Annotated in this window: 34 protein-coding genes; 21 read left to right on the forward strand and 13 right to left on the reverse strand. The window is 66.5% G+C overall.

The features are described from left to right. Positions 1–221: 221 nt before the first annotated feature. Positions 222–758: an adenine phosphoribosyltransferase gene (locus ACMZPQ_RS15750; protein ID WP_197584317.1), complete on the forward strand. Its 537-nt coding sequence runs from the start codon at positions 222–224 to the stop codon at positions 756–758. A gap of 97 nt (positions 759–855) precedes the next feature. Here ACMZPQ_RS15750 and dbpA read toward each other — a convergent pair whose 3' ends face one another. Together dbpA and ACMZPQ_RS15760 are read right to left on the reverse strand one after the other, a co-directional pair. Next, positions 856–2,232 carry an ATP-dependent RNA helicase DbpA gene (gene dbpA, locus ACMZPQ_RS15755; RefSeq protein WP_197584319.1) on the reverse strand — a complete coding sequence of 459 codons (1,377 nt, stop codon included), beginning with the start codon at positions 2,230–2,232 and terminating at the stop codon, positions 856–858. Between the two features lie 153 nt (positions 2,233–2,385). Continuing rightward, entirely contained in the window at positions 2,386–3,465 is a 1,080-nt protein-coding gene (locus ACMZPQ_RS15760; protein WP_197584321.1) for a YeiH family protein, read from the reverse strand. Positions 3,466–3,567: 102 nt separating this feature from the next. Between ACMZPQ_RS15760 and ACMZPQ_RS15765 the strand changes: the two genes are divergently transcribed. Together ACMZPQ_RS15765 and ACMZPQ_RS15770 are read left to right on the forward strand one after the other, a co-directional pair. Beyond that, positions 3,568–4,443, forward strand: coding sequence for a LysR family transcriptional regulator (locus ACMZPQ_RS15765; RefSeq protein WP_197584323.1), 876 nt, complete (start codon positions 3,568–3,570; stop codon positions 4,441–4,443). 347 nt (positions 4,444–4,790) lie between these two features. After that, entirely contained in the window at positions 4,791–6,671 is a 1,881-nt protein-coding gene (locus tag ACMZPQ_RS15770; RefSeq protein ID WP_197582087.1) for an ATP-binding cassette domain-containing protein, read from the forward strand. Positions 6,672–7,083: 412 nt separating this feature from the next. Here the strand turns inward: ACMZPQ_RS15770 and ACMZPQ_RS15775 are convergent, their stop codons facing one another. Both ACMZPQ_RS15775 and ACMZPQ_RS15780 read right to left on the reverse strand, forming a co-directional pair. Continuing rightward, positions 7,084–7,545, reverse strand: a complete 462-nt coding sequence (locus ACMZPQ_RS15775; protein WP_006430887.1) for a c-type cytochrome — start codon at positions 7,543–7,545, stop codon at positions 7,084–7,086. 9 nt (positions 7,546–7,554) lie between these two features. Beyond that, positions 7,555–7,950: a c-type cytochrome gene (locus tag ACMZPQ_RS15780; RefSeq protein WP_414486245.1), complete on the reverse strand. Its 396-nt coding sequence runs from the start codon at positions 7,948–7,950 to the stop codon at positions 7,555–7,557. A 205-nt stretch (positions 7,951–8,155) separates the two neighbouring features. Between ACMZPQ_RS15780 and ACMZPQ_RS15785 the strand changes: the two genes are divergently transcribed. The 3 genes from ACMZPQ_RS15785 to ACMZPQ_RS15795 are packed head-to-tail and all read left to right on the forward strand — an operon-like array spanning position 8,156 to position 15,908. Then, positions 8,156–9,307 carry an efflux RND transporter periplasmic adaptor subunit gene (locus ACMZPQ_RS15785; RefSeq protein ID WP_197582091.1) on the forward strand — a complete coding sequence of 384 codons (1,152 nt, stop codon included), beginning with the start codon at positions 8,156–8,158 and terminating at the stop codon, positions 9,305–9,307. Then, positions 9,304–12,825, forward strand: a complete 3,522-nt coding sequence (locus tag ACMZPQ_RS15790; RefSeq protein WP_197582092.1) for an efflux RND transporter permease subunit — start codon at positions 9,304–9,306, stop codon at positions 12,823–12,825. The genes ACMZPQ_RS15785 and ACMZPQ_RS15790 overlap by 4 nt, the downstream gene beginning before the upstream one ends. After that, positions 12,822–15,908 (forward strand): efflux RND transporter permease subunit, encoded by a 3,087-nt coding sequence (locus ACMZPQ_RS15795; protein ID WP_414486246.1) that lies wholly within the window; start codon positions 12,822–12,824, stop codon positions 15,906–15,908. Before ACMZPQ_RS15790 ends, ACMZPQ_RS15795 begins: the two co-directional genes overlap by 4 nt. 131 nt (positions 15,909–16,039) lie before the next feature. On the opposite strand, the gene ACMZPQ_RS15800 is transcribed toward ACMZPQ_RS15795, so the two are convergent. From ACMZPQ_RS15800 to ykgO, 6 genes are all read right to left on the reverse strand, one after another. Continuing rightward, positions 16,040–17,260: a TraB/GumN family protein gene (locus ACMZPQ_RS15800; protein WP_414486247.1), complete on the reverse strand. Its 1,221-nt coding sequence runs from the start codon at positions 17,258–17,260 to the stop codon at positions 16,040–16,042. A gap of 4 nt (positions 17,261–17,264) precedes the next feature. Beyond that, positions 17,265–17,795, reverse strand: a complete 531-nt coding sequence (locus ACMZPQ_RS15805) for a GNAT family N-acetyltransferase (RefSeq protein ID WP_197582095.1) — start codon at positions 17,793–17,795, stop codon at positions 17,265–17,267. 14 nt (positions 17,796–17,809) lie between these two features. Beyond that, complete coding sequence (locus tag ACMZPQ_RS15810) at positions 17,810–18,697, reverse strand: carbon-nitrogen hydrolase (protein WP_049442792.1); 888 nt, start codon at positions 18,695–18,697, stop codon at positions 17,810–17,812. Positions 18,698–18,857: 160 nt separating this feature from the next. Beyond that, positions 18,858–19,895: an agmatine deiminase family protein gene (locus ACMZPQ_RS15815; protein ID WP_005413039.1), complete on the reverse strand. Its 1,038-nt coding sequence runs from the start codon at positions 19,893–19,895 to the stop codon at positions 18,858–18,860. 39 nt (positions 19,896–19,934) lie between these two features. Beyond that, entirely contained in the window at positions 19,935–20,234 is a 300-nt protein-coding gene (locus ACMZPQ_RS15820; protein ID WP_312645887.1) for a hypothetical protein, read from the reverse strand. 177 nt (positions 20,235–20,411) lie between these two features. Further along, the gene (gene ykgO, locus ACMZPQ_RS15825; RefSeq protein ID WP_005409283.1) at positions 20,412–20,537 is read right to left on the reverse strand and encodes a type B 50S ribosomal protein L36; all 126 of its coding nucleotides are present in this window, start codon (positions 20,535–20,537) and stop codon (positions 20,412–20,414) included. Between the two features lie 197 nt (positions 20,538–20,734). Between ykgO and cmk the strand changes: the two genes are divergently transcribed. From cmk to galU, 8 genes are all read left to right on the forward strand, one after another. After that, the gene (gene cmk / locus ACMZPQ_RS15830; RefSeq protein WP_049447856.1) at positions 20,735–21,412 is read left to right on the forward strand and encodes a (d)CMP kinase; all 678 of its coding nucleotides are present in this window, start codon (positions 20,735–20,737) and stop codon (positions 21,410–21,412) included. 198 nt (positions 21,413–21,610) lie between these two features. Further along, a complete protein-coding gene (gene rpsA, locus ACMZPQ_RS15835) occupies positions 21,611–23,296 on the forward strand; it encodes a 30S ribosomal protein S1 (protein WP_197582097.1) in 1,686 nt (561 codons plus the stop codon). An 86-nt stretch (positions 23,297–23,382) separates the two neighbouring features. Next, positions 23,383–23,688, forward strand: a complete 306-nt coding sequence (locus ACMZPQ_RS15840) for an integration host factor subunit beta (RefSeq protein ID WP_005409286.1) — start codon at positions 23,383–23,385, stop codon at positions 23,686–23,688. Positions 23,689–23,765: 77 nt separating this feature from the next. After that, positions 23,766–24,050 (forward strand): LapA family protein, encoded by a 285-nt coding sequence (locus ACMZPQ_RS15845; protein ID WP_197582098.1) that lies wholly within the window; start codon positions 23,766–23,768, stop codon positions 24,048–24,050. A 6-nt stretch (positions 24,051–24,056) separates the two neighbouring features. Next, entirely contained in the window at positions 24,057–25,235 is a 1,179-nt protein-coding gene (gene lapB, locus ACMZPQ_RS15850; protein ID WP_197582099.1) for a lipopolysaccharide assembly protein LapB, read from the forward strand. 3 nt (positions 25,236–25,238) lie between these two features. Further along, complete coding sequence (locus ACMZPQ_RS15855; protein ID WP_197582100.1) at positions 25,239–26,228, forward strand: MraY family glycosyltransferase; 990 nt, start codon at positions 25,239–25,241, stop codon at positions 26,226–26,228. 3 nt (positions 26,229–26,231) lie between these two features. Further along, entirely contained in the window at positions 26,232–28,145 is a 1,914-nt protein-coding gene (locus ACMZPQ_RS15860) for a polysaccharide biosynthesis protein (RefSeq protein ID WP_197582101.1), read from the forward strand. Further along, complete coding sequence (gene galU, locus ACMZPQ_RS15865) at positions 28,142–29,020, forward strand: UTP--glucose-1-phosphate uridylyltransferase GalU (protein WP_197582102.1); 879 nt, start codon at positions 28,142–28,144, stop codon at positions 29,018–29,020. The genes ACMZPQ_RS15860 and galU overlap by 4 nt, the downstream gene beginning before the upstream one ends. Positions 29,021–29,399: 379 nt before the next feature. On the opposite strand, the gene ACMZPQ_RS15870 is transcribed toward galU, so the two are convergent. The 3 genes from ACMZPQ_RS15870 to ACMZPQ_RS15880 all read right to left on the reverse strand — a co-directional run bounded on the left by ACMZPQ_RS15870 (position 29,400) and on the right by ACMZPQ_RS15880 (position 33,757). After that, positions 29,400–30,608, reverse strand: a complete 1,209-nt coding sequence (locus tag ACMZPQ_RS15870) for an acetyl-CoA C-acyltransferase (protein WP_057500646.1) — start codon at positions 30,606–30,608, stop codon at positions 29,400–29,402. 69 nt (positions 30,609–30,677) lie between these two features. Continuing rightward, positions 30,678–33,050, reverse strand: coding sequence for a 3-hydroxyacyl-CoA dehydrogenase NAD-binding domain-containing protein (locus tag ACMZPQ_RS15875; protein ID WP_197582103.1), 2,373 nt, complete (start codon positions 33,048–33,050; stop codon positions 30,678–30,680). A gap of 53 nt (positions 33,051–33,103) precedes the next feature. Next, complete coding sequence (locus ACMZPQ_RS15880; RefSeq protein WP_197582104.1) at positions 33,104–33,757, reverse strand: TetR family transcriptional regulator; 654 nt, start codon at positions 33,755–33,757, stop codon at positions 33,104–33,106. 321 nt (positions 33,758–34,078) lie between these two features. On the opposite strand from ACMZPQ_RS15880, the gene ndk reads away from it, so the two are divergent. From ndk to der, 7 genes are all read left to right on the forward strand, one after another. Beyond that, entirely contained in the window at positions 34,079–34,504 is a 426-nt protein-coding gene (ndk, locus tag ACMZPQ_RS15885; RefSeq protein WP_008265389.1) for a nucleoside-diphosphate kinase, read from the forward strand. Positions 34,505–34,514: 10 nt separating this feature from the next. Beyond that, complete coding sequence (gene rlmN, locus ACMZPQ_RS15890) at positions 34,515–35,720, forward strand: dual-specificity RNA methyltransferase RlmN (RefSeq protein ID WP_197582105.1); 1,206 nt, start codon at positions 34,515–34,517, stop codon at positions 35,718–35,720. Next, positions 35,707–36,492, forward strand: a complete 786-nt coding sequence (locus ACMZPQ_RS15895; protein WP_197582106.1) for a tetratricopeptide repeat protein — start codon at positions 35,707–35,709, stop codon at positions 36,490–36,492. Before rlmN ends, ACMZPQ_RS15895 begins: the two co-directional genes overlap by 14 nt. Before the next feature lie 18 nt (positions 36,493–36,510). Further along, on the forward strand, positions 36,511–37,383 hold the full coding sequence (locus ACMZPQ_RS15900) for a RodZ domain-containing protein (protein WP_197582107.1): 873 nt from the start codon (positions 36,511–36,513) through the stop codon (positions 37,381–37,383). A 65-nt stretch (positions 37,384–37,448) separates the two neighbouring features. Next, complete coding sequence (locus ACMZPQ_RS15905; protein WP_312647710.1) at positions 37,449–38,087, forward strand: YfgM family protein; 639 nt, start codon at positions 37,449–37,451, stop codon at positions 38,085–38,087. Then, complete coding sequence (gene bamB, locus ACMZPQ_RS15910; RefSeq protein WP_197582109.1) at positions 38,087–39,295, forward strand: outer membrane protein assembly factor BamB; 1,209 nt, start codon at positions 38,087–38,089, stop codon at positions 39,293–39,295. Before ACMZPQ_RS15905 ends, bamB begins: the two co-directional genes overlap by 1 nt. Positions 39,296–39,310: 15 nt before the next feature. Further along, a complete protein-coding gene (gene der, locus ACMZPQ_RS15915) occupies positions 39,311–40,708 on the forward strand; it encodes a ribosome biogenesis GTPase Der (protein WP_008264979.1) in 1,398 nt (465 codons plus the stop codon). Positions 40,709–40,780 lie beyond the last annotated feature (72 nt).

Below are 40,780 nucleotides of genomic sequence, written 5' to 3' on the forward strand. Positions count from 1 at the left end.
GGAGTGTCCGCGGCATGGATGCCGCGGCCAAGCCCCCATGGATGGGTTTACGGCGTCTCCCGCAACCGGACCCACCCCGCCATCCCTCAGGAAACGAGCTTTTGCCGTCGCCTTGGCTTTAAGCCTCTGCAGGTGCCGGGCGCAGCCCGGCCGACACCCCTCACCAGGCAGGCGGCGCCCGGAACAGGTACCCTATGCCGCCATCAGATAACCAACGTGACATGACCGACGCCCTCGTCGCTCCGCAGTGGGCCTCCCGCCTGCGCGACATCGCCGACTTCCCCAAGCCCGGCATCCTGTTCAAGGACATCATGCCGCTGCTCGCCCACGGCGAGGACTTCCGTGGTGCCATCACCGCGATGGCCGACCGTTGGCGCGACCAGAAGCTGGATGCAGTGGTCGGCATTGAATCGCGAGGCTTCATCCTCGGTGCCGCGATGGCGCTGGAACTGGGCGTGGGCTTCGTGCCGGTGCGCAAGCCGGGCAAGCTGCCGGGCCAGGTACTGCGCGAGGAGTACACGCTGGAATACCGCAGCGACTGCATCGAGGTGCACGCCGATGCGCTGCCGTCCGGCGCGCGCGTGGCGATCATCGATGACGTGCTGGCTACCGGCGGTACGCTGGTCGCCGCGTTGTCGCTGGTGCGCCGCCTGGGGGTCGACGTGGTCGGCGCCGGCGTGCTGGTCGAGTTGGACGGCCTCGGCGGCCGCGCCCGCTGGGAAGCGGATCTGCCACTGCACACCGAACTGGTGTTCTGATCGTAGGGTGAGTGCCAACCAAGGTTGGCACCTACCAGAGCGAATTGCCGTGAACCGGTAGTTGCCAACCTTGGTTGGCACCCACCCGGTCAGGTCATTACATCATCCGCACACGGAATCGACGGCCCTTGATCTTGCCGGCTTCCAGCTTCGCCACGGCCTTGTTGGCCTGCTCACGGGCAATCGCCACGTAGGAGCGGGTCGGGAAGATCGCGATCTTGCCGATGAACTTGCTCGACAGGCCAGCGTCACCGGTCAGCGCACCGAGGATATCGCCCGGGCGCAGCTTGTCGGTCTTGCCACCATCGATGCGCAGCGTGCGCATCGCCGCTTGCGGCAGTTCGGCCGGGCGCGAAGTCGCCAGCGGCGTTTTCTGCCAGTCCAGCGGCTGACCCATCTGCGCTTCGATCGCTTCGGCACGGTTCTTTTCGCGGCCGGCCACCAGGCTGATCGCCAGGCCGCTGGCACCGGCGCGGCCGGTACGGCCCACGCGGTGCTGGTAGCTCTCCACGTCGGTCGGCAGTTCGTAGTTGATCACCGCCGCAAGCTCTTCAACGTCCAGCCCGCGCGCGGCCACGTCGCTGGCCACCAGCACGTTGCAGCTGCGGTTGGCCAGCAACAGCAGCACTTCCTCGCGGTCGCGCTGCTCCATGTCGCCGTGCAGGGCGAGGGCGGAGAAGCCGAACTGCTGCAGCGAGTTGGCCACTTCGTCCACGTCCTTGCGGGTGTTGCAGAACACCACCGCCGATTCCGGTGTGTACTTCAGCAGCAGGCCGGCCAGTGCCTTCTGTCGGTGTGCCGGTTCCACCTCGCAGAACAGATGGCGGATCGCCGGTGCCTGGTCGGCGCCTTCCACGGTCACTTCCACCGCGTCGCGCAGCAGGTCGCGTGCCATGGCACGGATGCTGTCGGGGAAGGTGGCCGAGAACAGCAGGCTCTGGCGATCCTTGTGGGTGCGGCCGGCGATCTCGCGGATCGGCTCCTCGAAGCCCATGTCGAGCATGCGGTCGGCCTCGTCCAGCACCAGCGTGCGCACCGCACCCAGATTCAGCGCGCGCTTGCGTGCCAGTTCCTGCACGCGGCCGGGCGTGCCGACCACCACGTGCGGGTCGTGGCCTTCCAGCGACGCCAGCTGCGGGCCCAGCGGCACGCCGCCCACCAGCAGCAGCAGCTTCAGGTTGGGAATGCCGGTGGCCAGCTTGCGGATCTGCTTGCCGACCTGGTCGGCCAGTTCGCGGGTCGGGCACAGCACCAGCGCCTGCACGCGGATCAGGCTGGGGTCGATGGACTGCAGCAGGCCCAGGCCGAAGGCGGCGGTCTTGCCGCTGCCGGTCGGCGCCTGTGCGATCACATCACGGCCATCGAGGATGGCCGGCAGGCTCTGCGCCTGCACGGGGGTGAGGGTGGTGTAGCCGAGGGCATCCAGGCCGGGCTGCAGGGCCGGGCTCAGCGGCAGGGTCGAGAAGTCAGTCATGGCGCATTGTACCCGTCCGCGCGGCCGCCCCCGTCTAATGGGGTGGGGTCGGATCGCTTTCCGCAGGAAAGGGCTCCTGCCCCCATCGGAGCCGCCATCCACGCATGGCGTGGATCTACTGGTGGGTGCCGACCTTGGTCGGCACGCTCTTGCTCAGCCCAGCACCGCCAGCACGCCCTGGTGGATCGCCAGGCCACCAAACAGCAGCCAAGCAAACAGGATCAAGGCCAACAGCAGCGGCTTCAGCCCCGCCTGGCGCAGCGCCGAGACGTGAGTGGTCAGGCCGAGTGCGGCCATCGCCATCGCCAGCAGCACGGTATCCAGCTGCACCAGCCCGGCCTGCAGGCCGGCCGGAAGCAGATGCAGTGAGTTGAACCCGGCCACCGCCACGAAACCGAATGCGAACCACGGCACCACGATGCGCGCCTTGCTGCCGTCGGCGCTGGCCTTGCCGCCGCGCGCCAGCCACAGTGATAGCGCCACCAGGAACGGCGCCAGCAGCATCACCCGCACCATCTTGGTGATCACCGCGGTATCGGCGGCGGCTTCACTGACCGCACGGCCTGCGGCCACCACCTGCGCCACTTCATGCACCGTCGCGCCGGTGAACAGGCCGTACTGGCGTGCGTCCATGGCCAGCCAGCCATGCGACTGCACCAGTGCATACAGTGCCGGGTACAGGAACATCGCCAGCGTGCCGAACACCACCACCGTCGATACCGCCACCGTGACCTGTGCTGCGCGGCCGCGCACCACCGGCTCGGCGGCCATCACCGCGGCCGCGCCGCAGATCGCGCTGCCGGCACCGATCAGCATCGCCGCCTCGCGCTCCATCCTGAAAATGCGCACGCCCAGCCAGCAGGCCAGCCCGAAGGTGCTGGCGACCACCAGCACGTCCATCAGCACACCGCTGACGCCGACATGGCCGATGTCCTGGAAGGTCAGGCGCAGGCCGTACAACACGATGCCGGCGCGCAGCAGCCAGTGCTTGGAGAAACCGACGCCGGCAGCGCTGCTTGGTGCCAGCCGTGGATAGAACGTGTTGCCGATCACGATGCCGCCGACGATGGCCACGGTCAGCGCGCTCAGGCCATGCGCCTGCAGCCACGACAGCTCGGCCAGGTACAGCGACGCCGCCGCGATCAGGCCGACCAGCAACAGGCCGGGCAGGCGCGGTTGCCAGCGTTGGCGCAAGGCGGGCAGGGACCAGGGGGAGAGGGCAGGGGCGTTCATGACGAGGGCGGGGCTGGAGTGATGGCGCCAGCGTGCGCCTGTGTGATTGACCTGTAAAACGAATAATATGGGTGAAACCTACCTATAGAACGGGTAATTTCCATGCGCCTGACGTTGCGCCAGCTGCAGGTCTTCGTCGCCATCGCCGATCACGGCAGCACCACCGCCGCCGGTCAGGCCATCGCACTCTCGCAGTCGGCCAGCAGTGCCGCCCTGCAGGAGCTGGAGGCACATTTCGGTACGCCGCTGTTCGACCGCATCGGCCGCCGCCTGGCCCTGAACGGACATGGCCGCGCACTGCTGGAGCCGGCGCGCACGCTGTTGGTCAACGCCGCCGACCTGGAGCGGCAGCTGGCCGCGGGCGGCGACCTGGCGCAGGGGGCGCCACTGCGGCTGGTGCTGGCCGCCAGTACCACCATCGGCAACTACCTGCTGCCGCCGCGCATCGCCGAGCTGCTGCGGCAGGCGCCGCAGGCCGAGGTCGACCTGCGCATCGACAACAGCGCAGGTGTGGTTGCCGCCGTGCAGCGCCTTGATGTGGATGCCGGCCTGATTGAAGGCCCGTGCCATGAGCGTGGCCTGCAGGTGACTGCCTGGCAGCAGGATCCCTTGGTGATCGTCGCGGCCGCCGACGCCCCGGCGCGATGGACACTGGATGAACTACGCCGCGCGCGCTGGCTGCTGCGCGAACCCGGCTCCGGCACCCGTGAGGCGGTCGAACAGGCGCTGCTGCCGCACCTGCGCGGATTCGCCCAAACCCTGCAGCTGGGCAATACCGAAGCGATCAAGCAGGCCGCGATCGCCGGCCTCGGCCTGGCCTGCCTCTCGCGCCACGCGCTGGAAGAGCCGCTGGCGCTGGGCCGCCTGCGCGTGCTGGACACCCCGCTGCCGGCCCTGCAGCGCACCCTGTGGCTGGTACGCCACCCCGGCAAGCACTGGCTGCCGGGGTTGCAGGCGTTGTTGGGGGAGGTGGGGTAGGCCATCAGATTCCCGGTCGATTCCATCTCTCGACACTTCTCTGTAGCGCTCATCCACGCATGGCGTGGATCTACCGTGCCGACCAAGGTCGGCACCCACCAGAGCAGAATGCCGTTCCGACAGATCGCGATGAACCGTCAGAGGCGGGGCGGTGTGGGGCTGCAGGACCGTTGGCGCCATGGATGGCGCCATCGAGCCCCCAGGGACGGGTTTACGGCGTGTCCTGCAGCCCCACACCGCCCCGCCTGCCACCGTAAGCCGCTTTTGACGTTGCTTTGGCTGCGGCCGTTGCCTCTGCGGGTGCCGGGTGCAACCCGGCCGACGCCCCCAACCCGTACAATATCCGGATGCCTCTGATTACTCTGCAGAACGTCGACTTCAGCGTCGGCGGCCCGTTGTTGCTGGAAAAGGCCGAACTGTCGATCGAGCCGGGCGAACGCATCGCCCTGATCGGCCGCAACGGCGCCGGCAAATCCACCCTGCTCAAGCTGCTGTCCGGCGACCACAAGCCCGATGACGGCGAAGTCCGCGTGCAGCAGGGCGTGCGCGTCACCCGCTTGGAGCAGGAAGTGCCGCATGGCGCCGCCGGCTCGGTGTTCGACGTCGTCGCCGATGGCCTGGGCGAACTGGGCCAGTGGCTGGCCGAGTTCCACCACCTCAGCCACGCCGAGGTCTTCGATGGCGAAGCGCTGGGCAACGTGCAGGCCAAGATCGACGCCGCCAACGGCTGGGGCCTGGACCAGCGCGTCAGCGAAACCCTGACCAAGCTCGACCTCGATGGCGAAGCCGAATTCGGCCGCCTGTCCGGCGGCATGAAGCGCCGCGTGCTGCTGGCGCGCGCGCTGGTGTCCAGTCCGGACGTGCTGCTGCTGGACGAACCGACCAACCACCTCGACATCGAAGCCATCGACTGGCTCGAAGCGTTCCTGAAGGGCTGGAGCGGCAGCGTGGTGTTCGTCACCCATGACCGCCGCTTCCTGCGTGCGCTGGCCACCCGCATCGTCGAGATCGATCGCGGCCAGGTCACCAGCTGGCCGGGCGACTGGGCCAACTACGAGCGCCGCCGCGAGGAACGCCTCAACGCGCAGGCGCAGGAAAACGCACGCTTCGACAAGCTGCTGGCGCAGGAAGAAGTCTGGATCCGCCAGGGCATCAAGGCCCGTCGAACCCGCGACGAAGGCCGCGTGCGCCGCCTGAAAGCGATGCGCACTGAGCGCTCGCAGCGCCGCGACCTCAGCGGCAACGTCAAGATGGAAGCCGCCCAGGGCGTCAGCTCGGGCAAGAAGGTCATCGACGTCAAGGACATTTCGTTCGCTTTCGGCGAGCGCACCATGGTGCGCGACTTCAGCACCACCATCCTGCGCGGCGACCGCATCGGCCTGATCGGCCCCAACGGCAGCGGCAAGACCACGCTGCTGAAGCTGTTGCTGGGCGAACTGCAGCCACAGAAGGGTGAAGTCAATCCCGGTACCAACCTGCAGATCGCCTATTTCGACCAGTACCGCGCGGTGCTGCGCGAAGACTGGAGCGCGATCGAGAACGTGGCCGAAGGCCGTGATTTCCTCGAGTTCAACGGCAAGCGCAAGCACGTGCATGCCTACCTGCAGGACTTCATGTTCACCCCGGAACGCGCGCGTGCGCCGATCACCCGCCTGTCCGGTGGCGAGCGCAACCGCCTGCTGCTGGCCAAGCTGTTCGCGCAGCCGTCCAACCTGCTGGTGATGGACGAACCGACCAACGACCTCGACGTGGAAACCCTGGAGCTGCTGGAAGAGCTGCTGGGCGAGTACACCGGCACCCTGCTGCTGGTCAGCCACGACCGTGACTTCATCGACAACGTGGTGACCTCCACGCTGGTGATGGAAGGCGACGGCGTGATCGGCGAGTACGTGGGCGGCTACAGCGACTGGCAGCGTTATGCGGCCAGCATCGCCGCACCTGCCGCGGCCCCGGCAGCAAAGCCGGCCGCAGCGGCACCGGCTGCTGCGGCGGCTACCCCCGCCGCGCCCAAGCGCAAGCTGGCCTACAAGGAAGCGCGCGAACTGGAACAGCTGCCCAAGACCATCGAGAAGTTGGAAGGCGACGTCGAAGGGCTGACCTCGGCGATGAACGACCCCTCGTTCTACACCCGCAGCAGTGCCGAAGTGACGGCGCACACGCAGCAGCTGGCCAAGGTCCAGGCCGAGCTGGATGCCGCGTACGCGCGCTGGGAAGAACTGGAAGGCTGAGCGCCGGTCGGGTTCGTGCGGACCAACGGTCCGCACCTACCGGAGCCAATGCCCGGTAGATCCACGCCATGCGTGGATGGCGGCATCAGTGCGGACCAAGGTCCGCACCCACCGACGCCGATGCCTGGTAGATCTACGCCATGCGTGGATGGCGGCATCAGTGCGGACCAAGGTCCGCACCCACCGACGCCGATGCCTGGTAGATCCACGCCATGCGTGGATGGCGGCATCAGTGCGGACCAAGGTCCACACCCACCGACGCCGATGCCTGGTAGATCCACGCCATGCGTGGATGGCGGCATCAGTGCGGACCAAGGTCCGCACCTACCGGAGCCGATGCCTGGTAGATCCACGCCATGCGTGGATGGCGGCATCAGTGCGGACCAAGGTCCGCACCCACCGGGGCCGGCCGTCATTTGACCCCGTGCAGATCCCGCAGCTGGCTCGGCCGGCTGCCGAAGTACGCGGCCAGATCGGCAATGTCCTGATCGCTCAGGTCCTTCGCCTGCGGTGTCATCAGCGCATGCTGGCGATCACCGGCGCGGTAGGCCTGCAGGGCATGCGCCAGGTAGTCACCGTACTGGCCACCCAGCTTCGGGTACGTCGCATCGATCGGCGCATTGCCGTCCGCCCCGTGGCAGTCGATGCAGCTCTGGTTGGTGGCCTTGCCCTTCACCTTGGCGCGGGCTTCGCCGGCGGCCTCGCGGCCTGCAGGCAGGCCGGCCGATGAGGAAGAACCGTGTTCGCCGCTGGCATGGCCCGGGTCGGCGGCGGATTTCTCGCTGTTTTCCACCTGCGACTGCGAACAGGCGGCCAGCAGCAGGGCAACGGACAGGGCGATGGCATGACGCATCGGATGCGCGGCTTTCGACATGGGCGGGCCTTACTTGACGGTGGACAGGTAAACAGAGAGATCGGCGATCTCCTGTTCGCTGAAGCTCATCGACTGCGCCTGCATCGTTGGGTGCCGGCGCTTGCCCTGGCGGTACTCGGCCAGGGCCTGGGCCAGGTACTGCTGGGTCTGGCCGCCGATCTTCGGCACCCGATAACTGGGATAGGCGTTCTTGTACCCGGTGATGCCGTGGCACCCCTGGCAGGTGTAGGCCAGCACGCGGCCATTGTCGAAGTTGCCGGCAGGCGCGGCCGGCGCCGGCACAGCGGCGGGAGCCGGGGCCGGGGCGGGTGTTGCAGGAGCAGAAGCAGGAGCGGGCTGTGCGGCGGCCCCAAAGGGCAGGAGGACGGCCAGAGCGAGACAAGCGGCGAGCGGCTGCGGGCGCATGGTGTCGTTTCCGGGGATTCGGGTCTGGTCGTTCCGGCGTGGGGTACGGAACGACCCGAGTATAGCCTCAGGTTTCATCTAGCTGAAATGGGGGTGGGCCGACCCGTGGCGTGAAGACACCATGACCTTTGGGATATGGTGTTGCCGTGAAGTGGTGCATTACTTTGCTACCACACCTGTCCACGCATCCTCCAGGGACCTGACGATGTCGCACCCAACCTTCCTGTCCGGCCGTCGCAGCGGAATCTGCGCTGCCGCACTGCTGATCTCCACCTCCCTGCTGCTGGGCGGTTGCGCCGCAGGGCCCAATTCCGAAGCCAAGGCCGCCGAGACCAAGGAAGAAAAGAAGGTCGACGCTGTGCCGGTCGAGGTGGCGGTGGCCAGCCACCGCGCGGTCGCGGCCAGCTACACCGGCACCGCCGCACTGGAGCCGCGCGCCGAATCGCAGGTGGTGGCCAAGACCTCGGGCGTGGCGCTGGCGGTGCTGGTGGAGGAAGGACAGCGGGTGACCGCCGGCCAGCCGCTGGTGCGCCTGGATCCGGACCGCGCACGCCTGGCCGTGGCGCAGAGCGAAGCGCAGATGCGCAAGCTGGAAAACAACTACCAGCGCGCGCAGAAGCTGGTCGGCCAGCAGATGGTCAGCGCCGCCGACGTCGACCAGCTGCGCTATGACCTGGAGAACGTCCGCGCGCAGTACCGCCTGGCCACGCTGGAGCTGTCCTACACGACGGTGGTCGCGCCGATCTCCGGCGTCATCGCGTCGCGCTCGATCAAGACCGGCAACTTCGTGCAGATCAACACGCCGATCTTCCGCATCGTCGACAACTCGCGGCTGGAAGCCACGCTCAACGTGCCCGAGCGCGAGCTGGCCACGCTGCGTGCCGGCCAGCCGGTGACGCTGGCTGCCGATGCGCTGCCGGGCCAGAGTTTCACCGGTACCGTCGATCGCATCGCACCGGTGGTCGATTCGGGCAGCGGCACGTTTCGCGTGGTCAGCGCCTTCGATGGCGCCGCGCACGCGCTGCAGCCCGGCATGTTCGGACGCATCCGCATCGATTACGACCAGCGTGCCGATGCGCTGGTGGTGCCACGCCTTTCGTTGCTCGACGACGGTGAGCCGGCGGTGTTCCGGGTGCGCGAAGGCAAGGTCGCACGCGTTCCGGTCAAGCTGGGTTACGCCGAGGGCCCGTGGGTGGAGATCCGTGATGGCCTGGCGGCCGGTGATCAGGTGGTCACCGCCGGCAAGGTCGCGCTGCGCGACGGCACCGCGGTGCAGGTGATTGCCGACCCGAAGGCCAAGGCGAAGACGGTCGCAGCGGCCGCCAAGCCCGCAGACAAGGCCGGGAGCAAGCAATGACCGCCCCGGGCCACGACCACGGTGCCTCGCCGGCGAGCGACGGCGCCGCCGCCGGCATGCGCGGCGGCCTGGTGGAGTTCGCCACCCGCCGCCGCGTGACCATCGCCATGTGCACGGTCACCCTGCTGCTGTTCGGCCTGATCGCGCTGGGCAACCTCAAGGTCAACCTGCTGCCCGACCTGAGCTACCCGACGCTGACCGTGCGCACCGAATACACCGGTGCGGCGCCGACCGAAATCGAAACGTTGATCACCCAGCCGGTCGAAGAAGCGGTGGGCGTGGTCAAGAACCTGCGCAAGCTGAAGTCGGTCTCGCGCACCGGCCAGAGCGACGTGGTGCTGGAGTTCGCCTGGGGCACCAACATGGACCAGGCCAGCCTGGAGGTGCGCGACAAGATGGAAGCGCTGAACCTGCCACTGGAGGCCAAGGCTCCGGTGCTGCTGCGCTTCAATCCGTCCACCGAGCCGATCATGCGCCTGGTGCTGTCCAGCAAGACCGCACCGGCCAGCGATGCCGACGCGATCCGCGAGCTGACCGGCCTGCGCCGCTATGCCGATGAAGACCTGAAGAAGAAGCTGGAGCCGGTCACCGGCGTCGCTGCGGTCAAGGTCGGCGGCGGCCTGGAAGACGAGATCCAGGTCGACATCGACCAGCAGAAGCTTGCCCAGCTGAACCTGCCGATCGACACCGTCATCAAGCGCCTGAAGGACGAGAACATCAACATCTCCGGCGGCCGCTTGGAGGAAGGTTCGCAGCGCTTCCTGGTACGTACCGTCAACCAGTTCGCCGACCTGGAGGAGATCCGCAACCTGCTGGTCACCACCCAGGCGTCGAACGGCAGCGCGGCGGATTCGGCGCTGCAGCAGATGTTCAACATTGCCGCCTCGACCGGTTCGGCGGCGGCCATCGCGGCGGCGTCGGCGGCACAGAGCGCATCGTCCGGCGGCGGTTCCAGCGTGGTCGCCAACGGTGTGCCGGTGCGCCTGAAGGACGTGGCCACCGTGCGCCAGGGCTACAAGGAACGCGAAGCGGTGATCCGCCTGGGCGGCAAGGAATCGGTCGAGCTGGCGATCTACAAGGAAGGCGACGCCAACACCGTGTCCACCGCCGAAGCGCTGCGCAAGCGCCTGGAGCAGATCAAGGGCACGTTCCCGGCCGATGTCGAGATGACCACGATCGAGGACCAGTCGCGCTTCATCGAGCACGCCATCGCCGACGTCAAGAAGGACGCGGTGATCGGTGGCCTGCTGGCGATCCTGATCATCTTCCTGTTCCTGCGTGATGGCTGGAGCACCTTCGTGATCAGCCTGTCGCTGCCGGTCTCGATCATCGCCACGTTCTTCTTCATGGGCCAGCTCGGCCTGAGCTTGAACGTGATGTCACTGGGTGGCCTGGCCTTGGCCACCGGCCTGGTGGTGGACGATTCGATCGTGGTGCTGGAGAGCATCGCCAAGGCGCGCGAACGTGGGCTGGGCATCCTGCAGTCGGCCATTGCCGGTACCCGCGAAGTGAGCATGGCGGTGGTCGCCTCGACCCTGACCACCATCGCCGTGTTCCTGCCGCTGGTGTTCGTCGAAGGCATTGCCGGGCAGCTGTTCCGTGACCAGGCGCTGACCGTGGCGATCGCTATTGCGATCTCGCTGCTGGTGTCGATGACCCTGATTCCAATGCTCAGCTCGCTGAAGGGACGGCCGCCGCTGGCGTTCCCGGAAGAAGCGCCGAACGCACCGTGGCAGCCGCAGAACCGCTGGCAGAAGCCGGTTGCGTTGGGTCGTCGTGGCGCGGTGGCGACCGTGCGCTGGGGCTTCTATGCGCTGGCCTGGTTGGTGGTGCGCGTGTGGCGCGGCGTGGTGGCCGTGATCGGGCCGGTGATGCGCAGGGCCAGCGATCTGGCAATGAAGCCTTACGCGGGTGCCGAGCGCGGTTACCTGCGCCTGCTGCCGAGCGCGCTGGCCCATCCCGGCAAGGTGCTGGGCGTGGCGACGATCATCTTCGTGGCGACCATGGCGCTGGTGCCGATGCTCGGTGCCGACCTGATCCCGCAGTTGGCGCAGGACCGCTTCGAGATGACGGTGAAGCTGCCCGCCGGCACGCCGCTGAAGCAGACCGATGCGCTGGTGCGCGAGTTGCAGCTGGCGCATGGCAAGGGCGAAGGCGTGGCCTCGCTGTACGGCGTCAGCGGCAGCGGGACGCGCTTGGATGCCAGCCCGACCGAAAGCGGCGAGAACATCGGCAAGCTGACCGTGGTGATGGAAGGCGGCGGCAACCCGCGTACCGAGGCGGCGATCACCGAGCGCCTGCGCGACACCATGACCCAACATCCGGGCGCACAGGTCGACTTCGCGCGACCGGCGTTGTTCAGCTTCTCCACGCCGCTGGAAATCGAACTGCGCGGGCAGGACATGGCGACCCTGGAAGTGGCCGGCCAGCGCCTGGCGGCGCTGCTGCGCGGCAATGCGCACTACGCCGACGTGAAGTCGACGGTGGAAGAGGGATTCCCGGAAATCCAGATCCGTTTCGACCAGGAGCGTGCCGGTGCGCTGGGCCTGACCACCCGCCAGATCGCCGACGTGGTGGTGAAGAAGGTACGCGGCGACGTGGCCACCCGCTACAGCTTCCGCGACCGCAAGATCGACGTGCTGGTGCGTGCGCAGGAAGGCGACCGCGCCAGCGTGGAGAGCATCCGTCGCTTGATCGTCAACCCGGGCAGCACCCGCCCGGTCACCCTGGACGCGGTGGCCGACGTGGTGGCCACCACCGGCCCCAGCGAGATCCATCGCGCCGATCAGACGCGCGTGGCGGTGGTGTCGGCCAACCTGCGCGACATCGACCTGGGCGCGGCCATGCGCGAAGTGCAGCAGATGGTGGCCGAGCAGCCGCTGGGCGCGGGCGTCGGGCTGCACATCGGTGGCCAGGGCGAGGAACTGGCGCAGGCAGCGAAGTCGCTGATCTTCGCCTTCGGCCTGGCGATCTTCCTGGTCTACCTGGTGATGGCCTCGCAGTTCGAATCGCTGCTGCATCCGTTCGTGATCCTGTTCACCATCCCGCTGGCGCTGGTCGGTGCGATCCTGGCGCTGACGCTGACCGGGAAGCCGATCTCGGTGGTGGTGTTCATCGGCCTGATCCTGCTGGTCGGCCTGGTCACCAAGAACGCGATCATCCTGATCGACAAGGTCAACCAGCTGCGCGAGGCCGGCGTGGCCAAGCATGAGGCGCTGGTGGAAGGTGCACGTTCGCGCCTGCGGCCGATCATCATGACCACCCTGTGCACGCTGTTCGGCTTCCTGCCGCTGGCGGTGGCGATGGGCGAGGGCGCCGAAGTGCGCGCGCCGATGGCGATCACCGTGATCGGCGGCCTGCTGGTGTCGACCCTGTTGACCCTGCTGGTGATCCCGGTGGTGTACGACCTGATGGACCGTCGCGGTGATGCCTACTACCGCGAACGTGGCCGCAAGCATGCCGGCGAGATCGAGCCGGGCGCCGCGGGCAGTGCAGCAGGTGCGGAGGAACCGGCATGAGTGTTGCCGAGTTCTCCATCCGTCGTCCGGTTACCACCATCATGTGCTTCGTGTCGCTGGTGGTGATCGGCCTGATTGCATCGTTCCGGTTGCCGTTGGAAGCGCTGCCGGACATCTCCGCGCCGTTCCTGTTCGTGCAGATTCCGTACACCGGTTCGACGCCGGAGGAAGTGGAGCGGACCATCATCCGCCCGGTCGAGGAATCGCTGGCGACGATGACCGGGATCAAGCGCATGCGTTCCTCGGCCACGTCCGAAGCCGCGTCGATCTTCATCGAGTTCAGTGACTGGGACCGGGACATCGCCATCGCCGCTTCCGACGCACGCGAGCGCATCGATGCGATCCGCAGTGACCTGCCCGACGACCTGCAGCGCTACAACGTGTTCAAGTGGTCCAGCAGCGACCAGCCGGTGCTGAAGGTACGCCTGGCCAGCACCACCGACCTGACCACCGCCTATGACATGCTCGACCGCGAGTTCAAGCGGCGCATCGAGCGGATACCGGGCGTGGCGCGCGTCGATATCACCGGTGCGCCGCCGAACGAGGTCGAGATCGCCATCGATCCGAACCGGCTCAACGCGCATGGCCTGAGCATCAACGAGCTGAGCGAGCGCCTGCGCACGCTGAACTTCTCGATCTCGGCCGGGCAGATCGACGACAACGGCCAGCGCGTGCGCGTGCAGCCGGTGGGCGAGATCACCGACCTGCAGGAGATGCGTGACCTGGTGATCAACGCCAAGGGCCTGCGCCTGGGCGACATTGCCGACGTCCGCCTGAAGCCTGCGCGGATGAGTTACGGCCGCCGCCTGGATGGCAATCCTGCCGTCGGCCTGGACATCTTCAAGGAGCGCAGCGCCAACCTGGTCGAAGTCTCGCGTGCGGCACTGGCGGAAGTCGAGTCGATCCGCGCAGAGGCGTCGATGCGCGACGTGCAGATCAAGGTGATCGACAACCAGGGCAAGGCAGTGACGTCCTCGCTGCTGGAGCTGGCCGAGGCCGGTGCGGTCGGCCTGATCCTGTCGATCACGGTGCTGTTCTTCTTCCTGCGCCACTGGCCCTCCACGCTGATGGTGACCCTGGCCATTCCGATCTGCTTCACCATCACCCTGGGCTTCATGTACTTCGTCGGGGTGACGCTGAACATCCTGACCATGATGGGCCTGCTGCTGGCGGTGGGCATGCTCGTGGACAACGCCGTGGTGGTGGTGGAGAGCATCTACCAGGAGCGCGAGCGCATGCCCGGTCAGCCGCGGCTGGCCTCGATTATCGGCACCCGCAACGTGGCCATCGCGCTCAGCGCCGGCACCCTGTGCCACTGCATCGTGTTCGTGCCGAACCTGTTCGGCGAGACCAACAACATCAGCATCTTCATGGCGCAGATCGCGATCACCATCTCGGTCTCGCTGCTGGCCTCGTGGCTGGTGGCGGTCAGCCTGATCCCGATGCTGTCCGCCCGCATGGCCACGCCCAAGCTGGTGCATTCGCAGACCGGCCTGATTGCCCGGCTGCAGCGCCGCTATGCGCAGCTGCTGGACTGGTCGCTGCGCAACCGCGGCTGGAGCCTGCTCGGCATCCTGCTGGTGGTGCTGGTCAGCCTGGTGCCGATGAAGCTGACCAAGGTCGACATGTTCGGCGGCGAAGGTGGCAAGGACATCTTCATCGGCTACATGTGGAAAGGCGCCTACACCTACCGCCAGATGTCCGAGGAAGTGGCGCGGGTGGAAAACTGGATCGACCAGAACCGTGAGCGCCTGCACGTGAAGCAGGTCTACTCCTGGTACAGCGAGCAGGAAGGCAGCTCGACCGTGGTCACGTTGGACGAGAAGTACGCCAAGGACATCAAGGCGCTGCAGGAAGAGGTGCGCAAGGGCCTGCCGAAGTCGGCGCGTACCGATTACTTCGTCGGCAACCAGGGCGGCGATGGCGGCGGTGGCGGCAACCAGGGCGTGCAGGTACAGCTGGTCGGCGACTCCAGCAGCATGCTGCAGGAGATTGGACAGGAAGTGCTGCCGCTGCTGGCCCAGCGCGCCGAGCTGCGCGACGTGCGCATCGACAACGGCGAGAAGGGCGGCGAACTGAAGGTGCGCGTCGATCGTGAGCGTGCCGCCGCGTTCGGCTTCAATGCCGAACAGGTGGCCAGCTTTGTCGGCCTGGCCCTGCGCGGTGCACCGATGCGCGAGTTCCGCCGCGGTGACAATGAAGTGCCGGTGTGGGTGCGCTTCGCGGGCGCCGAGCAGAGCAGCCCGGAAGACCTGGCCGGTTTCAGCGTGCGCACCGGCGATGGCCGCAGCGTGCCGCTGCTGAGCCTGGTCAGCGTCGACGTCGGCTCCTCGGCCACCCAGATCGGCCGTACCAACCGCCAGACCACGTTGACCATCAAGGCCAACCTGGCCGAGAAGATCACCGCGCCCGACGGCCGCAAGGCGATTGAAGCGGTGCTCAAGCCGATGAGCTTCCCGGCCGGCTATGGCTACACCTTCGACGGCGGCGACTACGGCAACGACAACGAGGCGATGCAGCAGATGGTGTTCAACCTGCTGATCGCGCTGGTGATGATCTACGTGGTGATGGCGGCGGTGTTCGAGTCGCTGCTGTTCCCGGCGGCGATCATGAGCGGCGTGCTGTTCTCGATCTTCGGCGTGTTCTGGCTGTTCTGGATCACCGGCACTTCGTTCGGAATCATGTCCTTCATCGGCATCCTGGTGCTGATGGGCGTGGTGGTGAACAACGGCATCGTAATGATCGAGCACATCAACAACCTGCGGCGCGGCGGCATGGGCCGCACCCAGGCACTGGTGGAGGGCTCACGCGAACGCCTGCGCCCGATCATGATGACCATGGGCACGGCGATCCTGGCGATGGTGCCGATCTCGCTGACCGATACGCAGATGTTCGGCAATGGCCCGGAGTACTCGCCGATGGCGCGGGCGATTGCCGGCGGCCTGGCGTTCTCGACCGTGGTCAGCCTGCTGTTCCTGCCGACCATCTATGCGGTGCTGGATGACCTGCGCACTGCCGTGACGCGGTTGATCCGCCGGGCGCGCGGCCTGGAGAGGGTAGAGCCGGGCGCTGCCCGGCTGTAATGCACGCCAACGTGTTGTGGTGTGGGGGAGGCCGGTCGTAGTGGGGCGGCCTCCCCCTTTTTTGCTCGCCGCGTCGCGCACCGCCCGAGCATGGGCTCGGGCGCTACAGATTCCGTGGAAGGTTGAAACGGTTACCCCGCGACCTTGCCCCACACCTTGAAGGTGGTCAGCCACAGGCCGAGCATGCTGCCCAGGTTGGTCAGCATGAAGGTAAGCACCACCCGGGTGACGCGGTTGCGGTACCACCCCTTCAGGCTCTGCGCATCGTCGCGCAGTTTCAGGAAATCCTCGTAGGCCGGCTTGCGCAGGCGCGCTTCCACCAGCGCCGAGAACGCACCGGTCGGAATGCTCAGGCGGAACGGCTTGAACGGGGCCACCGCGATCGCGGTGAGGATGCTCAAGGGATGGCCGCCGGCCAACAGGCAGCCCAGGCCGGCCAGGCCGCCGGTATACATCGCCCACGTCGCCAGCAGTTCGGTTCCAACGCCCAGGCCACCGCGGTAGAAGCCCACGCCGATGCCGGTCGCCACGATCGCCAGGATGCCCAGCGTGAACCACGGGATGTTGCGCTTCTTAGGCACCGCTTCCAGTTCGGCACGCAGCGGTGCCGGCGCTTCGGTGTCGGTTTCAAGGTGGCGCGCCAGCCCGGCCAGATGGCCGGCACCGACCACCGCCAGCACTTCGCGCTGCTGCGGGGTGTGCTCCTCGCGCAGGCGCGTGGCCATGTAGCGGTCGCGTTCGCCGATGATGGTCTCGTACAGCGCCGGGCTCTCGCTGGCGAACTCGCCGAAGCTCGATTCCAGCATGTCGCCCTGCTTGAGCTTCTCGATCTCGTTCTCGCCGACTTCTTCCGAAGAGAACAGGCCGGCGCCGAGGCCGGCAACCAGCTTCAGCTTGCCGAAGAAGCCCAGTCGCTGGGATGCGCGACGGAAGGTCAGGCCCACTTCGCGATCGATCAGGTGCACCGGCAGGTTACGCTCGCGGGCCAGTTCCACCGCGCGCTTGAGTTCCGCGCCGGGCTCGATGTCCAGCTGTTCGGCCAGGCGTCGCTGGTAGGCGGACAGGGCCAGGTTGGCGGCGAACAGGGCCACGCGGCCCTTGCGGATCACTTCCACCAGGTCCAGCTTGGCCAGCGAGTCCGGGTCGCTCAGCGCCTGCAGGCGCTGCGGGTCCAGTTCGACGGCCACCGCATCGAAGCGACCGCTGTCGATCGCTTTTTCCACGGCTTCAACGCTGGCGCGGGAAACGTGGGCGGTGCCCAGCAGGGTGTAGCGCACGCCGTCGCGTTCGACGACGCGCACCGGCTGTCCGGCGAACAGGTCGTCGCCGGTCTCGGGAAGGGTTTCAGTCATGGATTCATTCATTGGAAGGTGCGGTGTCGGCGCCATCGCCGAGCGCGCGCTGCATCTGCACGGTATCCAGCCAGCGGCCGTGCTTGCGGCCGAGGCCGCGGAACACGCCGACCAGCTCGAAGCCGAAGCGTTCGTGCAGCTTGATGGAAGCGGTATTGGTCGGTTCACCGATCACCGCCACCATCTGCCGGTAACCGCGTGCCACGCAGGCGTCGATCAAGGCCTGCAGCAGGCCGGTGCCGACGCCGTTGCCCTGGAAGCGGGCATCGACGTAGACCGAATTCTCGACGGTCCACTGGTAGGCCACACGGGTGCGGTAGGTGTTGGCGTAGGCATAGCCGGCCACCTGGCCGTCGATCTCGGCGACCAGGTAGGGGAAGCCACGGTCGATGATGTCGCGCATGCGGCGCAGCATCTCGGCCGGGCCCGGGATGTCGTACTCGTAGGTGTTGACGAAGTCGGTCACTTCCACCGCGTAGATCGCAGTGATCGCGTCGATGTCGGCCGGGCCGGCATCACGGATGAGGACGGCCATGCGCGGGCTCCGGCTCAGTCGATGTAGCGCTTGAGCAGGTCGCCGTATGCATCGATGCGGCGATCACGCAGGAACGGCCAGATGCGGCGCACGTGCTCGCTGCGCTGCAGGTCCACATCGCACAGCAGCACGGTGGCGTCGGTGCCGGCCTCGGCCAGGAATTCGCCCTGCGGGCCCAGCACGTGGCTGTTGCCCCAGAACTGGATGCCCGAGGCGCCCAGCGGCGAGGCCTCGTGGCCGACCCGGTTGCAGCTCAGCACCGGCAGGCCGTTGGCCACGGCGTGGCCGCGGTGGCTCAGCACCCAGGCGTCGCGCTGGCGGGTCTTCTCGTCCTGCACGTCGTCCGGGTCCCAGCCGATCGCGGTCGGGTACAGCAGCAGCTCGGCACCGGCCAGCGCCATCAGGCGCGCCGCTTCCGGGTACCACTGGTCCCAGCACACCAGCACGCCGAGGCGGCCCACCGAGGTATCGATCGGGGTGAAACCGATGTCGCCCGGAGTGAAGTAGAACTTCTCGTAGAAGCCCGGATCATCCGGGATATGCATCTTGCGGTACTTGCCGAGCAGCGTGCCGTCCTTCTCGAACACCACGGCGGTGTTGTGGTACAGGCCGGCAGCGCGGCGCTCGAACAGCGAGCCCACCAGCACCACGCCATGCTTCTTCGCCAGCGCGCCCAGGCGCTCGGTGCTCGGGCCCGGGATCGGCTCGGCCAGGTCGAACTCGTCCACCGACTCGTGCTGGCAGAAGTAAGGGCCGTTGTGCAGTTCCTGCAGCAGCACCAGCTTGGCACCCTGCGCAGCCGCCTCGGCCACGCGTGCTTCGATCACCGCCAGATTGGCGGCGGCATCACCGTGGTTGCGCTCCTGGATCAGGGCGACGGTAAGGGGGCTGCGCGAGTTCATGCGGGGCGTTCCTGCGGGGGAAAACCTGCATGTTAGCGCGGATGGGCGGCGACGGCGTGTCGCGCGCTGAATGGCGCAGCGGGGAGTACCGGCCGCTGGCCGGCAATCCCGTTGGTCCATCAGGCAGTGCCGGGTTGCCGGCCAGCGGCCGGCACTACCGTCATGCCTTGAGCAGGCCTTCCGGCAGCTGCATGGTGATGCAGTGCAGGCTGCCGTTCTGCCAGATCAGCGAGCGGCAGGGCACCTGCACGATCTCGCGGCCGGGGTGGGCCTGCGCCAGCACGTCGCGGGCCAGGTCATCAGCCGGATCGCCATAGGCCGGCATCAGCACCGCGCCATTGACGATCAGGTAGTTGGCATACGACGCGGCCAGTCGGCGGCCTTCGTCGATCACCGGCTGTGCCCACGGCAGCGGGAACAGGCGGTACGGCTGGCCGTCCTTGGTGCGCAGCGCGGCCAGTTCGTTGCCCATCGCCTGCAGCTCGGCGTAGTGCGAGTCGCTTTCGTCGTCGCAGGCCTGGTAGACGATGCTGTCGGCCGAGGCGAAGCGGGCAAGGGTGTCGATGTGGGCGTCGGTGTCGTCGCCTTCCAGGTAGCCGTGGTCCAGCCACAGCACGCGGTCCTGCTGCAGCCAGTCGGCCAGGTCGGCGCTCAGGCTGGCGCGGTCGCGGTCCGGGTGGCGCTCGTGCAGGCACTTCCAGGTGGTCAGCAGGGTGCCTTCGCCATCGGTTTCGATGCCGCCGCCTTCCAGTGCAAACGGAATGCTGCGCACCGGCGCGTCGTTGAACACGCCGGCCTGGTCGAGCACGCCCACCAGCTGGTCATCGAGGGTGGCGTCGAACTTGCCGCCCCAGCCGGTGAAGCGGAAATCCAGCAGCTGGAAGCCGCCATCGGCGCGGCGCAGGGTGATCGGGCCGGAGTCGCGCAGCCAGGTGTCGTCGTAGGCGGCCGTGGTGAAGTGGACCTTGTCCATGTCGATGCGGTTGGAGCGCAGCCGCATTTCGGCATAGGTCTCCACATCGTCGTCGGCCACGCAGATCAGCACCGGCTGGAAGCGGGTGATGGCCGCGACCAGGGCGATGTAGGTCTCTTCCACCTGGCCCAGGCGGTCAGCCCAGTCGGTGTCGGCGGTGGGCCAGGCAATCAGGACGCCGCTCTGGGCTTCCCACTCGGCAGGAAAACGAAGGGTCTGGTTCATGGTCTCGCTACACAGGCCCGCCCACGGCGGGTAAAGGGATCAACGGATCGGCGGTTTCGGGCCGATTTCGTTCGGGTCCGCCTGGTTGGCCACCACGTCGATCACCTTCTGCTTCTCGAAGTAGACGGTGAACTGCGGGTACACCCAGCGGTTGATGGTCGGCCATTGCCGCTTCTGCCCGCCACGCGGCTGCAGCTGTTCGCTCGGCGCACCGAACTGCGCCTGCACCTGCTGCATGCTCTGGCCGCGCACGGGCAGGGCACCGGCCGGCTTCTCGCGGGCCCGGTCGACAAGCAGGGTGTCGGCCAGCGCCGGCGTGGCGGTGACCAGCGTGGCCATCACGGCCAGGGCGGACAGGTAACGCTTCATCTCGATCTACTCCCCAGTGGTCAAGAAAGGCGATTACAGCAAAAACGGCAGGAAAAAGCCGCATAAACAAAAAACCGCCCGAAGGCGGTTTCTTGCATCGGGTCGGCCCCGCGTAGGGCCAGCCTCAGCCGCGAGGGCTGGTGAGGCTTAGCGCTGACGCGCCTTGAAACGCGGGTTCGACTTGCAGATGACGAAGATCTTGCCACGACGACGCACGACCTTGCAGTCACGGTGACGGGCCTTCGCCGACTTCAGGGAGGACAGGACTTTCATGGCATACCTCGGCGTAAACAGTAGTTGTTCGGGTGGAGCGTGGCCGCGATATGCGAAAGACAATCGGCAGTTGACGCTCGTTCAAGCCCGCCATTCTACCGGGCTTTTCCTCGTGGTTTCAAGTGGTTGCACAAAAGATCCCGCTGGGGGCGTCTGGCAGGGGCTAGAATGGCCTCTTCACACGCTCTGGGACCCCCATGAATCCACTCGCTCCCGTCCTGACCATCGACGGCCCATCCGGGGCCGGCAAGGGTACCATCAGCCGCATCATCGCGCGCCGGATGGGCTGGCATTACCTGGATTCGGGGGCGCTGTACCGGGCGGTGGGCGTGGCCGCGAGCTGGGCTGACATCGATACGTCCGACGCCTCGGCGCTGGTCCGCTGCACCTTCGACACCCACGTTCAGTTCGTGGAGCAGGGCGAGGCCATGCGGGTCATGGTCAACGGCACCGATGCCACCGACGAGCTGCGCCTGGAAACCACGGGCGCGCTGGCCTCGGCCATTGCCGCCATTCCCGAGGTCCGGGCCGCCCTGAAGGAGCGCCAGCGCGCATTCAGGGAGCTGCCGGGCCTGGTCGCCGACGGCCGCGACATGGGCACCGTGATCTTCAAGGACGCCCCCTACAAGGTGTTCCTGACCGCCAGTGCCGAGGAGCGCGCCGAGCGCCGGCATAAGCAGTTGAAAGACAAGGGGGTTTCTGTTAACTTTGATGACCTCCTGCGCGAGATCATGGCCCGCGACGCCCGTGATGCTCAGCGTACCGTGGCGCCCCTGAAGCCGGCAGACGATGCTGTCCTCATCGACACCACAGGCATCGGCATCGATGATGTCGTTGCCCGAGTGATGGATCTGCTTCCGGTTCCGGCTGCCTGATCCGTTCGCGCGGGAGCACTGCCAGCAGTATCGGCGGTAGTCGCGCAATGCAGTGCTGTACAAGCTCCGTCGCGCAATGATGCGTGGCGGTTTTCCTACTACACACGACCTGCGTTTCCGGGGTCGACCAACAGGCGGGCGGTCGCCATTCCCCTGAAGGGGACGCCACCGACCCATGTGTCCAACAGAGTAAATCTAATGACCGAATCATTTGCCGAACTGTTTGAAGCCAGCCAGGCCAACCTGGCCAAGCTGAAGCCGGGCGCCATCGTCAGCGGTACCGTTGTTGAAGTCCGCGGCGACGTCGTGGTGATCAACGCTGGCCTGAAGTCCGAAGGCATCGTGCCGATCGAACAGTTCCGTAACGACGCTGGCGAAATCGACGTCGCCGAAGGCGACATCGTCAAGGTCGCCCTCGACTCGATCGAGAACGGCTTCGGCGAAACCGTCCTGTCGCGCGAGAAGGCCAAGCGCGCGATGGTGTGGGACGAGCTGGAAGAAGCGTTGGAAAAGAACGAAACCATCACCGGCCGCATCAGCGGCAAGGTCAAGGGTGGTTTCACCGTGGACATCAAGGATGTCCGCGCCTTCCTGCCGGGTTCCCTGGTCGATGTGCGCCCGGTGCGCGATCCGGCCTACTTGGAAGGCAAGGAACTCGAGTTCAAGCTCATCAAGCTGGACCGCAAGCGTAACAACGTCGTGGTCTCGCGCCGCGCTGTCGTCGAAAGCGAGCACTCGGAAGAGCGCGAGCAGCTGATGGACAAGCTGCAGGAAGGCGCGATCCTGAAGGGTGTCGTCAAGAACCTGACCGATTACGGCGCGTTCGTGGACCTGGGCGGTATCGACGGCCTGCTGCACATCACCGACATGGCGTGGAAGCGCGTGCGTCACCCGTCGGAAGTCGTGAACGTCGGCGACGAGCTGGACGTCCGCGTGCTGAAGTTCGACCGCGAGCGCAACCGCGTTTCGCTGGGCCTGAAGCAGCTGGGCGAGGATCCGTGGGACAACATCGGCCGTCGTTACCCGGCCAACAGCCGCGTCTTCGGCAAGGTCTCCAACGTCACCGATTACGGCGCGTTCGTTGAGATCGAGCCGGGCGTCGAAGGCCTGGTGCACGTCTCCGAGATGGATTGGACCAACAAGAACGTCAACCCGTCCAAGGTTGTGCAGGTTGGTGATGAAGTCGAAGTGATGGTGCTGGACGTCGATGAAGAGCGTCGCCGTATCTCGCTGGGCATGAAGCAGGTTGCCGCCAATCCGTGGGAAACCTTCGCTGCCACCCACAAGAAGGGTGACAAGGTGTCGGGCCAGATCAAGTCGATCACCGACTTCGGCATCTTCATCGGCCTGGACGGCGGCATCGACGGCCTGGTTCACCTGTCCGACATCAGCTGGGCCACCACCGGCGAAGACATCGTTCGCAACTTCAAGAAGGGCGACACCCTGGACGCAGTGGTCCTGGCCGTCGATCCGGAGCGCGAGCGCATCTCCCTGGGCGTCAAGCAGCTGGAGCAGGATCCGTTCGGCCAGTACATGGCGGCCAATCCGAAGGGCTCCAAGGTTGAAGGCGTGGTGAAGGAAGTCGACGCCAAGGGCGCGATCATCGAGCTGGCTGACGGCATCGAGGGTTACGTTTCGGCACGCGACATCGCCAACGAGCGCGTTGACGACGCCACCCAGCACCTGAAGGTCGGCGACAAGGTCGAAGCCAAGTTCGTGGGCATGGACCGCAAGGGCCGTACCCTGCAGCTGTCGATCAAGGCCAAGGACGACGCGGAAATGCGCGAAGTGCTGGAGGAATACCAGTCCTCTTCGGCATCGAGCGGCACCACCCAGCTGGGCGCGCTGCTGCGTGCACAGCTGAACGGTGGCAAGTCCGAGTAATCGGACCCCGTTGTTCGTTGTTTCCTGGACGGCCCGGGCATTGCCCGGGCCGTTTCAGGCTGAGATGCCCCTGATGTGAGCCGGTAATGACCAAATCCGAACTGATCGAAATCCTCGCGCGCCGCCAGGCGCACCTGAAGGCCGATGATGTCGATCTGGCGGTGAAGTCGTTGCTGGAAATGATGGGCGGTTCGCTGTCCGCCGGAGATCGCATCGAAATCCGTGGTTTCGGCAGCTTCTCGCTGCACTATCGTCCGCCGCGCCTGGGTCGCAACCCGAAGACCGGCGAATCGGTCGCCCTGCCGGGCAAGCATGTCCCCCATTTCAAGCCGGGCAAGGAACTGCGCGAGCGGGTCAGCAGTGTGCTGCCGCTGGACGCCGATCCGGCCTGAGCCTGCCGTCGCGCCACCGCGTGCGAATCCAGCCGCGAGTCGGATAAGCTACGGACTCCTGCCAATGGAGCTGTCGCATGAAGGTTTTTCGTCTGCTGGTCCTGCTGGCGGTTCTGATCCTTGGGCTGATCATTGGTGCGGTCAACATGACCGCGATGTCGATCAACCTGCTGTTTACCCAATTGAATACCTCCGTCGGTGTGGCGCTGATTGCGGCCCTGCTGATCGGTGTCATCGTCGGTGCCGGCCTGGTGCTGGTGAGCGTGGTCATTCCGCTCTACAGCCAGCTGCGCCGTGCCAACAAGTCCGCCGCCGCCACGCCGGCCGCGGGTGTTTCCTCCCAATCTTTTGATGGACGTTGATCGAAGATGGATTTCGTCACCGAGTGGCTGTGGTTTTTTCTGTTCGTACCGCTGGCAGCATTGGCTGGGTGGGTGATTGGCCGGCGTGGCGGGCAGCGCCACGGTGACAACCAGGTCAGCCGCCTGTCCAGTACCTATTTCCGCGGCCTGAACTATCTGCTGAACGAGCAGCCGGACAAGGCCATCGAGCTGTTCCTGCATATTGCCGAGCTGGACAAGGAAACCTTCGAGACCCAGGTCGCGCTGGGCCACCTGTTCCGCCGTCGTGGTGAAGTCGACCGCGCCATCCGCCTGCACCAGGGCCTGGTCAACCGTAACGACCTGAGTGACGCGCAGCGCGTGCAGGCGTTGCTGGCGCTGGGCGAGGACTACATGAAGTCCGGCCTGCTCGATCGCGCCGAGACCGTGTTCACCGAACTGGCGCAGCTGGACCAGCGCGCCCCGCAGGCCCTCAAGCACCTGATCGGCATCTACCAGGCCGAGCGTGACTGGGAAAAGGCGATCGACAACGCCACCCGCTTCGAGGACGTCACCGGCGAGCCGATGGGCAAGCTGATCGGGCAGTTCGAATGCGAACTGGCCGAGCGCTTCCGTGGCGCTGGCAAGCTGGAGGAGGCGAGGGCGGCGATCGCCCGTGCCTACCAGGCCGATGCGATGTCGGTGCGTGCGGGCATCATCGAGGGGCGCCTGGAAACCGATGCCGGCAATGCCGAAGCCGCCGTGCGCGCCTTCGAGCGTGCTGCGCGCAACGATCCGGAATACCTGCCCGAACTGCTGCCGGCGCTGATGGCGAACTACCGCAAGGTGGGGGACCTCGGCGGTGCGCGGGCCTTCCTGTCGGAAATGACCGAGCACTACCGCGGTATCGCGCCGGTGCTGGCCCTGACCCGCCTGATGGAAGAGCAGGAGGGTGTGGCCCCGGCCCGTGCCTACCTTGGCCGCCAGCTCAAGGACCGCCCGTCGGTGCGTGGCGAGTCCGCGCTGATCGACCTGACCCTGGCCGAAGGCGCTGATTCGACTGCGACCCTGCATGACCTCAAGCACATCACCGACCAGCTGCTGGTGCGCAATCCGGCCTACCGCTGCACGCGCTGCGGCTTCGGCGCGCGCACGCACCACTGGCAGTGCCCGAGCTGCAAGGAATGGGGCACGGTCAAGCCGCTGCTGAACTACGCGGTGCTCTGATCCATGCCGTGGCTCGTGATGGGGGCGCTGCTGGGGTTGGCCCTGCTGAGTGCGGCGCTCACCTGGGCGGCACTGGGCTATGCCCTGCGCCGGCAATTGATGGACCAGCCGGGCGAGCGCCGCAGCCATAGCGTGGCCACGCCTCGCGGCGGTGGCATTGCCATCGTCATCAGCCTGCTGGTCAGCGCGGGCGTGGCCATGTGGGCCTGGCCCGAGGCTGCGCTCAGCCTGATGGTCGCCAGCCTCGGCCTGGTGCTGGTGGCCGGCATCGGCTGGTGGGACGACCACCGCCCGCTGCCGGCGCTGCGCCGCCTGCTGGTGCACTTCATCGCCGCCGCATTGCTGGCCGCGCTGGTCAAGCTGCATGGTGGCAGCTGGTGGCTGGCGGCGCTGGTGCTGATCTTCACCGCCTCCCTGATCAACATCTGGAACTTCATGGATGGCATCAACGGCATTGCCGCCAGCCAGGCCATCGTGGTCGCGCTGGGGCTGGCGCCGGTGCTGCCGTGGCCGTACTCGCTGGCGGCGGTGGCGCTTGGCCTGGCCTGCCTGGGTTTCCTGCCATTCAACTTCCCGCGGGCGCGGATCTTCATGGGTGATGTCGGAAGTGGCGCGCTCGGCTATGCAGTCGCCGTCGTCCTGGCCATCGCCGCGGTGCGCACCGATATCAACTGGATCCTGCTGCTGCTGCCGGCGTCGGCGTTCCTCGTGGACGCGGGCTTCACACTGGCGGCGCGCATCATTTCCGGACAACGCTGGATGGAACCCCATACCCAGCACGTCTACCAGCGGGCGGTGCAGGCAGGAGCCAGCCACGCGCAGGTGACAGGGATGTATTTCGCTTTGGGCCTGTTCAGTATTACAGTGCTTAATGTCTGCACCAATTTGCAGCCGAGGTGGGAGGCTGCCGTGGCGATCGCGTGGTTCGTAGCGCTGAGCGCCCTTTGGCTCCTCCTGCGCAATGGATTGCGTCACCGACAAGGAACTACCTGACTTATGGCTTCACCCTGGCGGGACAGAATTCTCGGCCTGATGCCGCGTTCGGCCATCGTCTGCCACGACCTGTTCATGGTCTGGGCATGCTGGCAGCTGCTCCATGCGGGGCGCTACTCGATCCTGCCCAATGCGCCCGCGTTGCCGCTCTGGAACGTCGACACCACCCTGGTGCTGCTGCTGCAGGGCCTGGTGTTCTGGCGCGTCGGCCTGTACCGCGGGCTCTGGCGTTTCGCCAGCGTCAGCGACCTGCTGAACATCTTCAAGGCCAGCTTCATCGGCCTGGTCGGCATCGTACTGGTGCTGATGTGGAAGCGCTTCGATGGCGTGCCGATGTCGGTGCTGGTGATCTACCCGTTCGCGCTGTCGGCCCTGCTGGGCGCGCCGCGACTGCTGTACCGCTCGTGGAAGGACTACCAGGCCCTGCAGTCGGATTCGAGTGCGCGGCGGGTGCTGATCCTCGGCGCCGGGCAGGCCGCCGAGACCCTGGTCCGCGACCTGCGCCGCTCCGGCAATTTCGAGCCGGTCGGCCTGCTCGATGATGCGCCCCACCTGCGCGGAGCCAAGCTGCAGGGCCTGCCGATCCTTGGCAACCTGGACGATGCACCGGCAGTGGTTCGCGAGACCGCGGCCAAGCTGCTGGTGATCGCGATGCCGTCACTGGACGCAGCGGGCATGCAGCGGGTGGTGGCCATCTGCGAAAGCACCGGCGTGCCGTTCCGCACCGTGCCCAAGCTCAGCGACATCCTGCAGGGCCAGTCGCTGCCGGGCCAGTTGAAGGAAGTGGCGATCGAAGATCTGCTCGGCCGCAAGCCGATCACACCGGACTGGAATCTCATCCGTGGCTGGCTGGGCGGGCGCACGGTGATGGTCACCGGTGCCGGCGGTTCGATTGGTTCGGAGCTGTGCCGGCAGTGCGCGCGCCATGGTGCCGGCCGCATCATCCTGCTGGAGATCAGCGAGCTGCTGCTGCTCACCATCGAGGGCGAATTGCGCCGCAGCTTCCCGGACGTGGAGATCGAAGCGGTGCTCGGCGATTGCGGTGACCCGGCGGTGATCCGCCACGCGCTGTCGCTGCATCCGGTCGATACCGCCTTCCATGCCGCGGCCTACAAGCATGTGCCGGTGCTGGAGCGCCAGCTGCGCGAGGCCGTGCGCAACAACATCCTGGCGACCGAGAACGTGGCCCGTGCCTGCCTCGAGGCCCGCGTCGAGCATTTCGTGTTCATCTCTACCGACAAGGCGGTCGACCCGGTCAATGCCTTGGGTGCGAGCAAGCGCTATGCCGAGATGATCTGCCAGAGCCTGGACCAGAAGTCCACGCACACCCGGTTCGTCACCGTGCGCTTCGGCAATGTGCTGGCCTCGGCCGGCAGCGTGGTGCCGCTGTTCCGCGAGCAGATCCTGCGCGGCGGCCCGGTGACGGTGACCGACCCGGAAGTCAGCCGCTACTTCATGACCATTCCCGAGGCCTGCCAGCTGATCCTGCAGGCGGCCGCCTCGGCCTCGCATGGCGCGATCTACACGCTGGACATGGGCGAGCCGGTGCCGATCCGCCTGCTGGCCGAGCAGATGATCCGGCTGGCGGGCAAGCAGCCCTACAAGGATATTCCGATCATCTATACCGGCCTGCGTCCCGGTGAAAAGCTGCATGAGACGCTGTTCTATTCGGACGAGGACTACCGCTCCACCGCGCACCCGAAGATCCTCGAGGCCGGTGTGCGCATGTTCTCGCGGGATCTGGTGCTGGCCAACGTGCCGCGCCTGCGCGATGCGGTCTGCAGCTACGACACCGACACCATCAAGGAAGTCCTGTTCGCAACGATGCCGGAGTTCTCTCCAATCGAACAGGATGCTTACATTCCATCCGCTAAAGTCGTGCCCTTTCCGGCACGCGAGGCCAACAGGCACCAATGAGCAAGCGAATTCGCAAAGCGGTTTTCCCGGTAGCTGGCCTGGGGACACGTTTTCTGCCAGCAACCAAAACCGTGCCGAAGGAGATGCTGCCGATCATTGACCGGCCGCTGATCCAGTACGCAGTGGATGAAGCGATCGAAGCGGGCTGTGACACGCTGGTGTTCATCACCAATCGCTACAAGCATGCGGTTGCCGACTATTTCGACAAGGCCTACGAGCTGGAACAGAAGCTCGAGCGTGCCGGCAAGCAGGAACAGCTGGAGCTCATCCGCCACGTGCTGCCCAATGGCGTGCGTGCGATCTTCGTGACCCAGGCCGAAGCGCTGGGCCTGGGGCATGCGGTGCTGTGTGCCAAGGCTGTGATCGGCGATGAGCCGTTCGCGGTGCTGCTGCCGGACGACCTGATCTGGAACCGTGGGGATGGCGCGCTGAAGCAGATGGCCGACCTCAACGAGGCCAGCGGCGCCAGCGTGATCGCGGTGGAGGATGTGCCGCACGACAAGACCGCCAGCTACGGCATCGTGGCCACCGAGGCGTTTGATGGCCGCAAGGGCCGTATCTCGCAGATCGTGGAGAAGCCGAAGCCGGAGGACGCGCCGAGCGACCTGGCCGTGGTGGGTCGCTACGTGCTGAGCCCGAAGATTTTCGAACTGCTCGAGCAGACCGGCAGCGGTGCGGGTGGCGAGATCCAGTTGACCGATGCGATCGCGCAGCTGCTGAAGATCGAAGAGGTGGATGCCTATCGTTTCGAGGGCACTCGTTTCGACTGCGGCACGCATCTGGGGCTGGTGGAAGCGACGATCCGCTTCGCGCTGGACAACCCGAAGCTGGCGGGCCCGGCACGGGAGAAGCTGGCGGCGATGCTGGCGGAATAAGGGTTTTATCAAGCGCTCCGTGCAGCGCGTTGATTGATACGTGGTGGAGGGGGCGGATGGCCCTCTCCAAAACACGCCAAAGCCCTTCCATGGTGCTCGATGGCGCCATCCATGGCGCCAACGGTTTTGGAGAGGGCCATCCGCCCCCTCTCGACAGTTTCCGTGTTGCGCGGACGGGAAGGGCGGAATCAAGAGCGGAGCAGAAACAAAAAAGGCAGCCGATGGCTGCCTTTTTTGTTTCCAGTGCATCCACGCATGGCGTGGATCTACTGCTCTTGCTCAATCCTTCGCCGCAGGGAGGCTGGAAGGGCCGGGTTGGCAGCCTCACCCACCCGGGCCCTTCAGCAAACCGACACGCCCGCCGGCAATGCCTTGAATCTTACAGCGCCTCGAAAATACCCGCCGCGCCCATGCCGGTGCCGATGCACATGGTCACCATGCCGTACTTCTGCTGGCGACGACGCAGGCCGTGCAGCAGGGTGGCGGTGCGGATCGCGCCGGTCGCGCCCAGCGGGTGGCCCAGGGCGATCGCGCCGCCCAGCGGGTTGACCTTGCTCGGGTCCAGGCCGCAGTCACGGATCACCGCCAGCGACTGCGCGGCGAAGGCTTCATTGAGCTCGATCCAGTCCAGCTGGTCCTGGGTCAGGCCGGCCTGCTTCAGTGCCTTCGGAATGGCAGCGATCGGGCCGATGCCCATCACTTCCGGGCGCACGCCGGCCACCGAGAAGCTGACGAAGCGCGCCAGCGGAGTCAGGCCGTAATCCTTGATCGCCTGTTCCGAGGCCAGCAGCACCGCACCGGCGCCGTCGCTCATCTGCGAGGAGTTGCCGGCAGTGACGGTGCCGCCGAACTGGCCGTTGCGGAACACCGGGCGCAGCTTGGCCAGGCCTTCGGCCGAGGAATCCGGGCGCGGGCCTTCGTCGGTGTCGGCGATCTTGTTGCGGGTGATGATGCGCTGGCCATCGGCCAGGTCCGGCAGGTGCGAGACGATCTCGTACGGGCTGATCTCGTCCTTGAAGTCACCGTTCTGGATCGCGGCCATGGCCTTCTGGTGCGAGGCGAGGGCGAACGCATCCTGGTCTTCGCGCGAGACCTTCCATTCCTCGGCGACCTTCTCGGCGGTGATGCCCATGCCGTAGGCGATGGCCACGTGATCGTTGTCGAACACGCTCGGTGCCATCGCGATCTTGTTGCCCATCATCGGCACCATCGACATCGACTCGGTGCCGCCGGCCAGCATCAGGTCGGCGTTGCCCAGGCGGATCGCGTCGGCGGCCTGCGCCACGGCCTGCAGGCCGGACGAGCAGAAGCGGTTCACGGTCTGTGCGGCGATGGTGTTGGGCAGGCCCGCCAGCAGCACGCCGATGCGTGCCACGTTCATGCCCTGCTCGGCTTCCGGCATGGCGCAGCCGATGATCGCGTCATCGATGCGGTTGACGTCCACGCCCGGCGCCTGTGCGACGACGCTGCGCAGCACGTGCGCAAGCATGTCGTCGGGGCGCGTGTTGCGGAACATGCCCTTGGGCGCCTTGCCCACCGGGGTACGGGTGGCGGCGACGATGTAGGCGTCCTGGATTTGCTTGGTCATTGCAGTGATCTCTTGAATAGGGGTTGGAAGAGGTTGCCGGCCAGCGGCCGGCGCTACCGATGTCTTCCGTCAGTTCCGCAGCGGCTTGCCGGTCTTCAGCATGTGCGCGATGCGGGCCTGGGTCTTTTCCTGCTGGGCCAGTTCAACGAAATGCTTGCGCTCCAGGGTCAGCAGCCACTCTTCGTCGACCAGGGTGCCGCGGTCGACCTTGCCGCCGCACAGCACGGTGGCGATGCGCTCGGCGATCTCGTAGTCGTACGGGCTGATGAAACGGCCTTCCAGCATGTTGACCAGCATCATCTTGAAGGTGGCGATGCCCACGTCACCGGCCACCTGGATGCGGCGTGCCGGCAGCGGCGGACGGTAGCCCGCTTCGGCCAGGGCGCGTGCTTCGGCCTTGGCGATGTACAGCGCTTCGTAGCTGTTGAACACCACCTTGTCGGTGCTGCGCAGCAGGCCCAGTTCCTTGGCGTTGACCGCCGAGTTGGAGACCTTGGCCATCGCCACGGTCTCGAAGGTCTTCTTCAGTTCGGCGAACACGTCACCGCCCGGGCCGGCGGCCTGCGAGGCGCGCACGGCCAGTTCCTTCAGGCCGCCACCGGCCGGCAGCAGGCCGACGCCGGCTTCGACCAGGCCGATGTAGCTTTCCAGGAAGGCCACGGTCTTGGCGCTGTGCATCTGGAACTCGCAGCCGCCACCCAGGGCCAGGCCGCGCACGGCCGCCACCACCGGTACCAGCGAGTACTTGATGCGCTGGCTGGTGCGCTGGAAGTTGGCGACCATCTCTTCGAACTGGTCGACCTTGCCGGCCTGCAGCAGGCCGAGGGCACCGGCCAGGTCGGCACCGGCGGAGAAGGGTTCCTTCTGCTGCCAGATCACCAGGCCCTGGAAGTCCTTCTCGGCGCGGCTGACGCATTCCTGCAGGCCGTCCAGCACCTGGTCGGACACGGTGTTCATCTTGGTCTTGAAGCTGACCACGGCGATGCCGTCGCCGTCATGCCACATGCGCAGGCCGTCGTTCTCGAACACGGTCTCGCCCGGCGCGAACGTCTCGCCCAGCAGCGGATCGGGGAAGCGCTGGCGCTGGTACACCGGCAGCGACGAACGCGGCAGCTTGGCGTTGCGCGACGGGCTGTAGCTGCCCTCGGCGGCGTGCACGCCATCGCGGCCATCGAACACCCAGTCCGGCAGCGGGGCGTTGCTCATGCTCTTGCCGGCGACGATGTCATCGGCGATCCACTGCGCGACCTGCTTCCAGCCAGCGGCCTGCCAGGTTTCGAACGGGCCCAGCGACCAGCCGTAGCCCCAGCGGATGGCCAGATCGACGTCGCGCGCGGTCTCGGCGATGTCGGCCAGGTGGTAGGCGCTGTAGTGGAACAGGTCGCGGAAGGTCGCCCACAGGAACTGCGCCTGCGGGTGCTGGCTCTCGCGCAGCTTGGCGAACTTCTCGGCCGGGTTCCTGATCTTCAGGATCTCGACCACTTCCGGTGCAGCGGCGCGGTCAGCCGGGCGGTAGTCCTGCTTCTCCAGGTCCAGCACCACGATGTCCTTGCCGACCTTGCGGAAGATGCCGGCGCCGGTCTTCTGGCCCAGCGCGCCCTTGGCGATCAGCGCGTCCAGCCACTTCGGCGACTTGAAGAATTCATGCCACGGGTCGTTCGGCAGGGTGTCGCCCATGGTCTTGATGACGTGGGCCATGGTGTCCAGGCCGACCACGTCGGAGGTGCGGTAGGTAGCCGACTTCGGGCGGCCGACCAGCGGGCCGGTCAGGCCGTCCACTTCATCGAAGCCCAGGCCGAACTGCTGGGTGTGGTGGATGGTGGACAGGATCGAGAACACGCCGATGCGGTTGCCGATGAAGTTCGGGGTGTCCTTGGCGTAGACCACGCCCTTGCCCAGGGTGGTGACCAGGAATTCTTCCAGGCCTTCCAGCACGGCGGCGTCGGTGGTGGTGGCCGGGATCAGCTCGGCCAGGTGCATGTAGCGCGGCGGGTTGAAGAAGTGCACGCCGCAGAAGCGGTGGCGCAGCTGCTCGGGCAGCACGTCGGCCAGCTTGTTGATGCCCAGGCCCGAGGTGTTTGAAGCCAGCACCGCATGGTCGGCCACGAACGGGGCGATCTTCTTGTACAGGTCCTGCTTCCAGTCCATGCGCTCGGCGATGGCCTCGATGATCAGGTCGCAGTCCTTCAGCTGCTCCAGGCCGGACTCGTAGTTGGCCGGGGTGATGGCTTCGGCCAGCGACTTGCTGGCCAGCGGCGCCGGGCTCAGCTTGCCCAGGTTGGCGATCGCCTTCAGCACGATGCCATCGGCCGGACCTTCCTTGGCGGGCAGGTCGAACAGCACGGTGTCGACGCCAGCGTTGGTGAGGTGGGCGGCGATCTGGGCACCCATGACGCCGGCACCCAGCACGGCGGCGCGGCGGACTAGCAGGGAATTGGACATGGTGTAGGGCCTTTGTTGGTCAGCAGTTACTGGGTGGGTCACACCCGGTGGAATCACGGGGAGACGGGCAGGGCGCTGCCGCGTGCAGCAGCGCGGAACCCGGCTTCGGCGAAATGGATGAGTTCGTGGGCCGCATGGGCACGATGCGCCGCTTCGGTGACACCGGCGGGACGCTTGATCAGCCCGAAGTCGGCCATGGCATAGGTGAGCGAGCCGGCCAGGAAGTCCAGGCGCCAGTACAGCTCTTCCTTGCTCAGGTCCGGCACGCATTCGGCGATGGCCTTGCCGAACGCGCGCAGCACATGGCCGTAGTGGTCTGACAGGAACTTGCGCAGGTTGTCGTTCTTCTCGGCGTAGGCGCGGGCGATCACGCGTACGAAGGCGCCGCCGTTCTGGCGGTCCTGGGCCAGCGCCAGCGCCGGCTCGACGAAGGCGGCCAGCACCGGGCGCAGCTGGCCGGGGTGTTCTGCGCGGGCGCGCTCCAGCTGCGCCAGGCGGGCACCGGTCATTTCGTCCATGCGGCGGCGGAACACCTCGTTGACCAGGTTTTCCTTGGAACCGAAGTGGTAGTTGACCGCGGCGATGTTGACGTCGGCCTGACTGGTCACCTGGCGCAGCGAGGTGCCGGCGAAACCGTGCTGGGCAAACAGCTCCTCGGCGGCACCGAGAATCCGGTCCTTGGTCGAGAAGTGGGCGGGCTTGGCCATCGGCGGGCGGACCTTAATCAAACGATTGTTTGATACTAGAACCAGACGGTAGCGTATGGCATTTTGCAGTGCAGCAAAATTTCGTCACCCGGTTACAAGGGGTTCAGTAGTGCCAGCCCATGGCTGGCAACGCTTGATCCTGAATGGGCGGGATCCGGCGTGCGGGATGCCGCACCCTGCCTGCCAGCCATGGGCTGGCACTACTGAACGGGATCTTTTACAATTCGCCTACGTTTATCAGGCTAAGCCCGCGTCCCGACGCGGGTTTTTTTCATGTTACCCTTCGGGCCATCAGCGGCCCGATTCCATTGGAGACATCCCATGGCGCTGGAGCGCACCCTTTCGATCATCAAGCCGGACGCCGTTGCCAAGAACGTCATCGGCGAAATCTACGCCCGCTTCGAGAAGGCCGGCTTGAAGGTCGTGGCCGCCAAGTACAAGCAGCTGTCGCGCCGTGAAGCCGAAGGCTTCTACGCCGTGCACCGCGAGCGTCCGTTCTTCAACGCGCTGGTCGAGTTCATGATCTCCGGCCCGGTGATGATCCAGGCCCTGGAAGGCGAGAACGCCGTCCTGGCCCACCGCGACCTGCTGGGCGCCACCAACCCGAAGGAAGCCGCTGCGGGCACCATCCGCGCCGACTTCGCCGAATCCATCGATGCCAACGCCGCCCACGGCTCGGACTCGGTCGAGAATGCCGCGATTGAAATCGCCTACTTCTTCGCCGCCACCGAAGTCGTTTCGCGCTGAGAGTAATGCCGTGAACGAGGTCGTACAGTCCCCCGCCATCCAGCCGCTGCCGAAGTCGGCACCCACGGCTGGCAAGCAGAACCTGCTCGACCTCGATCGCGCGGGCCTGGAGAAGTTTTTCGTCGATGTACTGGGCGAAAAGAAGTTCCGTGCCCATCAGGTGATGAAGTGGATCCACCATCGCTACGTCACCGACTTCGATGAAATGACCGACCTCGGCAAGGTCCTGCGCGCCAAGCTGCAGACCCATGCCGAGGTGCTGGTTCCGAACATCGTGTTCGACAAGCCCTCCGCCGACGGCACCCACAAGTGGCTGCTGGCGATGGGCGTGGATGGCAAGAACGCCATCGAGACCGTGTACATCCCGGACAAGACCCGCGGCACGCTGTGTGTGTCCTCGCAGGTCGGTTGCGGCCTGAACTGCACGTTCTGCTCCACCGCCACCCAGGGCTTCAACCGCAACCTGACCACCGCCGAGATCATCGGCCAGGTGTGGGTTGCCGCACGCCACCTGGGCAACGTGCCGCACCAGATGCGCCGCCTCACCAACGTGGTGATGATGGGCATGGGCGAGCCGCTGATGAATTTCGACAACGTCGTGCGTGCCATGAGCGTGATGCGCGACGACCTGGGCTACGGCCTGGCCAACAAGCGCGTGACCCTGTCGACCTCCGGCCTGGTGCCGCAGATCGACCGCCTGTCCACGGAGAGCGACGTGTCGCTGGCGGTGTCGCTGCATGCGCCGAACGACGCGCTGCGCGAGACGCTGGTGCCGCTCAACAAGAAGTACCCGATCGCCGAGCTGATGGCCTCGTGCGCACGTTACCTGCGCGCCAACAAGCGCCGCGAATCGGTCACCTTCGAATACACCCTGATGAAGGGCATCAACGACAAGCCCGAGCATGCCCGCGAGCTGGCCCGCCTGATGCGCCAGTTCGACAACGCGGTGCAGGCCAAGGATTCGGGCAAGGTCAACCTGATTCCGTTCAACCCGTTCCCGGGCACCCGCTACGAGCGTTCGGAAGAAGCGCACATCCGCGCCTTCCAGAAGATCCTGCTCGACAGCAACGTGCTGACGATGGTCCGCCGTACCCGTGGCGACGACATCGACGCCGCCTGTGGCCAGCTCAAGGGCCAGGTGATGGACCGCACCCGCCGCCAGGCCGAGTTCAACAAGACGCTGCAGGCGGGGAAGGGGAGCGATGCCGCGGCCTGACCGCCTCTGGCTGGTGCTGCTCGCAGGCACGCTGGCCCTCGCGGTCGGCGGCTGTAAATCCCATCCGAAGGCCAAGCTGGGTCCCAGCGAGGCACCGGTCTACTCCGTCCGTGATCCCGAAGGGGTACGGCAGAAGGTGCGCTGGCAGGAGTTGCTGACCCTCGCGGGCCGCGATATCCAGTCGGGCAAGCTGGATGCCGCCGAGCGCAAGGCGCGCGAAGCGCAGAAGCTGGTGCCGACCGCTCCCGATGGCCTGGTGTTGCTGGCGGGTATCGACGAGCGTCGTGGCCGCACCGCGCAGGCGGGCGAGAACTTCCGCAAGGCCGCCGAACTGGCGCCCGAGCGTGGCGACGTGCTCAACAACTACGGTGCCTGGCTCTGCCAGCAGGGCCGGTCGGCCGAATCGCTGGCCTGGTTCGACCGTGCGCGGCAGGCGCCCGGCAATGCCGCGGCAGCCGAGGCACAGGCCAATGCCGGCAGCTGCGCGCTGGATGCCGGCCAGCTTGAGCGTGCCGAACGCGACCTGCGCGCCGCGCTGGCGGCACTGCCTGCCAACCCGGTTGCACTGGAGGCGATGGCCCAGCTGAGCTTCCGCCAGGGCCGCTACATGGAGGCCCGGGCCTTCGCCGAACGTAGGATTGCGGCTGCACCCGCAACGCGTTCCGTGTTACAACTTGCGTCTCAAATCGAAGCGCGGCTGGGCGATCGGGCAGCATCTGATCGCTATCTGCAGCGGATTCGACAGGAATTTCCGCAGGACGCGGGCTCCTAACTCCAGGGTTGATGCATTGTGATTGATGACCAGACTGTGAGCGCTCTCGAGACTGCGGCCGGCTGCGGCACCCGCCTGCGCCAGGCCCGCGAGGCGGCCGGACTGACCCTCGAAGATGTCGGCTCGCGCCTGCGCATGCCGGTCCAAGTGGTCAAGTCGCTGGAAGAAGAACAATGGCAGAAGCTCGGCGCGCCGGTGTTCGTGCGCGGCCAGCTGCGCAGTTATGCGCGCCTGCTCAACGTGGACGTGAGCCAGCTGCTGGAGCAGGCCCAGGTCGGCCCGGTGGTTCCGCCCACCCTGGTCAGCCATACCCATACCCCGCGTGCGCGCCGTATTGCCGAGAATCTCGGCCGGCGCGTGCTGTATGTCGGCATCACCGCCGTGTTGGCCGTGCCGGTGTGGTTCGCCACCCGCGGCCATTTCGACAATACAGCGCCGGCGCCCAGCACCGCCTCGCTGGACGCGATCCCGGCCGCCGTGCCGGTGACCCCGTCCGCCGCTGGCGTCGAGCCGGCGGCATCGGCTGAAGTCGCCAGTACCGCCCCGGCCAGCAAGCCGGCGGCCACCCCCTATGTGGCCTCGCTGGCGCCCGTGCCGCGTCCGGCCCCGGCCGCCGCCGCTGCCGGCAACACGCTGGAGATGCAGTTCAGCGGCGACAGCTGGGTCGATATTGGTGGCCCGGACGGCGCCACCGTCGAGAAGGCGCTGATCAAGTCCGGCGAGAGCCGCAGCTTCACCCCGGGCCAGGTGAGCCGGGTGACCCTGGGCAACGCTTCGGCGGTCCAGGTTCAGCAGAACGGCGCTATCGTCGATCTGACCCCCTACCAGCGAGCCAACGTGGCACGCTTTCAGGTATCCTCTGAAGGCTCCGTAGTCCCGGTTTCGCACTGAGGCGCGGTTTCACCACCTTCGATTAATCCCAATGGTCCCTCCCGATGGGCGGGGCGAGAGTACGCATGGCGATCGACGATCTGCTCGACGAGCACGAACAAAGTGAACGCGTCCGCAGCTGGCTGCGGAAGAATGGCGCCAGCATCCTCGGTGGCGTGGTCATCGCCATCGGTGCCATTGCCGGCTGGCAGTGGTACCAGAAGGATCAGGGCGGCAAGCTGGCCTCGGCCAATGTCGAGTACCAGAAGGCGCTGGTCGGCCTTCAGCAGAACAAGCTCGACGACGCCGCCAAGGCCGTGAAGGCGCTTGAAGCCGGCCCGTCCAGCATCTACGGCGACCTCGCGGCGCTGCAGCTGGCCAAGGCCCAGGTCGACGCCGGCAAGAACGAAGAAGCGCTGGCCACCCTGCGCGGCGTGAAGGTCGAAGGCGACCTGCAGCACGTGGTCGACCAGCGTGTGGCCCGCCTGCTGGTGGCCACCGGCAAGAGTGACGAGGCGATCAAGCTGCTGGGCAGCGCCACCGACAGCAGCAGCCTGGAAATCCATGGCGATGCGCTGCTGGCGCAGGGCAAACGCGATGGCGCCCGTGAACAGTACGAGAAGGCGCTGAAGTCGCTGGACGTGGCAGCGCCGCAGCGGCGCCTGCTGGAAACCAAGGTTATGGATGCCGGCGGCACGGTCGCCGCCCCTGCGGAGTCGGTTTGATGAGTCAGAAGGTCATGATCACCCGCGTCGCCACCGTGCTCCTGATGGGCATGGCCCTGACCGGCTGCAGCACCGTGAAGGGCTGGTTCGCCGGCAAGGACGCGGCAGCGAAGAAGGCCCTGGAGCCGGCTGAACTGGTCAAGTTCGAGCCGAGCGTGAAGGTCAACAAGGCCTGGTCGGTCAATCTCGGCAAGGGCGAGCGCCGCATCGGCGTGCGCCAGGGTCCGGCGGTGGCCAACGGCCATGTGTTCGCTGCGGCGATCACCGGTGGCGTGCATGCCATCGACCTGCAGACCGGCAAGAAGGTCTGGACCTGGGAGCCGACCAAGGAAAAGAAGAAGCCGAAGCTGCGCCTGTCCGGCGGCCCGGGTGTCGGCGAGAACCTGGTCGTGATCGGCACGCTTGACGGCCAGGTCATTGCCCTGGACATCAACGACGGCAGCGAGAAGTGGCGCGCCCGTGTTCCGGGTGAGGTCATCGCCGCGCCGGCCGTGGCCCAGGGCCTGGTGTTCGTGCGCAGCAACGACGGCCGCGTGACCGCCTTCGATGCCGGCAACGGCACCCAGAAGTGGTTCAACCCGAGCGAACTGCCGGCGCTGACCGTGCGCGGCAATGCGCCGGTGGTCACCGGTCCGGGCGTGCTGTTCATCGGCAAGGATGAAGGTGCGGTCGCCGCGATGGCGATGCAGGATGGGCGTACCCTGTGGGAACAGAACCTTGGCAACGGCGAAGGCCGTACCGAGCTGGACCGCATGGCTGACGTTGACGGCGCTCCGGTGCTGGAGGGCAACACCCTCTTCGTGAGCAGCTTCAAGAACCAGACCATGGCCATCGAAGGCCCGACCGGTCGCCCGCTGTGGGCGCGCGATCATGGCGGTGCCGGTGGCGTGGCGGTGTCGTCGGGCAATGTGTTCGTCACCGACAACAAGGGTGGCGTGTTCGGTCTGGACAAGGCAACGGGCGCCGCGATGTGGTCGCAGACCGAGCTGGCGCGTCGTTCGCTGACCGGCCCGGCGCTGCAGGGTGACTACGTGGTCGTGGGTGACTACAAGGGATACGTGCACTGGTTGAAGACCTCCGATGGTGCGATGGCGGCACGGGCAAAAAGTGGTGGTGACGCCCTGCTTGCCCAGCCGGTCGTGGTAGACGGGGTGCTGCTGGTGCAGAACGTTGATGGCAAGCTGACCGCCTTCCGGTTGGCAAATTAAATTGGAGTAATCGCGATGCTGCCTTTGGTCGCCCTGGTTGGACGGCCGAATGTCGGCAAGTCGACTATTTTCAATGCGCTGACGCGCACCCGTGACGCCCTGGTCCATGACCAGCCCGGCGTCACCCGCGACCGCAACTACGGTGTCTGCCGTCTGGACGAGGACAATCATTTCCTCGTCGTCGACACCGGCGGTATCGCGGAAGAGGAAGAGGGCCTGGCCGGTGCCACCACCCGCCAGGCTCGCGCCGCTGCGGCGGAAGCGGACCTGATCCTGTTCGTGGTCGACGCCCGTGAGGGTACGTCGGCGATGGACGACGAGATCCTGGCCTGGCTGCGCAAGCTGTCGCGCCCGACGCTGCTGCTGATCAACAAGATCGACGGCACCGACGAGGACAGCGTGCGGTCGGAGTTCGCCCGTTACGGCTTCGGCGAGATGCTGACCGTGTCGGCCGCGCACCGCCAGGGCCTGGACGACCTGCTGGACGAAGTGATCCAGCGCCTGCCCGAAGAAGGCAGCGGCGAAGAGCTGGACAACGATCCGAACCGCATCCGCATCGCCTTCGTCGGCCGCCCGAACGTGGGCAAGTCGACCCTGGTCAACCGCATCCTCGGCGAGGAGCGCATGATCGCTTCCGACGTGCCGGGCACCACCCGCGACTCGATCGCGGTGGACCTGGAGCGTGACGGCCGCGAGTACCGCCTGATCGATACCGCCGGCCTGCGCCGCCGCTCGCGCGTGGACGAGGTCGTCGAGAAGTTCTCGGTGGTCAAGACCATGCAGTCGATCGAGCAGTGCCAGGTGGCCGTGCTGATGCTGGATGCCACCGAAGGCGTGACCGACCAGGACGCCACCGTGCTCGGTGCCGTACTCGATGCCGGCCGCGCGCTGGTCATTGCCATCAACAAGTGGGATGGCCTGACCGAGTACCAGCGCGAGCAGGCCGAGACCCTGCTGTCGCTGAAGCTGGGCTTCGTGCCGTGGGCCGAATCGGTGCGCATCTCGGCCAAGCATGGCTCGGGCCTGCGCGAGCTGTTCCGCGCGGTGCACCGCGCGCATGAGTCGGCCAACAAGACCTTCACCACCAGCGAAGTGAACAAGGCGCTGGAAGTGGCTTACGAGACCAACCCGCCGCCGACCATCCGCGGCCATGTCTCCAAGCTGCGTTACGTGCACCCGGCCGGCGCAAACCCGCCGACCTTCATCGTGCACGGCACGCGCCTGAAGGAGCTGCAGGAATCGTACAAGCGCTACCTGGAGAACTTCTTCCGCAAGCGCTTCAAGCTGATCGGCACCCCGGTGAGCTTCATCTTCCGCGAGGGTACCAACCCGTACGAGGGCAAGAAGAACGTCCTCACCGAGCGGCAGGTCAAGGCCAAGCGGCGCTTGATGAAGCACGTCAAGGGCAAGTGATCTGCGGTAGTGCCGGCCGCTGGCCGGCAACCTCGCGGAGTCTGACGCGTTCATGGCGTTGCCGGCCAGCGG

The organism is Stenotrophomonas maltophilia, from assembly GCF_047497515.2.
Classification (GTDB): Bacteria; Pseudomonadota; Gammaproteobacteria; order Xanthomonadales; family Xanthomonadaceae; genus Stenotrophomonas.

Excerpts from the sequence above, each read along its gene's own strand:
- ACMZPQ_RS15750 (WP_197584317.1), top strand. The coding sequence starts at position 222 with ATGACCGACGCCCTCGTCGCTCCGCAGTGGGCCTCCCGCCTGCGCGAC.
- dbpA (WP_197584319.1), bottom strand. The coding sequence starts at position 2,232 with ATGACTGACTTCTCGACCCTGCCGCTGAGCCCGGCCCTGCAGCCCGGC.
- ACMZPQ_RS15760 (WP_197584321.1), bottom strand. The coding sequence starts at position 3,465 with ATGAACGCCCCTGCCCTCTCCCCCTGGTCCCTGCCCGCCTTGCGCCAA.
- ACMZPQ_RS15765 (WP_197584323.1), top strand. The coding sequence starts at position 3,568 with ATGCGCCTGACGTTGCGCCAGCTGCAGGTCTTCGTCGCCATCGCCGAT.
- ACMZPQ_RS15770 (WP_197582087.1), top strand. The coding sequence starts at position 4,791 with ATGCCTCTGATTACTCTGCAGAACGTCGACTTCAGCGTCGGCGGCCCG.
- ACMZPQ_RS15775 (WP_006430887.1), bottom strand. The coding sequence starts at position 7,545 with ATGTCGAAAGCCGCGCATCCGATGCGTCATGCCATCGCCCTGTCCGTT.
- ACMZPQ_RS15780 (WP_414486245.1), bottom strand. The coding sequence starts at position 7,950 with ATGCGCCCGCAGCCGCTCGCCGCTTGTCTCGCTCTGGCCGTCCTCCTG.
- ACMZPQ_RS15785 (WP_197582091.1), top strand. The coding sequence starts at position 8,156 with ATGTCGCACCCAACCTTCCTGTCCGGCCGTCGCAGCGGAATCTGCGCT.
- ACMZPQ_RS15790 (WP_197582092.1), top strand. The coding sequence starts at position 9,304 with ATGACCGCCCCGGGCCACGACCACGGTGCCTCGCCGGCGAGCGACGGC.
- ACMZPQ_RS15795 (WP_414486246.1), top strand. The coding sequence starts at position 12,822 with ATGAGTGTTGCCGAGTTCTCCATCCGTCGTCCGGTTACCACCATCATG.
- ACMZPQ_RS15800 (WP_414486247.1), bottom strand. The coding sequence starts at position 17,260 with ATGACTGAAACCCTTCCCGAGACCGGCGACGACCTGTTCGCCGGACAG.
- ACMZPQ_RS15805 (WP_197582095.1), bottom strand. The coding sequence starts at position 17,795 with ATGGCCGTCCTCATCCGTGATGCCGGCCCGGCCGACATCGACGCGATC.
- ACMZPQ_RS15810 (WP_049442792.1), bottom strand. The coding sequence starts at position 18,697 with ATGAACTCGCGCAGCCCCCTTACCGTCGCCCTGATCCAGGAGCGCAAC.
- ACMZPQ_RS15815 (WP_005413039.1), bottom strand. The coding sequence starts at position 19,895 with ATGAACCAGACCCTTCGTTTTCCTGCCGAGTGGGAAGCCCAGAGCGGC.
- ACMZPQ_RS15820 (WP_312645887.1), bottom strand. The coding sequence starts at position 20,234 with ATGGCCACGCTGGTCACCGCCACGCCGGCGCTGGCCGACACCCTGCTT.
- ykgO (WP_005409283.1), bottom strand. The coding sequence starts at position 20,537 with ATGAAAGTCCTGTCCTCCCTGAAGTCGGCGAAGGCCCGTCACCGTGAC.
- cmk (WP_049447856.1), top strand. The coding sequence starts at position 20,735 with ATGAATCCACTCGCTCCCGTCCTGACCATCGACGGCCCATCCGGGGCC.
- rpsA (WP_197582097.1), top strand. The coding sequence starts at position 21,611 with ATGACCGAATCATTTGCCGAACTGTTTGAAGCCAGCCAGGCCAACCTG.
- ACMZPQ_RS15840 (WP_005409286.1), top strand. The coding sequence starts at position 23,383 with ATGACCAAATCCGAACTGATCGAAATCCTCGCGCGCCGCCAGGCGCAC.
- ACMZPQ_RS15845 (WP_197582098.1), top strand. The coding sequence starts at position 23,766 with ATGAAGGTTTTTCGTCTGCTGGTCCTGCTGGCGGTTCTGATCCTTGGG.
- lapB (WP_197582099.1), top strand. The coding sequence starts at position 24,057 with ATGGATTTCGTCACCGAGTGGCTGTGGTTTTTTCTGTTCGTACCGCTG.
- ACMZPQ_RS15855 (WP_197582100.1), top strand. The coding sequence starts at position 25,239 with ATGCCGTGGCTCGTGATGGGGGCGCTGCTGGGGTTGGCCCTGCTGAGT.
- ACMZPQ_RS15860 (WP_197582101.1), top strand. The coding sequence starts at position 26,232 with ATGGCTTCACCCTGGCGGGACAGAATTCTCGGCCTGATGCCGCGTTCG.
- galU (WP_197582102.1), top strand. The coding sequence starts at position 28,142 with ATGAGCAAGCGAATTCGCAAAGCGGTTTTCCCGGTAGCTGGCCTGGGG.
- ACMZPQ_RS15870 (WP_057500646.1), bottom strand. The coding sequence starts at position 30,608 with ATGACCAAGCAAATCCAGGACGCCTACATCGTCGCCGCCACCCGTACC.
- ACMZPQ_RS15875 (WP_197582103.1), bottom strand. The coding sequence starts at position 33,050 with ATGTCCAATTCCCTGCTAGTCCGCCGCGCCGCCGTGCTGGGTGCCGGC.
- ACMZPQ_RS15880 (WP_197582104.1), bottom strand. The coding sequence starts at position 33,757 with ATGGCCAAGCCCGCCCACTTCTCGACCAAGGACCGGATTCTCGGTGCC.
- ndk (WP_008265389.1), top strand. The coding sequence starts at position 34,079 with ATGGCGCTGGAGCGCACCCTTTCGATCATCAAGCCGGACGCCGTTGCC.
- ACMZPQ_RS15895 (WP_197582106.1), top strand. The coding sequence starts at position 35,707 with ATGCCGCGGCCTGACCGCCTCTGGCTGGTGCTGCTCGCAGGCACGCTG.
- ACMZPQ_RS15905 (WP_312647710.1), top strand. The coding sequence starts at position 37,449 with ATGGCGATCGACGATCTGCTCGACGAGCACGAACAAAGTGAACGCGTC.
- bamB (WP_197582109.1), top strand. The coding sequence starts at position 38,087 with ATGAGTCAGAAGGTCATGATCACCCGCGTCGCCACCGTGCTCCTGATG.
- der (WP_008264979.1), top strand. The coding sequence starts at position 39,311 with ATGCTGCCTTTGGTCGCCCTGGTTGGACGGCCGAATGTCGGCAAGTCG.